The 56,271-nt window shown below is 73.2% G+C and carries 51 protein-coding genes and 1 pseudogene (2 of these 52 only partly in view); 19 read left to right on the forward strand and 33 right to left on the reverse strand.

Features of this window, described 5'->3' with window-relative positions; genetic code table 11:
* The 3 genes in view from rplD to rpsJ are tightly spaced (at most 11 nt apart) and all read right to left on the reverse strand, a layout consistent with a single transcriptional unit that may run on beyond the window.
* Positions 1-584, reverse strand: partial view of a 50S ribosomal protein L4 gene (gene rplD, locus AC6EI4_RS04355; RefSeq protein ID WP_498424420.1) — the 5' portion only. The gene continues 91 nt to the left of window position 1, outside the view; the window shows 584 of its 675 coding nt (coding positions 1-584); it begins with the start codon at positions 582-584; the stop codon falls past the left edge of the window.
* Positions 581-1,243, reverse strand: coding sequence for a 50S ribosomal protein L3 (rplC, locus tag AC6EI4_RS04360; protein WP_498424422.1), 663 nt, complete (start codon positions 1,241-1,243; stop codon positions 581-583). The genes rplD and rplC overlap by 4 nt, the downstream gene beginning before the upstream one ends.
* 11 nt (positions 1,244-1,254) lie before the next feature.
* On the reverse strand, positions 1,255-1,563 hold the full coding sequence (rpsJ, locus tag AC6EI4_RS04365) for a 30S ribosomal protein S10 (protein ID WP_008360994.1): 309 nt from the start codon (positions 1,561-1,563) through the stop codon (positions 1,255-1,257).
* A 502-nt stretch (positions 1,564-2,065) separates the two neighbouring features.
* Here rpsJ and AC6EI4_RS04370 point away from each other — a divergent pair.
* From AC6EI4_RS04370 to AC6EI4_RS04390, 5 genes are read left to right on the forward strand one after another with little or no spacing between them, the layout of a single operon-like run.
* Complete coding sequence (locus AC6EI4_RS04370; protein WP_498450681.1) at positions 2,066-3,256, forward strand: hypothetical protein; 1,191 nt, start codon at positions 2,066-2,068, stop codon at positions 3,254-3,256.
* The gene (locus tag AC6EI4_RS04375; protein ID WP_498424425.1) at positions 3,253-3,855 is read left to right on the forward strand and encodes a DUF4129 domain-containing protein; all 603 of its coding nucleotides are present in this window, start codon (positions 3,253-3,255) and stop codon (positions 3,853-3,855) included. The genes AC6EI4_RS04370 and AC6EI4_RS04375 overlap by 4 nt, the downstream gene beginning before the upstream one ends.
* The gene (locus AC6EI4_RS04380; protein ID WP_498450682.1) at positions 3,852-4,970 is read left to right on the forward strand and encodes a DUF4350 domain-containing protein; all 1,119 of its coding nucleotides are present in this window, start codon (positions 3,852-3,854) and stop codon (positions 4,968-4,970) included. Before AC6EI4_RS04375 ends, AC6EI4_RS04380 begins: the two co-directional genes overlap by 4 nt.
* A complete protein-coding gene (locus tag AC6EI4_RS04385; protein WP_498450683.1) occupies positions 4,967-6,046 on the forward strand; it encodes an AAA family ATPase in 1,080 nt (359 codons plus the stop codon). Before AC6EI4_RS04380 ends, AC6EI4_RS04385 begins: the two co-directional genes overlap by 4 nt.
* Complete coding sequence (locus AC6EI4_RS04390; RefSeq protein ID WP_498450684.1) at positions 6,046-7,338, forward strand: DUF58 domain-containing protein; 1,293 nt, start codon at positions 6,046-6,048, stop codon at positions 7,336-7,338. Before AC6EI4_RS04385 ends, AC6EI4_RS04390 begins: the two co-directional genes overlap by 1 nt.
* Positions 7,339-7,718: 380 nt before the next feature.
* On the opposite strand, the gene AC6EI4_RS04395 is transcribed toward AC6EI4_RS04390, so the two are convergent.
* A complete protein-coding gene (locus AC6EI4_RS04395) occupies positions 7,719-8,714 on the reverse strand; it encodes a stage II sporulation protein M (protein WP_498424431.1) in 996 nt (331 codons plus the stop codon).
* 37 nt (positions 8,715-8,751) lie between these two features.
* Here AC6EI4_RS04395 and AC6EI4_RS04400 point away from each other — a divergent pair, with 37 nt between their 5' ends.
* Together AC6EI4_RS04400 and AC6EI4_RS04405 are read left to right on the forward strand one after the other, a co-directional pair.
* Complete coding sequence (locus AC6EI4_RS04400; protein ID WP_498424432.1) at positions 8,752-9,582, forward strand: RDD family protein; 831 nt, start codon at positions 8,752-8,754, stop codon at positions 9,580-9,582.
* Complete coding sequence (locus tag AC6EI4_RS04405) at positions 9,579-9,950, forward strand: nuclear transport factor 2 family protein (protein WP_498424434.1); 372 nt, start codon at positions 9,579-9,581, stop codon at positions 9,948-9,950. The genes AC6EI4_RS04400 and AC6EI4_RS04405 overlap by 4 nt, the downstream gene beginning before the upstream one ends.
* A 53-nt stretch (positions 9,951-10,003) precedes the next feature.
* Here the strand turns inward: AC6EI4_RS04405 and AC6EI4_RS04410 are convergent, their stop codons facing one another.
* The 9 genes and pseudogenes from AC6EI4_RS04410 to AC6EI4_RS04450 form a co-directional block, all read right to left on the reverse strand.
* A complete protein-coding gene (locus AC6EI4_RS04410; protein ID WP_498424436.1) occupies positions 10,004-10,771 on the reverse strand; it encodes an inositol monophosphatase family protein in 768 nt (255 codons plus the stop codon).
* Between the two features lie 60 nt (positions 10,772-10,831).
* Entirely contained in the window at positions 10,832-11,629 is a 798-nt protein-coding gene (gene trmB / locus AC6EI4_RS04415) for a tRNA (guanosine(46)-N7)-methyltransferase TrmB (protein ID WP_498424437.1), read from the reverse strand.
* Between the two features lie 113 nt (positions 11,630-11,742).
* Complete coding sequence (tuf, locus tag AC6EI4_RS04420; RefSeq protein ID WP_498424439.1) at positions 11,743-12,936, reverse strand: elongation factor Tu; 1,194 nt, start codon at positions 12,934-12,936, stop codon at positions 11,743-11,745.
* Between the two features lie 66 nt (positions 12,937-13,002).
* Positions 13,003-15,114 carry an elongation factor G gene (fusA, locus tag AC6EI4_RS04425; RefSeq protein WP_498424440.1) on the reverse strand — a complete coding sequence of 704 codons (2,112 nt, stop codon included), beginning with the start codon at positions 15,112-15,114 and terminating at the stop codon, positions 13,003-13,005.
* Positions 15,115-15,170: 56 nt separating this feature from the next.
* Positions 15,171-15,641 carry a 30S ribosomal protein S7 gene (gene rpsG, locus AC6EI4_RS04430; RefSeq protein ID WP_498424442.1) on the reverse strand — a complete coding sequence of 157 codons (471 nt, stop codon included), beginning with the start codon at positions 15,639-15,641 and terminating at the stop codon, positions 15,171-15,173.
* Positions 15,641-16,015: a 30S ribosomal protein S12 gene (gene rpsL, locus AC6EI4_RS04435; RefSeq protein ID WP_428344753.1), complete on the reverse strand. Its 375-nt coding sequence runs from the start codon at positions 16,013-16,015 to the stop codon at positions 15,641-15,643. The genes rpsG and rpsL overlap by 1 nt, the downstream gene beginning before the upstream one ends.
* A 200-nt stretch (positions 16,016-16,215) precedes the next feature.
* Positions 16,216-17,484 (reverse strand): annotated as a pseudogene (locus AC6EI4_RS04440) (MFS transporter); the annotation flags it as partial.
* 30 nt (positions 17,485-17,514) lie between these two features.
* Positions 17,515-17,964, reverse strand: a complete 450-nt coding sequence (locus AC6EI4_RS04445; protein WP_498424443.1) for a MarR family winged helix-turn-helix transcriptional regulator — start codon at positions 17,962-17,964, stop codon at positions 17,515-17,517.
* 176 nt (positions 17,965-18,140) lie between these two features.
* Positions 18,141-19,637: an NCS2 family permease gene (locus AC6EI4_RS04450; protein WP_498424444.1), complete on the reverse strand. Its 1,497-nt coding sequence runs from the start codon at positions 19,635-19,637 to the stop codon at positions 18,141-18,143.
* A 110-nt stretch (positions 19,638-19,747) separates the two neighbouring features.
* Between AC6EI4_RS04450 and AC6EI4_RS04455 the strand changes: the two genes are divergently transcribed.
* Positions 19,748-20,023, forward strand: a complete 276-nt coding sequence (locus AC6EI4_RS04455) for a DUF2530 domain-containing protein (RefSeq protein ID WP_498424445.1) — start codon at positions 19,748-19,750, stop codon at positions 20,021-20,023.
* 32 nt (positions 20,024-20,055) lie between these two features.
* On the opposite strand, the gene AC6EI4_RS04460 is transcribed toward AC6EI4_RS04455, so the two are convergent.
* Positions 20,056-20,829, reverse strand: coding sequence for a DUF3027 domain-containing protein (locus AC6EI4_RS04460; protein ID WP_498424446.1), 774 nt, complete (start codon positions 20,827-20,829; stop codon positions 20,056-20,058).
* A gap of 174 nt (positions 20,830-21,003) precedes the next feature.
* Between AC6EI4_RS04460 and AC6EI4_RS04465 the strand changes: the two genes are divergently transcribed.
* Positions 21,004-22,464 carry an MFS transporter gene (locus AC6EI4_RS04465; protein WP_498450685.1) on the forward strand — a complete coding sequence of 487 codons (1,461 nt, stop codon included), beginning with the start codon at positions 21,004-21,006 and terminating at the stop codon, positions 22,462-22,464.
* On the opposite strand, the gene AC6EI4_RS04470 is transcribed toward AC6EI4_RS04465, so the two are convergent.
* Positions 22,457-22,855 (reverse strand): cold-shock protein, encoded by a 399-nt coding sequence (locus AC6EI4_RS04470; protein WP_498424448.1) that lies wholly within the window; start codon positions 22,853-22,855, stop codon positions 22,457-22,459. The genes AC6EI4_RS04465 and AC6EI4_RS04470 overlap by 8 nt on opposite strands.
* Before the next feature lie 341 nt (positions 22,856-23,196).
* On the opposite strand from AC6EI4_RS04470, the gene AC6EI4_RS04475 reads away from it, so the two are divergent.
* Positions 23,197-25,254 (forward strand): S8 family serine peptidase, encoded by a 2,058-nt coding sequence (locus tag AC6EI4_RS04475; protein WP_498450686.1) that lies wholly within the window; start codon positions 23,197-23,199, stop codon positions 25,252-25,254.
* Positions 25,255-25,266: 12 nt separating this feature from the next.
* Here the strand turns inward: AC6EI4_RS04475 and AC6EI4_RS04480 are convergent, their stop codons facing one another.
* Genes AC6EI4_RS04480 through AC6EI4_RS04495 form a run of 4 tightly spaced genes read right to left on the reverse strand, consistent with a single transcriptional unit; the run spans position 25,267 to position 30,373 of the window.
* Complete coding sequence (locus tag AC6EI4_RS04480) at positions 25,267-26,877, reverse strand: AMP-binding protein (RefSeq protein WP_498424451.1); 1,611 nt, start codon at positions 26,875-26,877, stop codon at positions 25,267-25,269.
* A gap of 31 nt (positions 26,878-26,908) precedes the next feature.
* On the reverse strand, positions 26,909-28,105 hold the full coding sequence (locus AC6EI4_RS04485) for an RDD family protein (RefSeq protein ID WP_498450687.1): 1,197 nt from the start codon (positions 28,103-28,105) through the stop codon (positions 26,909-26,911).
* A gap of 52 nt (positions 28,106-28,157) precedes the next feature.
* Entirely contained in the window at positions 28,158-29,552 is a 1,395-nt protein-coding gene (locus AC6EI4_RS04490; protein WP_498450688.1) for an FHA domain-containing protein, read from the reverse strand.
* On the reverse strand, positions 29,549-30,373 hold the full coding sequence (locus AC6EI4_RS04495) for a PP2C family protein-serine/threonine phosphatase (protein ID WP_498450689.1): 825 nt from the start codon (positions 30,371-30,373) through the stop codon (positions 29,549-29,551). The genes AC6EI4_RS04490 and AC6EI4_RS04495 overlap by 4 nt, the downstream gene beginning before the upstream one ends.
* Positions 30,374-30,436: 63 nt before the next feature.
* On the opposite strand from AC6EI4_RS04495, the gene AC6EI4_RS04500 reads away from it, so the two are divergent.
* The 6 genes from AC6EI4_RS04500 to AC6EI4_RS04525 all read left to right on the forward strand — a co-directional run bounded on the left by AC6EI4_RS04500 (position 30,437) and on the right by AC6EI4_RS04525 (position 37,944).
* Complete coding sequence (locus AC6EI4_RS04500; RefSeq protein ID WP_498424455.1) at positions 30,437-32,764, forward strand: helicase-associated domain-containing protein; 2,328 nt, start codon at positions 30,437-30,439, stop codon at positions 32,762-32,764.
* A 22-nt stretch (positions 32,765-32,786) separates the two neighbouring features.
* Positions 32,787-33,326: a CGNR zinc finger domain-containing protein gene (locus AC6EI4_RS04505; RefSeq protein ID WP_498424456.1), complete on the forward strand. Its 540-nt coding sequence runs from the start codon at positions 32,787-32,789 to the stop codon at positions 33,324-33,326.
* Positions 33,323-34,966 (forward strand): DNA repair helicase XPB, encoded by a 1,644-nt coding sequence (locus AC6EI4_RS04510; protein WP_498424457.1) that lies wholly within the window; start codon positions 33,323-33,325, stop codon positions 34,964-34,966. Before AC6EI4_RS04505 ends, AC6EI4_RS04510 begins: the two co-directional genes overlap by 4 nt.
* Complete coding sequence (gene serA / locus AC6EI4_RS04515; protein WP_498424458.1) at positions 34,963-36,162, forward strand: phosphoglycerate dehydrogenase; 1,200 nt, start codon at positions 34,963-34,965, stop codon at positions 36,160-36,162. The genes AC6EI4_RS04510 and serA overlap by 4 nt, the downstream gene beginning before the upstream one ends.
* Positions 36,163-36,437: 275 nt before the next feature.
* The gene (locus tag AC6EI4_RS04520; protein WP_498424459.1) at positions 36,438-37,319 is read left to right on the forward strand and encodes an oxygenase MpaB family protein; all 882 of its coding nucleotides are present in this window, start codon (positions 36,438-36,440) and stop codon (positions 37,317-37,319) included.
* Position 37,320: 1 nt separating this feature from the next.
* Positions 37,321-37,944 carry an HD domain-containing protein gene (locus AC6EI4_RS04525; RefSeq protein ID WP_498450690.1) on the forward strand — a complete coding sequence of 208 codons (624 nt, stop codon included), beginning with the start codon at positions 37,321-37,323 and terminating at the stop codon, positions 37,942-37,944.
* A gap of 131 nt (positions 37,945-38,075) precedes the next feature.
* Here AC6EI4_RS04525 and AC6EI4_RS04530 read toward each other — a convergent pair whose 3' ends face one another.
* Positions 38,076-39,272 (reverse strand): DUF4031 domain-containing protein, encoded by a 1,197-nt coding sequence (locus AC6EI4_RS04530; protein ID WP_498450691.1) that lies wholly within the window; start codon positions 39,270-39,272, stop codon positions 38,076-38,078.
* Complete coding sequence (locus AC6EI4_RS04535; protein ID WP_498424462.1) at positions 39,269-39,982, reverse strand: copper homeostasis protein CutC; 714 nt, start codon at positions 39,980-39,982, stop codon at positions 39,269-39,271. The genes AC6EI4_RS04530 and AC6EI4_RS04535 overlap by 4 nt, the downstream gene beginning before the upstream one ends.
* Before the next feature lie 92 nt (positions 39,983-40,074).
* Between AC6EI4_RS04535 and AC6EI4_RS04540 the strand changes: the two genes are divergently transcribed.
* Positions 40,075-40,428, forward strand: coding sequence for a DUF8819 family protein (locus AC6EI4_RS04540; protein ID WP_498424464.1), 354 nt, complete (start codon positions 40,075-40,077; stop codon positions 40,426-40,428).
* Here AC6EI4_RS04540 and AC6EI4_RS04545 read toward each other — a convergent pair.
* The 3 genes from AC6EI4_RS04545 to AC6EI4_RS04555 form a co-directional block, all read right to left on the reverse strand.
* Positions 40,412-41,143 (reverse strand): GntR family transcriptional regulator, encoded by a 732-nt coding sequence (locus AC6EI4_RS04545; protein ID WP_498424466.1) that lies wholly within the window; start codon positions 41,141-41,143, stop codon positions 40,412-40,414. The genes AC6EI4_RS04540 and AC6EI4_RS04545 overlap by 17 nt on opposite strands.
* An 89-nt stretch (positions 41,144-41,232) precedes the next feature.
* A complete protein-coding gene (locus AC6EI4_RS04550; protein WP_498450692.1) occupies positions 41,233-43,776 on the reverse strand; it encodes an ABC transporter permease in 2,544 nt (847 codons plus the stop codon).
* 2 nt (positions 43,777-43,778) lie between these two features.
* Positions 43,779-44,630, reverse strand: coding sequence for an ABC transporter ATP-binding protein (locus tag AC6EI4_RS04555; RefSeq protein ID WP_498450693.1), 852 nt, complete (start codon positions 44,628-44,630; stop codon positions 43,779-43,781).
* Between the two features lie 228 nt (positions 44,631-44,858).
* Here AC6EI4_RS04555 and AC6EI4_RS04560 point away from each other — a divergent pair, with 228 nt between their 5' ends.
* Positions 44,859-45,500 carry an alpha-ketoglutarate-dependent dioxygenase AlkB gene (locus AC6EI4_RS04560; protein WP_498424470.1) on the forward strand — a complete coding sequence of 214 codons (642 nt, stop codon included), beginning with the start codon at positions 44,859-44,861 and terminating at the stop codon, positions 45,498-45,500.
* A gap of 58 nt (positions 45,501-45,558) precedes the next feature.
* Here the strand turns inward: AC6EI4_RS04560 and AC6EI4_RS04565 are convergent, their stop codons facing one another.
* The 6 genes from AC6EI4_RS04565 to AC6EI4_RS04590 form a co-directional block, all read right to left on the reverse strand.
* A complete protein-coding gene (locus AC6EI4_RS04565; RefSeq protein ID WP_498450694.1) occupies positions 45,559-46,332 on the reverse strand; it encodes an SRPBCC family protein in 774 nt (257 codons plus the stop codon).
* Positions 46,333-46,337: 5 nt separating this feature from the next.
* Positions 46,338-47,192, reverse strand: a complete 855-nt coding sequence (locus AC6EI4_RS04570; protein WP_498424474.1) for an FAD binding domain-containing protein — start codon at positions 47,190-47,192, stop codon at positions 46,338-46,340.
* A complete protein-coding gene (locus AC6EI4_RS04575; protein ID WP_498424475.1) occupies positions 47,189-49,690 on the reverse strand; it encodes a xanthine dehydrogenase family protein molybdopterin-binding subunit in 2,502 nt (833 codons plus the stop codon). The genes AC6EI4_RS04570 and AC6EI4_RS04575 overlap by 4 nt, the downstream gene beginning before the upstream one ends.
* Positions 49,687-50,193: a (2Fe-2S)-binding protein gene (locus AC6EI4_RS04580; protein WP_498424477.1), complete on the reverse strand. Its 507-nt coding sequence runs from the start codon at positions 50,191-50,193 to the stop codon at positions 49,687-49,689. Before AC6EI4_RS04580 ends, AC6EI4_RS04575 begins: the two co-directional genes overlap by 4 nt.
* 121 nt (positions 50,194-50,314) lie before the next feature.
* On the reverse strand, positions 50,315-51,601 hold the full coding sequence (locus tag AC6EI4_RS04585) for a transcriptional regulator (RefSeq protein WP_498450695.1): 1,287 nt from the start codon (positions 51,599-51,601) through the stop codon (positions 50,315-50,317).
* Between the two features lie 30 nt (positions 51,602-51,631).
* Complete coding sequence (locus AC6EI4_RS04590) at positions 51,632-52,180, reverse strand: TetR/AcrR family transcriptional regulator (protein WP_498450696.1); 549 nt, start codon at positions 52,178-52,180, stop codon at positions 51,632-51,634.
* 113 nt (positions 52,181-52,293) lie between these two features.
* On the opposite strand from AC6EI4_RS04590, the gene AC6EI4_RS04595 reads away from it, so the two are divergent.
* Positions 52,294-53,886 carry an MFS transporter gene (locus AC6EI4_RS04595; protein WP_498450697.1) on the forward strand — a complete coding sequence of 531 codons (1,593 nt, stop codon included), beginning with the start codon at positions 52,294-52,296 and terminating at the stop codon, positions 53,884-53,886.
* Between the two features lie 43 nt (positions 53,887-53,929).
* Here the strand turns inward: AC6EI4_RS04595 and AC6EI4_RS04600 are convergent, their stop codons facing one another.
* The 3 genes in view from AC6EI4_RS04600 to AC6EI4_RS04610 are tightly spaced (each overlapping or abutting the next) and all read right to left on the reverse strand, a layout consistent with a single transcriptional unit that may run on beyond the window.
* Positions 53,930-55,069 (reverse strand): XdhC family protein, encoded by a 1,140-nt coding sequence (locus tag AC6EI4_RS04600; RefSeq protein WP_498450698.1) that lies wholly within the window; start codon positions 55,067-55,069, stop codon positions 53,930-53,932.
* Positions 55,062-56,225 (reverse strand): vWA domain-containing protein, encoded by a 1,164-nt coding sequence (locus AC6EI4_RS04605; RefSeq protein ID WP_498424482.1) that lies wholly within the window; start codon positions 56,223-56,225, stop codon positions 55,062-55,064. Before AC6EI4_RS04605 ends, AC6EI4_RS04600 begins: the two co-directional genes overlap by 8 nt.
* Positions 56,222-56,271, reverse strand: the end of a protein-coding gene (locus AC6EI4_RS04610; RefSeq protein WP_498450699.1) for an AAA family ATPase. The gene runs 979 nt beyond the window's last position; only the last 50 of its 1,029 coding nucleotides appear in the window; its start codon lies off the right edge, out of view; its stop codon occupies positions 56,222-56,224. The genes AC6EI4_RS04605 and AC6EI4_RS04610 overlap by 4 nt, the downstream gene beginning before the upstream one ends.

Raw genomic sequence — 56,271 nt, forward strand, 5'->3', positions numbered from 1 at the left:
GCGTCGTACGCGCCGCGGCTGAAGATCACGTCGTCGCTGGCCAGCACGTCGTAGGTGTTGAGCTGGTCGACCGCGACGATGTGCACGTCGGGGGCGTTACGCAGCGAGAGCCAGGTGAGGGTGTCGTTGCGCTCCAGCACGACGAGCGCGCGGCGACGGTTGCTGACCTGGGCGATCGCGGCGAGCGCGGCCTTGGTCGACGGCTTGTCGCCGGAGACCAGGGCGTCGACGACGTGCACGCGGTCGTTGCGGGCCCGGTCGGAGAGGGCGCCACGAAGAGCGGCGGCCTTCATCTTCTTGGGGGTCCGCTGGTCGTAGTCGCGCGGCTTGGGGCCGTGCACCACGCCACCACCGGTGAACTGCGGTGCGCGGGTCGAGCCCTGACGGGCGCGGCCGGTGCCCTTCTGCTTGTGCGGCTTGCGGCCACCACCGCGAACCTCGCCGCGACGCTTGGTGGAGTGCGTGCCCTGACGGGCAGCGGCCTGCTGGGCCACGACCACCTGGTGGATCAGGGGGATGTTGACCTGGACGTCGAAGATCTCGGCCGGGAGGTCGACCTTGGCCTTCTTCACTTCGGTGCTCACTGAGCAACTCCCTCACTCTTGGCTGCCGAGCGGAGGACCACGAGGCCACCCTTCGGACCGGGGACCGCACCCTTGAGCAGGATCAGGCCGCGCTCGACGTCCACACCGTGAACGGTGACGTTCTGGGTGGTGACGGCGTCGTGACCCATCCGGCCGGACATGCGGGTGCCCTTGAAGACGCGACCCGGGGTGGCGCAGGCGCCGATCGATCCCGGCTTGCGGTGGTTCTTGTGCGCACCGTGGGAGGCCCCGACACCGTGGAAGCCGTGACGCTTCATCGTGCCGGCGAAGCCCTTGCCCTTGCTGGTGCCGGTGACGTCGATCTGCTCGCCGGCGGCGAAGAGCTCGGGAGAGAGCTCCTGCCCGACGTTGTACGACGCGGCATCAGCGGTGCGGATCTCGACCAGGTGGCGACGCGGGGTCACCCCGGCCTTGTCGAAGTGACCGGCCTGCGGCTTGTTGACCTTGCGGCCCTCGATCTCGCCGAAGCCGACCTGGATGGCGTTGTAGCCATCGGTGGCGGGCTGGCGGACCTGGGTGACCACGTTGGTGCTCGCGGCGATCACAGTCAGGGGGACGATGCGGTTGTTCTCGTCCCAGGTCTGGGTCATGCCGAGCTTCGTGCCCAGCAGGCCCTTCACGTTTCGTTCGAAAGTCATCTCGGCAGACCTCAGAGCTTGATCTCGATGTCGACACCAGCAGGCAGATCGAGGCGCATCAGCGAGTCGACCGTCTTCGGCGTCGGGTCGATGATGTCGATGAGGCGCTTGTGCGTGCGCATCTCGAAGTGCTCGCGGGAGTCCTTGTACTTGTGGGGCGAGCGGATGACGCAGTACACGTTCTTCTCGGTCGGCAGCGGCACCGGGCCGGCGACCTTGGCACCCGTACGGGTGACGGTGTCCACGATCTTGCGCGCCGAGGTGTCGATCACCTCGTGGTCATAGGCCTTGAGCCTGATGCGGATCTTCTGTCCCGCCATAGGTCTCTCTCGTCCTTATCTTCGGTACCGCGTGCTGGTCACGACACAACCTCGGGTGAGGCCGTCCCGCCCGTGCTCCACCACCTGATCCGCCGACCCCCGCGGTCGGGCGTGTCGCGCACTCTTCTCGCGACACGAGACCGGGGTCTCGCTGTATTCAGTGGCGCCCGACGGGTTCGTCGGGCTGATCGGGTCCCCAGATCGGTGCGGCCGCACGCCAGAGCACCGATCGATCCACAGGGAGACGCGATTCAGTAATCAAGGTGTGTGACACGCACCCCGGCGACCCGCCGGAGCAACCGGACTATCTTGGCAGAGTCCCACACGGAAACAAAATCCGCGCGAGGGGTCCGCCACCGGCTCTGCCACCCGCCGCACGGACCAGCCGAACGGACCGGCGCAGCGCCGGAACAGGAGCCTGACAAGATGGCCGCGGGAAGGGGCTCTCGCACTCTCCCGGACCGACAAGCTACTGCCACTCAGCACCATACAGGGGGGAACGATGGCGCCCGACAACGGCGACCAGTCCGCGGGGGGCGCCTGGCCCGCCCCGCCGCCGGGCTACGCGGCGGTTGCGCCCGGCCCCGCGCGCTACACGCCGCCCCCTCCCCCGGCGTACCCCTGGCCGGCGGCCGGCCCCGGACCCCTCGGCCCCGGACCCGGACCGCTGGGCCCCGGCGGCCCCGGTCTGCCTGCGCTGGCCGCCGCCCACAAGCCGGGTGCCATCCCGCTGCGGCCCTTGCGCCTGAGTGACATCTACGACGGCGCCTTCAAGATCATCCGACGCAACCCCGGCGCGACCGTCGGCTCGGCCACCTTCGTCTCGGCGCTGACGCTGGCGATCCCGGTGCTGGTGGTCGCGGTGCTCACCCAGATCCTCGACCTGAGCATGGTCTCGCAGTCCTTCCTGTTCGAGGACCTGCTCGCCGACCCGGCGCCCGGGTCCGACGATCCCGCGACGGCCGGCGAGGTGGCCGGGCTGGTGCTGACGGCCGTGTCCCTGCTCGTCGGCCTGGCGCTGCAGGCGGCCGGCATCGTGCTGGTCACCGGGATGGTCGCGCACGTGACGATGGCGGCGGCGCTCGGAGGGCGGCTGACGCTGAGCCAGGCCTGGGCGGCGACGCGCGGGAAGCGCTGGCGGCTGCTGGGACTGGCCGCGCTGCTGAGCACGGCCGTGCTGGTCGTCCTGGCCGGCTACGCGCTCAGCTGGGTCCCGGTGGCGGCGTACGGCGACACGCTCGCCGTCGTCGGCTACCTGCTGGTCAGCCTGCCCGTGCTGGCGGCCTTGCTGGTGTGGGGCTGGGTGCGGGTGCAGTACTACGCGGTCCCCGCGCTGATGCTCGAGCCGGTGGGGGTCCTCGGGGCGCTGCGCCGCTCGCTGGCGCTGAGCCGCGGCCAGTTCTGGCGCACGCTCGGGATCGCCCTGCTCACCGCCCTGGTGACCGGGATCGCCGGCAGCGTGCTCACGACGCCGGTCAGCCTCGTCGGTCAGGTCTTCACGTTCCTCCTCGACTCCCCCGAGGCCGTCCTGCTCGTCACGCTGCTCGTCTTCGCCGCCAGCACCACGATCCAGTACGCGTTCACCACGCCGTTCACCAGCACCGTCGCGGCCCTGCAGTACCTGGACCAGCGCATCCGCAAGGAGGCGTACGACGTGGAGCTGGTCGCACGCACCGGCGGGTTCCTGCGGTGAGGCTCGAGCCGCCCCTGCACCCGGACGGGGAGGAGGGCCGCGCCCGGCTGCGCCGCGAGCTCCTCGGCCCGGAGTACCAGGACAGCGAGATCCTCGACCGGCTGCTCACCTGGATCCGCCGCCGCTTCGAGCAGGGCGCCGCGGTCGCGACCGACTCACCCGCGCTGACCACCTTCGCCGCGATGGCGCTCGGTCTGGCTCTGCTGCTGGCCCTGGGCTGGCTGCTCTCCCGGGCCCGGCGCGACCCGGCAGCCGGCCGCCCGGCCGGCCCGGTGCTCACCGGGGAGCCGCTCAGCGCCGCGCAGCTGCGCGAGCGCGCGCAGGACGCCCTCGAGCGGGGCGACCACGCGCTCGCCCTCGTCGAGGCCTTCCGCGCCCTCACCGCCCACCAGGTCGAGCGTGGGGTGGTGCTCGACGCGCCGGGAGCCACCGCGCACGAGGTCGCCCTGGTCGCGGCGCAGGCCCACCCACGCGCCGAGGGCGCCCTGCACGACGCCGCCGACAGCTTCGACCGGGTGCTCTACGGAGGCCGTGCGGCCACGGCGGCGCAGGCGCGGACGATGCTGTCCCTGGACGACGAGCTGGCGGGTGTCCGGTGACCCGCTGGCGTGGGCGCCGCTCCGCCCTGGTCGTCGGGGGGACCGTGCTGGCGGCGCTCGCCGCGACCGTCCTGCTCGGCGGCTCGCCGCAGACGCACGGGGGCGCCCTGGACCCGGAGAACCCGCGGCGCAGCGGCGCGCAGGCCCTCGCCCGGGTGCTGTCCGAGGAGGGCGTGCAGGTCAGCGTGGCCCGCGGCGCCGACGCCCTGGACGACGCCGAGGTCGACACCTCGACCTCGGTGGTGGTGACCTCCACCGACCAGCTCGGGCCGAGCACCTCGCGCCGCCTCCTCGAGCAGGACGCGAGCCGGCTGATCGTGGTCGAGCCGGACCCGCTCGCCCTCGACTCCCTGGGGATCGACGCCACCGTCGCGTCGGTCTCCGTCGGGTTGGCGCGCTCGGCGTCGTGCGCCGGCGAGCTCGACGCCCTGGTCCCCGGCGAGCTGTCGCTCGAGGTCGACCGGGCCCGTGCCTACGGCGAGACAGGCTGCTTCTCCGCCGACGGCGGCTCCCTGCTGGTGCAGCCCCGCCCGGGTCTCCTCGTGCTCGGCGCGGGCGAGGCGCTGTCCAACGACCAGGTGCTCCGCGCCGACAACGCCGCGGTGGCGCTGCGGCTGCTGGGCCAGGACCGGCGGCTGGTCTGGTACGTCCCCGACGCCGAGGACCTCGTCGCCGGGGACGCGGTCGACCTGCCCGACCTGCTCCCCCGCTGGCTCGGCCCCGGGCTGGCGATCGTCAGCCTCGCCGTGGTCGGCCTGCTGCTGTGGCGCGGACGACGGCTCGGCGCGCTGGTCACCGAGCCGCTGCCGGTGGTGGTCAGGGCCGTGGAGACCACGCAGAGCCGGGGCCTGCTCTACCGCAAGGCCGGCGACCGGGGCCACGCGGCGCGGGTGCTGCGCCGCGCCAGCCGACGCCGCGCCGCCGAGCGGCTCCGGCTCCCTGCCACCACCCCGCCCGCCGTACTCGTCGAGGAGGTGGCGCGCCACCTGCGCCGGCCTCCCACCGAGGTGTGGGCGCTGCTGAGCCCGGAGGCTCCCGCACCGACCGATGACCACGCCCTGCTCACCCTGGCCAGCGACCTGGCCGCACTCGAGGAAGAGGTACGCCGCCGATGAGCGACGACGCACAGCACCGCCGGGATCTTCGCGACCCGTTCCGGAAGGAGGGGTCTGCGCCGGACACCGGACCGGACGGCGCGACGTTCCCGGTTGCCTCCCCGAACCCGGCAGAGGCGGACTCCGCGGCGCAGGCCCGGGCACGCCTCGCGGCGGTGCGTGAGGAGGTGGCGAAGGGCGTCGTCGGCCAGGACGCCGCGGTGTCGGGGCTCCTGGTCGCCCTGCTGTGCGGCGGGCACGTGCTGATGGAGGGCGTGCCCGGGGTCGCCAAGACGCTGCTGGTGCGGACCCTCGCGGCGGCGCTGTCCATCGACTCGCGGCGGGTGCAGTTCACGCCCGACCTGATGCCCGGCGACATCACCGGATCGATGGTGATCGACAGTCACCGCGGCGAGCTCAGCTTCCGCGAGGGCCCCGTCTTCACCCACCTGCTGCTCGCCGACGAGATCAACCGGACGCCACCCAAGACCCAGTCCGCGCTGCTGGAGGCGATGGAGGAGGGCCAGGTGTCGGTCGACGGCGTCTCGCACCTGCTGCCGCGCCCCTTCCTGGTGGCCGCCACCCAGAACCCGGTCGAGTACGAGGGCACCTATCCACTGCCCGAGGCGCAGCTCGACCGGTTCCTGCTCAAGGTCGTGCTGCCGGTCCCCGATCGCGACGCGGAGCTGGAGATCCTGCGCCGTCACGCCGCGGGCTTCGACCCGCGCGACGTCGCCGGCGCCGGGGTGCGCGCGGTGGCCGGCCCCGAGGACATCGCCGCCGGGCAGCGCGCCGTGCGCCGGGTCCAGGTCGCTCCCGAGGTGGCCGGCTACATCGTCGACGTCGCGCGCGCCACCCGGGAGTCGCCGTCGCTGAGCCTGGGTGTCAGCCCGCGCGGGGCGACCGCGCTGATGCACGCCGCCCGCGCCTGGGCCTGGCTCAACGACCGCGACTTCGTCACCCCGGACGACGTCAAGGCGCTCGCCCACGCGACCCTGGTGCACCGCCTCGGGCTGCGCCCCGAGGCCGAGCTCGAGGGGGTCGACGTCGCCCAGGTGCTGGGCTCGGCACTCGCCTCGGTGCCGGTCCCGCGCTGATGGCGCTCACCGGCCGGGTCCCGCTGCTGGTCCTGCTGGGCCTGGTCCCGGTGGTACTGCGTCCGGTCGCGGGCACCGTGTGGCTGTGGCTGCTCGCGGTCCTGCTGCTGGTGGCGGCGGACTGGCTGCTGGCGCCGCGTCCGGCTCGCCTCGACGTCGTACGCCGCGAGCCCGGGTCCGTCCGGCTCGGGGAGTCGGCGCAGAGCCTCCTGGTGGTGGGCAACCCCTCCTCACGCACCGTCCGGGCCTGGGTGCGCGACGCCTGGCAGCCGAGCGCCGGGGCCGGGGCCAACCGGCACCGCGTGCACCTCTCCCCCGGCGACCGGCTCCTGCTCGACACCAGCCTCCACCCGCGCCGGCGCGGCGACCTGCACGCCGCCGGGGTGACCGTGCGCAGCTACGGCCCGCTGGGGTTGGCCGGGCGGCAGCGGACCCTCGACGTACCCGGCACCGTGCGGGCCCTGCCTGCGTTCGAGTCGCGCCGGCACCTGCCCAGCCGCCTGGCCCGCCTGCGCGAGCTGGACGGCCGCGCGGCCGTGCGGGTGCGCGGCCAGGGCACCGAGTTCGACTCGCTGCGCGAGTACGTGCGCGGGGACGACGTGCGCGCCATCGACTGGCGGGCCTCCGCGCGCAACCGCAACGTCGTCGTGCGCACCTGGCAGCCCGAGCGGGACCGTCGCGTGGTGATCGTGCTGGACACCTCGCGTACCTCGGCCGGGCGCGTCGAGGACGTGCCCCGCCTCGACTCCGCGATGGACGCCGCCCTCCTGCTGGCGGCGCTGGCCTCACGGGCCGGGGACCGGGTCGACTTCGTCGCCGCGGACCGGCGGGTGCGCACCCGGATGCGCTTCTCGGGCCGGCGCGACGTCGCCGCCCGGATGCAGGACGCAATGGCCGATCTGGCGCCGGTCATCGCCGAGGCGGACTGGGCGAGCATCGCCGGCGCCGTCACCGGCCTGGGACGCCAGCGCGCGCTCGTCGTACTGCTCACGCCACTGGAGCCGGCCGCGGTCGAGGAGGGCCTGCTCCCCGTCCTGGCCTCCCTGGTGCGCCACCACCGGGTCGTCCTCGCCTCGGTCAAGGACCCGGCCCTCGAGCGCATGGCCCACGCCCGCGACGGCATCGGCGACGTCTACGCCGCCGCGGCCGCCGAGCAGGCCCTGCTCCGCCGACGCCACACCGCCGACCTGCTCCAGACCCTCGGCGTCGACGTCCTCGACGCAGACGCCGACGACCTCCCCCCGGCCCTGGCCGACCACTACCTGGCCCTCAAGGCGCGCGGGCTGCTCTGACGCCCCCGCCCCCGCCGTACGCCGTCCCACCCCCGCCGTTTGGTCCCCAACGGACGCAAAACGGCGCCAGAACATGCCGTCTCTGACCAATCGACGCACCACCCGCGCCCTCCCCCGCCGAACCGCGCCCATACCCCCACCGTTTGGTCCCCAACGGACGCGAAACGGCGTCAGAACATGCCGTCTCTGACCAATCGACGCACCACCCACGCCCTCCCCCGCCGAACCGCGCCCATACCCCCACCGTTTGGTCCCCAACGGATGCCAAACGGCGTCAGAACATGCCGTCTCTGACCATTCGGCGCACCCCGCCGCCCCGCCCCCCGCCGCCCCGACGCACCACCGCCGACCCGACCACCGCCGCCCCGCGACAGCCGACGTCAGGCGGCAGTAGCGGCGCGGTCCTCCAGCAGGGACGCGTCGACGTCGCCGGTGTGCCCGCGCAGGTACGCCGCGCGGCCGAGCACGAACACGTAGCCGAAGAACACCGCCTCTGCCAGGATGCCGATGCCGAGCCGGGCCCAGGTGGGCAGCCCTGACGGGGTCACGAAGGCCTCGATGAGCCCGCTCACGAAGAGCACCCCGACCAGGCCCAACGCCACGGTGCCGGCGGTGCGCCCCTCGCGGGCCACCGACTGCGAGCGGCTCAGCGCGCCCGGTTCGACCCAGGACCAGAAGAGCCGGAACCCGACGCCCGCGGCCACGAAGACGGCGGTGAGCTCGAGCAACCCGTGCGGGAGCAGCAGGCCGAAGAAGTGGGCGCCGTGGTCGTGCCGGATCATGATCGACCCGATGATCGCGAGGTTGGCGATGTTGGTGAAGAGCAGGTAGACGACCGGCACCCCGAGGATGCCCAGTCCCAGGCAGAGGGCCGTCACCCAGGCGTTGTTGACCCAGACCTGGGCGGCGAAGTGCGAGGCGGCGTGCTCGCTGTAGTAGCCCTCGAAGTCCTCCTCCACCAGCTGGTCGACCTCGTCGGCCGACAGCAGCGTCTGCTCGACCTCGCCGTGCCCGAGCAGCCACCAGATCATCACCGCCGCCACCACCACGTTGGCGCCCATCGTGGCCAGCCACCACCAGCGCAGCCGGTACAGGGCGGCGGGGAAGCGCTCGGTCACGAACGACGCGACGGCGCCCCAGGTGGTCACCCGGCTGCCGGAGGAGCGGGTGCGCGCCCGCGCCAGCACCGAGGACAGGTAGGCGACCACCGACGCGTCGGGAGCCGAGGTACGCACCACCGAGAGGTGTGTGGCGGCGCGCTGGTAGAGCTCCACGAGCTCATCGCTCTCGGCCCCGCTCAGCCGGCGCCGCCGGGTCAGTTCCTCGAGGCGTCGCCACTCCAGGTGGTGCGCGAGCACGTAGGCGTCCAGATCCACGCCCCGAGCCTAGGCGCTGACCCCTATGCTGGCGGCGATGTCCTCCACGTCCGCGCGCGCCCCGGAGTTCGCCACCCTCACCGAAGACGACCTGGTCACCGGCGAGGCCGTCGCCCTCGACCTGCCCCCGGCGGGCCTGGGCACCCGGATCGCCTCCGGACTCATCGACGTCGCCGCCACCCTCGTCCTGCTGATCGCAATGATGTTGGTCGCGCTGGTCGCGGCCCTCGACACCGACGAGGCGCTGCTGTGGGTCGCCTACATCGCCACGATGATCACCGCGTTCCTGGTCTGGCCGACCGCCATCGAGACGCTGACCCGCGGCCGCTCCCTGGGCAAGCTCGCGCTCGGGCTGCGCACGGTGCGCGACGACGCCGGCCCGATCACGTTCCAGCACGCGTTCGTGCGGGCGCTGGTCGGGTTCGTGGAGATCTACGCCTTCACCGGGGCGCCCGCCTTCTTCTCCGCCCTGCTCAGCAGCAAGGGCAAGCGGCTCGGCGACTACGCGGCCGGCACCTACGTCGTCCGGGACCGGATGCCCCTGCGCCTGGCGCCGCCGCCGCCGATGCCGCCTCCGCTGGCCAGTTGGGCGGCCACCGCCGACATCGCGAGCCTGCCCGTCCCGCTCGCGCTGGGCGTGCGCCAGTTCCTCTCCCGCGCCCCCCACCTCGATCCCCGCTCGCGCCACGATCTGGGCGTGCGTCTGGCCGTCGAGGTCAGCCAGTACGTCGCGCCCGCCCCGCCGCCCGGCACCCCGCCCGAGCCCTACCTCGCCGCGGTGATCGCCGGGCGCCGCGAGCGCGACGCGGCCCGTCTGCGACGCGAGGAGCAGCTGCGGCGCCGGCTCGGCGTCGGGCGCCGCCGATGAGCACGTCCGCCGATCTCGCCGAGGTCGTCCGCCGTGAGCGGCTGCTGCTCGACCCCACCCTGCGGGTGTGCCGCGAGGACCTCGAGCGCCTGCTGCACCCCGACTTCGTCGAGTACGGCGCGTCCGGGCGCGTGTGGGACCGCGAGACCCTGATCGCCGCGCTGAGCACCGACGCCGAGGTGTCCGGACAGGCGGAGGGCTTCACGGCGGTCCCGCTGGGCCCCGGAGTGGTCCTGGTGACCTACCGGATCTCCGGCTCGTCCGGCTCGTTGCGCAGCTCCGTGTGGGTCGACGAGGCGCCCGAGGGCTGGCGGCTGCGCTTCCACCAGGGCACCCGCTCACCGGACACGGCGCCCGGCCACCCCTGACGGCGCCCGGCAACCCCTGACGGCCCGGCCACCACTGACGGCGCCCGCCGTCCTCACAGCAGCGGCAGCACCGTGTCGCGGACCCTCTCGTCGGCGCAGACCAGCACCGGCAGGTCGATGTCGGTGGGCAGGTAGTCGGAGCCGTCGGGATGGGTCACGCTGCCGCCGACCTCGCGGGTGAGCAGGGTGCCGGGCACGTGGTCCCAGGGCTTCGTCATCCCGTAGAGCACGTAGTCGGTGGCGCCGGTGACCAGCTGGGGGAAGTCCACCCCGCAGCACACCCAGGACAGCTCCATCGGGTCCAGGGCGCCCAGCGAGGTGCCGACCCGGCCCCGCATCGAGGTCACCCCGCGCGGACGCCGCGGATCCGCGGGCGTCGGCTGGCGAAGCCGCACTCCGTCGGCCCAGGCCCCGGCGCCACGCTCGGCGACGTAGGCGCGCGCGTGCGCGGGCTGCCAGATCCAGCTGCGCACGATCTCCCCACCGCGGACCTCACCGACCATCACGGCGTGGTCGGGCGAGCCGTGCACGAAGTTCTTGGTCCCGTCGATCGGGTCCACGCAGAACCAGTGCTCCACGCGGTCGAGCCCGTGCAGCAGCGAGGGGTCCGCCGAGACCGCCTCCTCGCCGACGATCAGCGCGTCGGGGTAGGCCGCCTGCAGCCGCCGGGTGATGGCCACCTCGGCCTCGCGGTCGGCGACGGTGACCAGGTCACCGGGGTTCTTCTCCATCACCTCGTGCTCGGCCAGGGCGCGGAAGCGCGGCTCGACGAGCTCCGCGGCGACCTCCTGCAGCAGTGCGAGCACGGCGTCGCTGTCCATGGCCGCCACTATGCCAAAACCCGCCCGCCCCGCCGGGAGGGGGCTGGGGCCCGTCCCGGCTCAGTCGGTACGTCGGTAGGCCAGATCGGTGATCGAGCGGCCGGCGGCCAGGCCTTTACGCTCGAACCTGGTGACCGGGCGCGGCGCCCAGCGCTCGACCACGCCGCCGACCAGGCGGGGCTCGGCGTCGAGGACCTCCACCATCTGCTCGGCGTACTCCGCCCAGTCCGTGGCCAGGCGCCACACCGCCCCGGGCGTGAGCCGCGAGGCCGCCCGCGCGACGAATTCCGGGTTGACCAGGCGCCGCTTGTGGTGACGCTTCTTGTGCCACGGGTCGGGGAAGAAGGTCCACAGCTCAGCCAGCGCGCCGGGGGCGAGCAGGTGCTCCAGGGACCAGACCGCGTCCACCGAGCAGAACCGCACGTTCGTGGCGCCCGCCTCGGCGACCCGGCCCAGGCCCTCGGCCACTCCGGGGCGCCACACCTCGAAGGCCAGCACGTTAACGTCGGGTCGCGCCGCGGCCAGGGCGGCGGTCGCCTCGCCGACCCCCGAGCCGATCTCCACCACCAGCGGCGCCGGGCGCGCGAAGCTCCCCGCCAGGGTGAAGCCCGGGTCGTCGACCGCCTCGTCGGGGATCACCCACTCCCCCGCGTGCGCCTCCCAGGCCTCGCGCTGGCGGTCGGTGAACCGGCTGCCGCGCCGCGAGTAGGTCAGCACCTCGCGCACCCGGCGTCCGTCCTCGGTGAGCCGGTGGTGCGGGCGCGCCGGGCGTACGCCGCGCTGGTCCGCGTCGTCGCCGGACTGCGGGACGGCGGGAGGCTCGGCGGGCGGGCCGGAGGTCTCGGGCGAGAGGGGCACGGCGTTCTCCTGCGCGGGTCAGGGGGAGACGGGAGGAAAGGACTGGCTGAAAAAAGGCGAACGGCCCCGGACCGCGAGGTCCGGGGCCGTTCGGTGCTGCTGGTGAGGCTAGATCACTTGGTGATCTTGGTGACCCGGCCGGCGCCGACGGTGCGGCCACCCTCGCGGATCGCGAACTTCAGGCCCTCGTCCATCGCGATGGGCTGGATGAGCTCGACCGACATCTCGGTGTTGTCACCCGGCATGACCATCTCGGTGCCCTCGGGAAGGGTCACGACGCCCGTAACGTCCGTGGTACGGAAGTAGAACTGCGGGCGGTAGTTGTTGAAGAACGGCGTGTGACGGCCGCCCTCCTCCTTCGAGAGGATGTAGACCGACGCGTCGAAGTTGGTGTGCGGCGTCGTGGTGCCCGGCTTGATGACGACCATGCCGCGCTCGACGTCCTCGCGCTTGGTGCCACGAAGCAGCAGACCGACGTTCTCACCGGCCTGGCCCTCGTCGAGCAGCTTGCGGAACATCTCGACACCGGTGACGGTCGACTTCATCGCGCCCTCGCGGATGCCGACGATCTCGACCTCCTCGTTGACCTTGATGATGCCGCGCTCGATACGGCCGGTGATGACCGTGCCGCGACCGGTGATCGTGAAGACGTCCTCGACGGGCATGAGGAAGGGCTTCTCGGTCTCACGCTCGGGGGTCGGGATGGCCTCGTCGACCGCCGCCATGAGCTCGAGGATCGACTTGCCCCACTTCTCGTCGCCCTGCAGCGCCGGGAAGGCAGCCACGCGGACCACGGGGATGTCGTCGCCGTCGTACTCGTACTCGGAGAGGAGCTCGCGCACCTCCATCTCGACGAGCTCGATGAGCTCCTCGTCGTCGACCATGTCGCACTTGTTCAGGGCGACAACCAGGGCGGGAACGCCGACCTGGCGGGCGAGCAGGACGTGCTCGCGGGTCTGCGGCATGGGGCCGTCGGTGGCCGCGACCACCAGGATGGCGCCGTCCATCTGCGCCGCGCCGGTGATCATGTTCTTGATGTAGTCGGCGTGACCGGGGCAGTCGACGTGCGCGTAGTGACGGCTCTCCGTCTGGTACTCCACGTGCGCGATCGAGATCGTGATGCCGCGCTGACGCTCCTCGGGAGCCTTGTCGATCTCGTCGAACGCCGAAGCGGCGTTCAGGTTCGGGTACGCGTCGTGCAGCACCTTGGTAATCGCCGCGGTCAGCGTCGTCTTACCGTGGTCGATGTGACCGATGGTGCCGATGTTGACGTGCGGCTTGGTCCGCTCGAACTTCGCCTTAGCCACTGGGGCTCCTCCTGGTGTGGGTTGTTACTTGACTCGTACTGGGGTGATGCCGAGGTCCGGACGAGATTACTCGCCGCGAACCTTCTTGATGATCTCGTCGGCGACGTTCTGAGGAACCTCGGCGTACGAGTCGAACTCCATCGAGTACGAAGCCTGGCCGGAGGTCTTGGACCTCAGGTCGCCAACGTACCCGAACATCTCTGACAGCGGCACAAGGGCGTTGACGACGCGGTCGCCGTGACGGTCCTCCATGCTGCTGACCTGGCCGCGCCGCGAGTTGATGTCACCGATCACGTCTCCAAGGAAGGAGTCGGGAGTGGTGACCTCGACCGCGAACACGGGCTCGAGCAGGACCGGCTTCGCCATCCGTGCGGCCTCCTTGAAGGCCGCGATGCCGGCGATCTTGAAGGCGAGCTCGGAGGAGTCGACGTCGTGGTAGGCGCCGTCCTCGAGCGAGACCTTCACGTCGACCATCGGGTAGCCGGCGAGGACGCCGAACTCCATGGCCTCCTGGGCACCGTGGTCGACCGAGGGGATGTACTCCCGCGGGATGCGACCACCGGACACGTTGTTGGCGAACTCGTAGCCGGCACCGTGACCGGTCTCGGGGTCGGTGTTCGGCTCGATCGAGATGACGATCTTGGCGAACTGACCCGAGCCACCGGTCTGCTTCTTGTGGGTGTAGCTGTGGTTCGAGACCTTGCGGCGGATCGTCTCGCGGTAGGCCACCTGCGGCTTGCCGACGGTCGCCTCGACGCGGAACTCGCGACGCATGCGGTCGACCAGCACGTCGAGGTGCAGCTCGCCCATGCCGGCGATGATCGTCTGGCCGGTCTCCTCGTCGGTCTTGACGGTGAAGGTGGGGTCCTCCTCCGACAGCCGCTGGATGGCCGTGCCCAGCTTCTCCTGGTCGCTCTTGGTCTTGGGCTCGATCGCGACCTCGATCACCGGGGCCGGGAACGTCATCGACTCCAGGACGACCGGCTTCTGCACGTCGCAGAGCGTCTCGCCGGTGGTGGTGTCCTTGAGACCCATCACCGCGACGATCTGGCCGGCGCCGACCGAGGCGATCTCCTCACGCTTGTTGGCGTGCATCTGGTAGACCTTGCCGATCCGCTCCTTGCGGCCCTTGACCGAGTTGAGCACGGTCGCGCCCGCCTCGAGCTTGCCCGAGTAGACGCGGACGAAGGTCAGCTTGCCCAGGTGCGGGTCGGAGGCGATCTTGAACGCCAGGCCGGCGAACGGCTCGTCGTCGGCGGGACGACGCTTGATGATCGTCTCCTCGTCGTTGACCTTGTGACCCTCGACGGCCTCGATGTCGAGCGGCGAGGGCAGGTACTTGACGACCGCGTCGAGCAGGGGCTGGACGCCCTTGTTCTTGAACGCGGTGCCGCACAGGATCGGGTTGACCTTGTCGGCCAGCGTGGCGCGACGGATGGCCGCCTCGAGCTCCTCGACGGTGAACTCCTCACCCTCCAGGTACTTCTCCATGATGGCGTCGTCGGCGTCCGCGATCGTCTCGAGGAGCTTCACGCGGTACTCCGCGGCCTGCTCGGCGAGCTCGGCGGGGATCTCCTCGACCTCGTAGTCCTCACCGATCGTGGTCTCGCCACGCCAGGTCAGGGCACGCATGCCGACGAGGTCCACGACACCGATGAAGTCGCCCTCGGCGCCGATCGGGAGCTGCAGGACCAGCGGGGTGGAGTTCAGCCGCTCGATGATCATGTCGACGCAGCGGAAGAAGTCCGCGCCGGTGCGGTCCAGCTTGTTCACGAAGCACATCCGGGGCACGGAGTACTTGTTGGCCTGGCGCCACACCGTCATCGTCTGCGGCTCGACACCGGCAACACCGTCGAACACCGCGACGGCACCGTCGAGGACGCGCAGCGAACGCTCGACCTCGACCGTGAAGTCGACGTGTCCGGGGGTATCGATGATGTTGATCTGGTGCTTCTTCCACCAGCAGGTCGTCGCGGCGGACGTGATGGTGATGCCGCGCTCCTGCTCCTGCTCCATCCAGTCCATCGTGGCGGCGCCCTCGTGGACCTCACCGATCTTGTACGTGATGCCCGTGTAGAACAGGATCCGCTCGGTGGTGGTGGTCTTGCCGGCGTCGATGTGCGCCATGATGCCGATGTTGCGGACCTGGTTGAGGTCCGTGGTGATGTCGACAGCCACTTAAGTGTCGTCCCCTCGGAGAAGTCGGGAGGTGGATCGGTCCGATCGGACCGATGTCACCAGCGGTAGTGCGCGAAGGCCTTGTTGGACTCGGCCATCTTGTGGGTGTCCTCACGCTTCTTCACCGCGGCGCCGAGGCCGTTGCTCGCGTCGAGGATCTCGTTCATCAGCCGCTCCGACATCGTCTTCTCGCGACGGGCCTGGGCATAGCCGACGAGCCAGCGCAGGGCCAGCGTCGTGCTGCGGTTGGGCTTGACCTCGATCGGGACCTGGTAGGTCGCACCGCCGACGCGGCGGGACTTGACCTCGATAGCCGGCTTCACGTTGTCGAGCGCACGCTTGAGCGTGACGACCGGGTCGGTGCCGGTCTTCTCGCGGCAGCCCTCGAGCGCCGTGTAGACGATGCGCTGCGCAACCTGCTTCTTGCCGTCCTGCAGGACCTTGCTGACCAGCTGGGTGACGACCTGCGAACCGTAGACCGGGTCGACGTCGAGCGGGCGCTTCGGGGCGGGACCCTTACGCGGCATTAGCTCTTCTCCTTCTTCGCGCCGTAACGGCTGCGGGCCTGCTTGCGGTTCTTGACACCCTGGGTGTCGAGCGAGCCGCGGATGATCTTGTAGCGGACACCGGGGAGGTCCTTCACCCGGCCGCCGCGAACGAGCACGATCGAGTGCTCCTGAAGGTTGTGACCCACACCGGGGATGTACGCCGTGACCTCGACGCCGCTGGACAGGCGCACGCGGGCAACCTTGCGCAGGGCGGAGTTCGGCTTCTTCGGGGTGGTCGTGTAGACGCGGGTGCAGACACCGCGGCGCTGGGGCGAACCCTTGAGGGCAGGCGTCTTGCTCTTGGACACCTTGTCCTGGCGGCCCTTGCGGACCAGCTGGTTAATCGTGGGCACCTGGTGGTTCCCCTTCGTTTTCTCTCTCAGTACCCGGCGCTCTGCTGGGCACGATGATGCTGCTCTGTGTACTGGTGGTGCTCGGCGAACCTGAACCGCTACAACCCCCGCGGTCGGGCGTGTCGCCCTTCCCCGATAGTCACCACACGGGTAACTTGCGCCGGGATCCGTGCCCGTCACCGGCGGTTTCGACCCGCCGACTACTTCCGAGCACGCGCAACGGCCTGGTTGTTCCAGACACGAGGGAAAAGACTACTCGGCCGCACAATGCCGGTCAAAACGCGGCGACCGGGCCCGAACAGGGCCACCGCGAGCAGCACGCCGACCATCGTCATCGCCCCTCCCCCGAGCAGCGTCCAGCGGGCTCCGAAGACCTCGCCGATCCAGCCGACCACGGGAGCGCCCAGCGGGGTCCCGCCCATGAAGATCATCATGTACAGCGCCATCACCCGCCCCCGCAGGGCCGGCTCCACCGACATCTGGATGACGGTGTTGGCGGCCGTGATCATGGTCAGCGCGCTGACCCCGAGCACCGGCATCCACAGCGCGAACGACCAGTAGTGCGGCAGCAGCCCCGCCACCACCTCGGAGGCCCCGAAGGCCAGCGCGGCGAGCACCACCAGGCGCTGACCGACGTGCGTGCGCCGGGCCGCGAGCAGGGCGCCGGCGAGCGAGCCGACCGCCATCACCGAGCCCAGCAGGCCGTACTCGGTGGGCCCCTTGTCGAAGACCTCGGTGGCCATCAGCGCGGAGGTCATCTGGAAGTTCAGCCCGAAGGTGCCCGCGAAGAACACGATCGTCAGGATCAGCAGCAGGTCCGGGCGGCCGCGCACGTAGCGGATGCCCTCGCGCACGCCTCCGGCTCCCTTGCGCAGTGGCTCGGGGGTGGCCAGCAGCGCGGGGTTCATCCCGCGCAGGGCGACGATCGGGGCGGCGTAGGTGAAGGCGTTGATGATGATCACCCAGCCGGTGGCCACCGCTCCCCCGCCGAGCGCGGCGATCAGCAGGCCGGCGATGGCGGGTCCGACGAGACGCGCGGCGTTGAACGAGGCGGAGTTGAGGCCGACGGCGTTGCTCAGGTCCTCGCGGGTGACGATCTCGCTGACGAACGACTGCCGGGCGGGACCGTCGAAGGCGGTGCCGATGCCGAAGACGAAGGCCAGCACGTAAACGTGCCACACCTCGGCGACCCCGGTCACCGCGAGGAGACCGAGGACGAGGGCGGGCAGCGCCATCATCACCTGGGTGACCTGCAGCAGGGTCCGCTTGGAGACCCGGTCGGCGACCAGCCCGGCGTAGGGCGAGAGCAGCAGGATCGGCAGGAACTGCAGTCCGGTGGTGATGCCCAGCGCGGTGCCGCCGCTGGTGGCCAGCTGCAGGACCAGCCAGTCCTGGGCGACGCGCTGCATCCAGGTGCCGACGTTGGAGACGACACCGCCTGCGGCGTAGAGACGGTAGTTGGCGTTGGCGAGCGCCTTGAACGTGGGAGACGTGGTGGTTCAGTCCTTCCGGGCCAGTGCTTGCAGGATGGGGGTGGCCCGGCGCAGCACCTCGCGCTCCTCGGGCTCGAGCTCGGCCAGCCGGCGGGCCAGCCACGCGTCGTGACGGCGACGATCGGCCAGCACGACCTGCCGGCCCGGCTCCGACAGCGCGACCAGCACCTGACGGCCGTCGGTGTCGTGGGGGCGGCGAACGACCAGGCCACGGTCCACGAGGGCGTTCACGGTCCGGGTCATCGACGGCGGCTGGACCCGCTCGATCGCGGCGAGCTCACCGAGGGGGCACTCCCCCTGGCGCAGCAGCGTCCCGAGGACCGCCATCGCCCCCGAGCTCAGCTCGTTGTCGGGGTGCCGCTCGGCGGCCAGACGTCGGCGCAGCCGCATCACGGACAGGCGAAGCTCGGCGGCGAGGCCGGCGTCGGTGCGCGAGGCGGGCTGAGGGATGGGCACACCTCTCCCCAACTCGTTACCGTTGCTAACTATTCCAGCAGTTTCGAGTGATGCGCGCCACAGTCGCTCCGGGGGCCCGGCGGTGGTCCGGGGGCCGGTGGTTTCCCCGGTCGGCCGGGGAACGCTGTACTTGTCGGCCGAAGTTTCGCCCGACAAGTTCAGCGATCGCCTGAGGCTCAGCCCACCCAGTTCGAGATCGGGTTGATCGCGAAGTACACCGCGAACAGCACGGCCACCACCCACATCAGCCCGTGCACCTCGCCGACCTTGCCGCGCACCACCTTGATCAGGACGTAGGCCAGGAAGCCCGCGCCGATGCCGGCCGAGATCGAGTAGGTGAACGGCATCACCACGATCGTCAGGAACGCCGGGATGGCGATCTCGAGGTCGTCCCAGTCGATGCCGCGCACCTGCTGCATCATCAGGAAGCCGACCAGCACCAGCGCCGGCACCGCGGCCTCGTTCGGCACCACACGCACCAGCGGAGCCAGGAACGTCGCCAGCAGGAACAGCACGCCGGTGACCACGGAGGCCAGACCGGTACGGGCGCCCTCGGCGACCCCGGAGGTCGACTCGATGTACGACGTGTTGGACGAGACGCTGGCGGCTCCACCCGCCGCGGCGGCGAGCGAGTCGACGATGAGGATCCGCTTGGTGTTCGGCGGGTTGCCGTCCTCGTCGAGCAGGCGCCCCTCGGCCCCGATCGCGGTCATCGTGCCCATGGTGTCGAAGAAGTCGGCCAGCAGCAGGGTGAAGATCAGCAGCGCGACGGTGACCACGCCGGCGTTCTCCCACGAGCCGAGCAGGTTGAACTCGCCGACCAGGCCGAAGTCGGGCATCTGGACGATCTTGTCCGGCCAGTCCGGGACGTTGAGGTTCCAGCCCTTGGGGTTGACCGTGCCGTCCGCGCGGAACGTCGGGCCCACGTCCGCGATCTTCTCCACGATGATGGCGATCACGGTGGTGGTCAGGATCGAGATCAGGATCGCGCCGCGCACCTGATTGACGTAGAGGCCGATCAGCAGCGCCAGGCCGATCACGAACACCAGCACCGGCCAGCCCTGCAGCTGCCCGCCGATGCCCATCTCCACCGGCACCGAGGAGGCGGTCTTGCGCACGAACCCCGCGTCGACCAGGCCGATCAGGGTGATGAACAGACCGATGCCGACCGAGATGGCCACCTTCAGCTGCCCGGGAACGGCCTTGAACACCGCCTCGCGGAAGCCGGTGAGCACGAGGACCAGGATGATCAGGCCCTCCATCACCACCAGGCCCATCGCGTCGGCCCAGGTCATCTGGTTGGCGATCGAGTAGGTGACGAAGGCGTTCAGCCCCAGTCCCGCGGCCAGTGCCATCGGGAAGTTGGCGACCACGCCCATCACCAGCGTCAGCAGACCCGCCACCAGCGCCGTCGCGGCCGCGATGGCAGCCACGTCGCCGCCGGCGAGCTGGTCGCCGTTCACGTCGGTGCCACCGGTGAGGATGATCGGGTTGAGCACCAGGATGTAGGCCATCGTCAGGAAGGTGACGATGCCGCCGCGCACCTCGCGTCCGACGGTCGATCCTCGCTGGGAGATCTTGAACCAGGAGTCGAGTGCGCCTACGGACTCGGGGGCGGTTCGTGTCGTCTGCTTGTCCACAGATGACAACTGTGTCAGATCCGGGAGCCCCATCCGAGCCATCGATGCCTGGATGAGACGAATGCGGACTTGGATCTTCGTCACACCGTGCGACCACGCAGCCGCGCCGCCGCGTCGGCCCGCCCATCGTCTAGCGTGGAGGCGTGGAGAACCGCGACGAGCAGCCGATGACGCACGAGATCGGCAACCGCACCTACCTCGTCGCCGACGTCGAGCCGCTCGACGTCGACGGCGTCCGCACGGTCACGGTCGGCACCGCGCTGTGGCTGGTCGCGTTCGTGGCCCTGCTGCCGTTCTACGGCGAGCTGAACGAGAGCGGCCGCGAGTGGTGGCTGTGGACATGCCTGGCCGGCTTCGGCCTGGGGCTGTTCGGCGTGGAGTACTGCCGCCGGCGCCGCCAGGCCCGCACGGAGGGCTAGCCGGGAGAGTCAGCCGGTAGGCCCAGCCAGGGCTAGAACGACTCCATGTCGTCGGGGTTGATCGTGTCCACCACCGGCTCGAGCGGCGGCAGCGGCTGGTGCTTGCGGGCCAGCTGGACCTCGGAGTGGGCACCGCAGCCGTGGTCGAAGGACACGATCCGGCCGTCGTCGTTGGCGCTGCCGTTCGCGCAGACCCCGAACATCTCCGAGAGCGGGCCGGCGATGCGCATCAGGAACCCGCACGTCGTGCACGGCTCGGGGGCCGCCTGGGCGACCGGGGAGGTCGGGCCGCCGTCCCCGTCGTACCAGCGCTGAGCGGCCAGGTCACGACCCTCGACCGAGAGGGTGCGCACCCGACCGAGCCCGAGGTCCGTGGCGACCTGGCGGATCTGAGCCTTGTCGTCGGCGTCGAGGGGGTCGTCGCCGAACGAGTACGTCGGGACCAGGCGCGGGTCGTCGTCCTCGACCGGGAGCAGGTCGCCGGGTGAGAGGTCGCCCGGGCGGACGCGCTCCCTCCACGGCAGCCACGGCGGGGCGACGATCGCCTCCTCGCCGGGCACCAGCACCACCTCGTCCACGGTGATCTTCTTCTGGCGCGAGGCGCGCGCCACCGTGACCGACCAGTGCCAGCCGCGGTAGCCCGGGCGCAGGCAGTCGAAGAGATGGGTGACGACGCGCTCCCCCTCGGCCTGCAGGGCGAGGTGTTCACCCACATCGGCAGCGTCGACGAGGTCGAGCAGGGCCGCGCGGGCGACGTCGACCGCGGCTGCCGCAGCGGCGTCGGGCTTGGAACGAAGGGTGGCCATCACACGCGAAATCATGACGCATGCCCCCCTCCTCTGTCGCCCCGGCCCGAGATCCGTCTCGCGAACGGCTCCCCCGAGTGCCACTGCGGCCCTACCGGCCGGACCGGCGAGACACGACCGACCAGCTGCGCGGACACCGCTCCGCGAACGCCCCGGGCGCGGCAGGATGTCCCCATGACCGCCGACCCCGACCCCACGCAGGAGCGCCCCACCACCGCGCGACGCGTCGGCTCCGCGGTGCACACCGGCGCCCGCGCCACCGCCGGCGCGCTGCGCGGGGCGGCCCGGGTGAGCGGACGGGCCGGCCGGTTCACGCTGCGCCAGGCGCGGCGCGCCTCGCACGCCGAGGGGGCGGGCGACTCGGGGCTGTCCCGGCTGATCGAGATGCACGCCTTCAACACCGCCGGCGACGCCGCGGTGGCGATCTCGCTGGCGGGCAGCCTGTTCTTCCAGGTGCCGACCGGCGAGGCCCGCGACCAGGTGGTGCTCTTCCTCGGCCTGACGATGCTGCCCTTCGCCATCGTCGCTCCGCTGATCGGGCCCTTCCTGGACCGGTTCAGCCACGGGCGCCGGTGGGCGATCGGGTCGACGATGGCGCTGCGGGCGTTCCTGTGCTGGGTGTTGGCCTCCGCGGTCGTCACCGAGTCCGCCTGGCTCTTCCCCGCCGCGCTGGGCGTGCTCGTCGCGTCCAAGGCGTACGGCGTGACCCGGGCCTCCGCGGTGCCCCGGCTCGTGCCGCGCGAGTTCACCCTGGTCAAGGCCAACGCCCGCATCTCCCTGTCCGGGGTGGTGGGCGCGTCGGTCTCCGCCCCGATCGCCGCACTGGCCGCGACCTTCGGCGCGCAGTGGTCGCTGCGCTACGCGTTCGTGCTCTTCGTGGTGGCGACGGTCCTGTCGATCCTGCTGCCCGCCAAGGTGGACTCCAGCCACGGCGAGATCAGGCTGGCGCTGCTGCCCGGCTCCACCTCGGACCGGGCGACGTACGGCGCGGGCGGCGTGAGCGCGGCGAGCGGGGAGGAGCCGGGGACCCGCACGAGCCGCCGGCGCCGGCGCGGGCCGAGCGTGCGGATGCCGCCCACCGTGGCCTTCGCGCTGCGCGCCAACGCCGGGCCGCGCTGGATGATGGGCTTCCTGACGATCTTCATGGCGTTCCTGCTGCGCGAGAACCCGATCGCGGGCTGGAGCACCGAGCTGCTGCTCGCCGTGGTGATCGGCGCCGCGGGGGCCGGCAACGTCATCGGGATCGCGATCGGCTCACTGCTGCGCCGGGTGAACCCGGCCACCACCGTGGTGCTGGCCCTGCTCGCCGACGTCGCGATGGCCCTGGTCGCCGCGCTGTTCTACGGCGTACTGCCCCTGGCCGCGCTGGGGCTGACCGCCGGCCTGGCGCAGTCGCTGGCCAAGCTGTCCCTGGACGCGACCATCCAGCGCGACGTCCACGAGCGGGTGCAGTCCAGCGCCTTCGCCCGCTCCGACACCACGCTGCAGCTAGCCTGGGTGGTCGGCGGCTTCGTCGGCATCGCGATGCCGCTGCTGCCCCGGCTCGGCCTGGGCGTCGCCTGCGGGGTGCTGGCCGCCTGGGCGATCTACGTGCTCGCGGCGCGCGTCCAGCATCCCGCGGTGCGGATCAGCTGAGCTCGAGCTCGTCGGCCAGCGCCCGCAGCAGCTTCGCGGTGGGGGCCGAGGTGCGGGTGTCGGGGTGACGCCCGTGCCGGTAGCCCTCGCCCACACCGTCGAGGAGCTTGATCAGGTCCTCCACGATGGTGGCCATCTGCTCGGGCGACTTGCGCTGCGCGCGCGACTGGTTGCGGGCCACCGAGGTCGGCGCCTCCAGCACCCGCACCTGCAGCGCCTGCTCGCCGCGACGGCCCTGGACGATGCCGAACTCGACCCGCGTCCCGGCCTTCAGCGTGGCGACGCCGTTGGGCAGCGCATCGGAGCGCACGTAGACATCGGGCCCGTCGTCCTGCGAGAGGAAGCCGAAGCCCTTCTCCGCGTCGTACCACTTGACCTTGCCACTGGGCACGGGGCCGACCTCTTCCGTAGTCCTGCGCCGCGACCCTGTGCCCCGGCGAAGGCACAGCCTAGGGGCGAGAACGCCGCGCTGCCACCGCGATGACCGGTGGAAGAGGGGGCCGGGGTCGCGCTGGGGACGGTGTGGCGCACGTCCCCTGGCTTCCTCGGCGTGCGCCTGTCATCATCGCTCGTCTACGCAAGAATGGGCCTCCGAGACAGCTGGGACGGAAGAGAGACGTGGGTTCGCACGGTCGACTCCCCCGCCCGCGCCGGCGCTCGCCGGTCGCGGGGCTTCGTCCTGCCCTCGTCTCGGCCCTCGTCACAGTCCTCGCCCTCGGCGCCGCGACCGGTGTGACCCCGGGTAGCGCCGCCGCGCCCACCGAGCCGGACTCGACGGGCTCGACCGGACCCACCCGCTCACTGCACCTCGTCGCCCTCGAGGGCCCGGGGACCGCCGGCTACCGCGGCTCGCTGCGTACCGCCGACTACCGCCTGCGCCTGCTCGAGCGGCAGCGCGACGCGCTGGCCGGCGTCGCAGCCGTCGCCCCCGTCTACCGGTGGACCACGGCCCTCAACGGCATGGCGGTCGCGCTCACCCCCAGCCAGGCCGACGAGCTTCGCGCCACGCCCGGCGTCGCCTCGGTGGAGCCCAACTCCGTACGTCGCCTGGCCGGGGCCCGCGACGGCGCCCGCTCCCCCGCGGCGACGTCGATCCGAGGTGGCGGCGCGGGCACCGTCGTCGGCGTGGTCGACACCGGGATCTGGCCCGAGAGCCCGCTGTTCACCGGACACACCGGCGAGCCGATCAGCCGCCGGTTCCGGGGCGCGTGCACCGCCGGCGACGAGTGGCCCACCGACGGCTGCGACGCCAAGCTGGTCGGGGCGCGCTGGTTCGTGGCCGGCTTCGGCGCCGACGCCGTGCGGACGACCTCCTCGCTGTCCCCGCTCGACGACACCGGCCACGGCACCCAGGTCGCCTCGATCGCGGTGGGCAACGCCGGGGTCTCGGTCAACGCCGCCGGGGAGTCGATGGGCGCCTACTCCGGGGTGGCACCCGAGGCCGCGCTCGCGGTCTACAAGGCCTGCTGGACCGCTCCCGACCCGGCCGACGACGGTTGCGCGACCGCCGACCTGGTCACCGCGATCGACCGCGCCACCCGGGACCGGGTCGACGTCCTGAACCTCTCGGTCTCCGGCGGTGGCGCCCGCGACACGGTCTCGCGGGCACTGCTGGGCGCCGCCGAGGCCGGGGTGGTGGTCAGCGCCGCGGCCGGCACCGGCGCCGCGCAGTCGGCGGCGCCGCCCTGGGTCGTCTCCGCCGGGGCCACCACCGCCTCGGTACGGCGCGGCGAGGTCCGCGTCGCCGGCGGTCCGCGCCTGAGCGGAGCCATGCTCTCGCGCCGGCGCACCCAGCCCGCCCCCCTGGTGCGCGCCGCGGACGCGGTCGCCCCCGGCGCCCGCCGGGCCGACGCCCGGGTCTGCCGGCCCGGGTCGCTGGACGCCGCCCAGGTCTCCGGCGCGGTGGTGCTCTGCGCCCGCGGCGCTCTGGGCCGCGTCGACAAGTCGCTGGCGGTCCAGCGCGCCGACGGCATCGCGATGGTGCTGGTCAACCCGCGCGGACGCGACGTCGCCGCCGACTTCCACAGCGTCCCCACCGTCCACCTCACCGCACCGGCCGGTCGCCGGCTGAAGGCATGGCTGGCGCGTCACGACGACGCCCGGGTCGCCCTCGCCCCGCTGCCGGCCGATCGCGGTCCGCTGCGGGTGGCGCCCTCCTCCCCGTCCGCCGCCGCCGGCGGCCCCGACCTGGTCGCGCCGGGCGTGGGAGTGCTGGGCGCGGTGCCGCCCACCGGCTCCGGGGCCCGTTGGGACTTCCTCACCGGCACGTCGGCCGCGGCGGCGCACGTCAGCGGCACGGCCGCGGCGCTGCTCTCCGGCGGGCTCTCGTCCGCCGAGGTCCGCTCCGCGCTGGTCACCTCGGCCCGGCCGCTGCCCGCAGCGCCGGTCGCCGAGCAGGGCTCGGGCGCACTCCGGTCGCTGCGCGCCGCGCGGCCTGGCCTGGTGCTGGCCACCCGGCTGCCCGACTACCGCGCCTGGCTGGAGCGGGGGCTGGCCACGGACGCCCTGAACCTCCCCGAGATCACCGTGGCTCCCGGGCAGCGCCAGGCCACCCGACGGGTCACCAACGCACGCGGACGGGCGCTCTACTTCTCCTCCGGTGCCCGCGGCTTCGCGCGCTACGGGGTGAGCGTGACCCCGGCCGCCCTGCGCCTGGCCCCCGGCGAGTCGGCCACCTTCCGGGTGCGCCTGGACCGGCCGGCCTCCGCCGGGCGCCGCGACGACGGGCACGTGGTGTGGCGAGGCGCCGACGGCTCGCGGGTCACCATCCCCGTGCTCGTGAGTCCTTGAGCCCCGACCCCCTCACAGCCCCAGGGTCCGGGTCGACTCCTCGCGCATCGCCACCTTGCGGATCTTGCCGGTGACCGTCATCGGGAACTCCTCGACGAACAGCACGTAGCGCGGGACCTTGTAGTGCGCCAGCCGGTCGCGGGCGAAGTCGCGCACCTGCTCGGCGTCGACGCGGGCACCGGGCCGGGCCCGGACCCAGGCACACAGCTCCTCGCCGTACCGCTGGTCGGGCACCCCCACCACCTGGACGTCCTCGATGTCGGGGTGGGCGTAGAGGAGCTCCTCGATCTCGCGGGGGTAGATGTTCTCGCCACCGCGGATCACCATGTCCTTGATCCGCCCGACGATCGTGCAGTAGCCGTCCTCGCGCATCACCGCCAGGTCCCCGGTGTGCATCCAGCCCTCGGCGTCGATCGCCTCGCGGGTGCGCTGCTCGTCGTTGAAGTAGCCGAGCATGACGCTGTAGCCGCGCGTGCACAGCTCCCCGGTCTCGCCCCGAGGCAGGGTGCTGCCGGTGCTCGGGTCGACGACCTTGACCTCGACGTGGGGATGCACCCGCCCGATGGTCGCCGTGCGCCGGTCGAGGTCGTCGTCGGCGCGGGTCTGGCAGCTCACCGGGGACGTCTCGGTCATCCCGTAGGCGATCGCCACCTCGGCCATGTGCATCTCCTCGATGCAGCGACGCATCACCTCGACCGGGCAGATGGACCCGGCCATCACGCCGGTGCGCAGGGTGGAGAGGTCGTGGCTGGCGAACGTCGGGTGGCTCTGCATCGCGATGAACATCGTCGGCACGCCGTACAGCGCGGTGCAGCGCTCCTCCGCGACGGTGCGCAGCGTGGTCTCGGGGTCGAAGCCGGGGCCCGGGATCACCATCGTGGCGCCGTGGGTGAGGCAGCCGAGGTTGGCCATCACCATCCCGAAGCAGTGGTAGAAGGGCACCGGGATGCACAGCCGGTCCTCGGCGGTGAAGCCGATCAGCTCGGTGGTGAAGAAGCCGTTGTTGAGGATGTTGCGGTGCGAGAGGGTGGCGCCCTTCGGGTTGCCGGTGGTGCCGGAGGTGTACTGGATGTTGATCGGATCGTCCGGGCTCAGCCCGGTCGCGCGCTCGGCGAGTGCCCCGGCCGGCAGGTCCGCGCCCTGCGCCACCAGCGCGGCCCAGTCCCCGGTGTCGAGCAGCACCACCCGCTCGAGGTCCGGGCAGTCGTCGCGCACCTGCGCCACCATCGCGGCGTAGTCGCTGGTCTTGAAGCTGCTCGCGCACAGCAGCAGCCGCAGCCCGCTCTGCCGCAGGGCGTAGGCCAGCTCGTGTGAGCGGTACGCGGGGTTGAGGTTGACCAGGATCGCGCCGACCCTGGCCGCGGCGACTTGGACGATGGTCCACTCCGCGCAGTTGGGGGCCCAGATGCCCACCCGGTCGCCGACCGCGATCCCGGCACCGATCAGCCCCCGCGCCAGCGCCTCCACGTCACGGTCGAGCTCGCGCCAGGTCCAGCGCCGACCGGTCGCCACCTCGACCAGGGCCTCGCCGAGCGGGTACGACGCGACGGTGCGCGCGAAACTCTCCCCGATCGTCTCCTCCAGGAGGGGCGGGCTGGTCTCACCGACGGCGTAGGACTCCATGCCTGCACCCTAGTGACCCCGGTCACAGTGCTCAGGAATCCCGGGCCACGCTCATCTCCCGGTCGCCGAACAGGACCACGTCGCCGGCCAGCAGCGTCGCGGGCTTGCCGGCGGTGAGCTCCCGGTTGACACCCTGGCGGCGCAGCATGGATCCGTTGGTCGACCCGCGGTCCATCACCACCAGGACGCCGTCGCTGAGGTGGAACTGCGCGTGCGTCTTGGACAGCGACATGTCCGCCGAGGGCAGGGGCACCAGGTGCCGCACCGGCTCGCCGGCCCGCCCCTCGGGGCGCCGCCCGACCAGGCCGAGCCCTTCGACCACGAAGCTGGTGCCGGTGTCGAAGGTGACCCGCCAGCGGGCGCCGAGGACCGGTGAGCCGGGGCGGAGCACGGTGCGTCCCCCGGCTGGCTGGTCGATGGGCTGGGCGGGCGGCTGGGCGATCGGCTGGGCGGGGGCGGGCGGGTACGACGGAATGGCCGGCGCGATCAGGGGCGGCGCGACCGGGGTCGACGACACCGGGGCCGGTGCGACCGGAGGCGGCGACACCGGGACCGGCTCCGCGACGGGCGGCGCCGCCGGCGGCTGGACGGCCGGGGGCTGGACGGGCGGCAGCTGAGCGGCCGGGGGCTGAGCGGCGGGGGGCTGGAACGCGGGCTGCTCCGGCGCCGCCGCCGGCACCAGTCGCATCGCCGTGAGGTTGACGATGTGGCGCGGGCCGCGGTCCTCCTCCTGGTCCACCTCGGGCGGCGGCGGGCGGACGTCGACCACGATCGAGTGGGCGAGCCGGTCGTGCAGCCCTCGCCGCTGCCGGCCGCGGTCCATCAGCGCCGTCCAGGCCAGCGTCGCCACCCCCAGCCCGAACGTCGGCAGGGTGGAGACACCCAGCACCAGCCCGCGCAGGAGGGCGCGGCCCACGCCGATCGGCGTGCCGGTGCCGTGGTGGACGACCCGCACCCCGAGCAGCGCCTTGCCCGGCGACGCGCCGGTGAGGCCCTGCACCACGGCGAAGAGCAGGCTGAGTAGGAGCACGGCGGCGACCACGGCGCCGATGCCGGGCCAGAGCCGGTCGCGCTCCATCAGGAAGTACCAGGCCGCCCAGCCCGCGGCGGCGTACGCCGACCAGGCCAGGAGGCGGTCGACGGCGAAGGCGTAGAAGCGACGGTCCAGGCCGGCGGCGGGGAACGTCGGTGCGACGGGGGCGACGACGGCCGGAGCCGGCGCGCTCATCGGGCGAGCGGCCGCGGGGCGGTCCTGTGCCGGCGGCGCACGGACGCGAGGCTCATGGCTGGGTGACCTGGATGGTGACGCTGTCACCGAGGTCGAGCACGGCGCCAGGGATGAGCTGGACGGCCACGCCGGGTCGCAGGTCCTCGGGAGGAAGCCCCGGCTGGACCAGCACCGTGCCGTTGGTCGAGCCCATGTCGGTGACGACCGCGGTGCCGTGGTCGGCGCCCGAGCCTGGCCGGATCTCCAGGTGGGTGGAGGAGATCTCCTTCTGCGGGCTCGGCACCGTCACCAGGCGCGGCTGCTCGGTCGAGGTGAAGCGACGTGCCTCCGGCGCGCGGCCCACCAGGATCACCCGGTCCACCTCGACGGTGTCCCCGCTCGAGATCGTCAACCGCGCCACCGGGCGCGAGACCACGCTCGGCGGCGGAGGCTGACCGGGCAGGCCCGGGTGCTGGCGCGCGAACTGGCCGGGCTCCCAGCCACCGGCGCGCGTCATGCCGTCATGGTCGGCGTCGCCGGCCACCGGCGGGCCGAACCCGGGGGGCGGCGACGGGTAACCGCCGGGCGGGCTCGGCGGCGGGCTCGCGGGCAGCGGCGGCGGCGGCGCGAACGGGTCGGAGGGCGCCAGGATCTCGCGGGCCACCTCCGGGGGGAGGGTCTGGATCGGCTCGGTGGGCCGGGAGTCCTCGATCGGCTCCGGCAGCGGGTCGAGGTCGGGGACGGCCGCGAGCACCGGCTGCTCCGGCTCGGCCTCCTCCGGGGCGATCTCCTCCCCGGCGGGCTCCTCCGGGGCGACCTCCTCCCCGGCGGGCTCCTCCGGGGCGAGCACCTCGATCACCTCGGGCACCTCGGGCACGGGGTCGTGCCGCACGGGCTCCTCCGGCTCGGGCGCCTCGTGGGCGGCCTCCTGCGCAACGGCGCCCTCCAGCACGGCCTCGTCCGGGACCGGGTCCGGGCTCACCGGCGAGGCGACCGGCCGGGCCGGCTCCCGCAGGCCGCCCAGGCGGACCAGGCCCGCGTCGACGACCAGGTCGGCCTCGTCCATGTCCGCGTCCGCGTCGAGCAGCACCGTGAAGACGCTGACGTCGGTGAGGGTCCGCTCGGTCCAGGTGGCGCTTCCCGAGCCGTCCAGCACCACGGCACCGTCACCGGTCACCGCGCTCACCCGGGCCTCGCCGCGCAACAGCACCCGCAGACCGTCCTCGGTGGGCGCCCACAGCACGAACGCCGGCAGCTCGCGCAGCCCGGCGGCGACCAGCGTGTCGAGGAGCTCGGCGAAGTCGGCGCCCGCGTCGACCAGCTCCCACAGCCCGGCCACCCGGTGTCGCTGCGTGGGCGGCAGCAGCACGCTCGCGTGCTCGCCCAGGATCCCGAACCAGGTCCCCGGACGGAACGCCCGCGGCGTACGGCGAGCGGCCGGCTCGTCACCCAGGTGGTCGTGGCTCATGGAAGTGCCCCCAGTTTCTTTTCCAGACTCTCGCGCAGGCGCTCGGAGTCATAGGAGTCGTCGTGCCGCGCCAATCCCACCACATCCACCACCACTGCGGTGGCGTTGTCCTTGCCTCCGGCCTCGACCGCGGCCGAGACGGTCCGGTCGGCGGCGTCGCGGGGGTCGGGGGCGCCGACCAGGATCTCCTCCATCCGGGCGTGCTCGAGCATGCCGCTGACGCCGTCGGAGACCAGCACCAGGCGCTCGGCGCCCGAGAGCGGGAACAGGAAGTAGTCGGCCTCGTCCAGCCTGGGGCCGCCCAGGGCTCGGGTGACGACGTGGCGCTCGGGATGCACGGCGGCGTCCTCGGGGGTGATCACGCCCGCGTCGACCAGCTCCTGCACCAGCGAGTGGTCCACGCTCACCTGCTCGAGGCGCTGGTCGACGACCCGGTAGACGCGCGAGTCGCCGAGGTTGGCCAACAGCCACTTGGGGCCCTCCTCGTCCTCGACCAGCAGCGCGACCACCGCCGTCGTCCCGGCGTACCACTGGGGGTCTCCCCCCTCACGCTGGCGGGCGCTGTAGGCGTGGATCTCCTGCTGGCAGGCCCGCAGTGTCTGCGCCACCACCTCCGCGCCGCGGCGCGAGTCGTAGCCCTCGTCGGCCAGCCGCGCGAACTGCTCGACCACGATCCGGCTGGCGACGTCGCCCCCGGCGTGCCCGCCCATCCCGTCCGCGACGACGAACACCGGCGGGGCGGCCAGGAACGAGTCCTCGTTGACCTCGCGGACCCGCCCGACGTCCGTGGCGGCCCCGTGGTGCAGGTCGACGCGGCTCACCCGCGCCCCCCTGCCGGAGTGCGGGGTGCGGAGGCCGCGACCGGCAGCAGTAGTTTGGAGGCGATGGCCAGTTCCGAGCACGAGCAGGGCGCGAGCGACGACCTCACCGGCGACGCCCCCGCCAGGACCCTCGCCGACCAGCTCCGCGGCTGGCCGGACGATCGTCTTGCCCGGCTGCTGCGCGCACGTCCCGATCTCGCCACTCCAGCTCCCCACGACTCCGCACAGCTGGCGTCCAGGGCCGCCACCCGTTCTTCTCTGACGCGAGCCCTCGACCAGCTGACCCAGCTCGAGCTCTCCGTCCTTGATGCCCAGGTGGTTCAGGGTCAAACCACCCGGGCGGCGCTCGTCGCCAGCGTGCACGCCGACCCGCGCCGTGTCGAGGAGGCCGTGGACCACCTCCTGGACCTGGTCCTGATCTGGTCGTCCACCGGCGGGCTGCGTCCGCTCTCCGGCGTCGCGGAGGTGCTCGGCGCACCCGGCGCACCCGGGGTCAGCGGTCTGCGCCAGGTCTCCGCCGGCGCCCCCACCGCCGAGGTGGTGCGCCGACGCATCGAGGCGCTCTCGCCGGCGGCCCGGGCCCTGCTCGAGCACGTCACCGACAGCGGCGGCGAGGGCACGACGGGCTCCGCGCGCACCACCGTGCTGCCCCAGGACGCCACCACGCCGGTCGAGGAGCTGCTCGCGCACCGGCTGCTGCTGCCCCGCGACGGCGGGCTGATGCAGGTGCCCGGCGAGGTCGGGCTCGCCCTGCGTGGCGGGTGCACCACCGCGAAGCCCGTCGACGAGGTGCCCGAGCTGCTCACCTCCATGCGCAGCGAGGCGCTGGTCGACCGCACCGCGGCCGGCGCCGCGTTCGAGCTGGTACGGCGCGTCGAGCTGCTCCTCGACCACTGGGGGACGCAGCCGCCCGGCGTGCTGCGCGGCGGCGGGCTGGGCGTGCGCGACCTGCGGGCCACCGCGCTGCACCTGCACGTCGACGAGCCGACCGCGGCCCTGCTGGTCGAGGTGGCCGCCGCCGCGGGACTGCTCGCCTCCGGGTCCGACTCCCACGGCACGCCGTCGTGGCTGCCGACCGACACCTTCGACGCCTGGGTGCAGAAGCCGATCGCCGCACGGTGGCTGACCCTGGCCACCACCTGGCTGGCCAGCCCCCGGACCATCGCCCTGGTCGGCACCCGCGACCAGGCGGGGAAGACCTGGAACGCGCTGGCCCCCGAGCTGTCGAGCATGCTCGTGCCCGAGACGCGCCGGCTGACGCTGGAGGTCCTCGCCGCGCTCGCCCCGGGCGAGGCCCTGGCCGCCGGCACCGGCACCCCTTCGCTGGTGCAGCGGCTGGCCTGGCTGCGCCCACGCCGGCCGCGGGTGCGCGCCGAGATGGTCGTCTGGTCGGTCGACGAGGCCGCGGTGCTCGGGGTGACCGGGCTCGGCGCGGTCGCCACGCACGCCCGGCTGCTGCTGGCCGGCGACACCACCGCGGCGGTCGAGGCCCTCGAGCGGCTGCTGCCCCAGCCGATCGACCACGTGCTCCTGCAGGCCGACCTGACCGCGGTGGCCCCCGGCCCGCTGGAGTCGGGCATCGCCCGGCGCCTCCAGCTCGTCGCCGACATCGAGTCGCGCGGCGGCGCGACGGTCTACCGCTTCACCCCCGGGTCGGTGCGCCGTGCCCTGGACGCCGGCTGGTCCGCCGCGGAGGTGCACGAGTTCGTCGCCTCCGTCTCCCGCACGCCGGTCCCGCAGCCGTTGAGCTACCTGATCGACGACAGCGCACGCACCTTCGGCACCATCCGGGTCGGCCACGCCGAGGCGTTCCTGCGCGCCGACGACGAGTCCGCGCTCACCGAGCTGCTGCACCATCCGCAGGCCGACAGCCTGGGGCTGCGCCGGATCGCGCCGACCGTGCTGGTCAGCCAGACCCCGCTGGACGTGCTGCTGCCCCGGCTGCGCGACCTCGGCGCGGCACCGGTGGTGGAGGCGGCCGACGGCACCGTGCGCGTGGCGCGGCGCGACCTGCTGCGCGCGCGCACCCCGCGCGAGGCCCGCCGCGACGCGCGCGCCGACGCGATCGCGCTGGCCCGGGAGAGCGCGCACCTGGCGTCGGTGCTCACCGCGCTGCGCGCCGGGGACCGGGCCGGCGCCGACCGGCTCGGCAGCATGATGACGGCCTCCACCCCCAGCGGCGCGCTGGCGGCGCTGCGCGAGGCCGTCGAGGCCGGGGCGACCGTGTGGATCGACTACCTCGACAACCACGGCACCTCCACCGCGCGGGTCGTCGACCCGCTGCGCGTCGAGGGCGGCCAGCTCACGGCGTACGACCACCGCTCCGACGACACCCGCACGTTCGCGGTGCACCGCATCTCGGGTGTGCGCGGCGTCGCAGACCGGACCTGAGCGGGACCCGTAGAGTTGGGGGGTGGACTTCATCGCCTATGCCGAGGGATCGGCGAGCCTGCTCAACGCCGAGCTCCCCGACGTGGGGGCGCTGAGCGAGCACCTGGGCGACCGTGAGTGGCTGCTGGCGCGGGTCAGCGAGAAGGACCTGAGCACCCTGCGCCGCTTCCAGCACGAGCTGCGCCCGGTCTTCGAGGCCTCCGAGGCCGGCGACACCGAGGCCGTCGTCGCGGGCATCAACACGCTGCTGGAGCGCTACCCGCTCACCCCGCGCATCTCCGACCACGACCCGCAGCGGCTGCACCTGCACGTGGCGCACCGCAACGCCGGGATCGCCGAGCTGCTGATCTCGGAGTCGCTGCTCGGCCTGGCCACGCTGGTCTGCGACCTCGGCCCCGGCCGGCTCGGCGTGTGCAGCGCCGCGCCGTGCACCCAGGTCTACGTCGACACCTCGCCCAACCGGTCGCGTCGCTACTGCTCGGACCGCTGCTCCTCGCGCGCCAACGTCGCTGCCTACCGGGCCCGCCAGAAGGCGCTCGCCCCCTCCGAGGTCCGGGGATGAACGACGGCCCCCTCATCGTCCAGTCCGACAAGACCCTGCTCCTCGAGATCGACCACGAGCTGGCCCAGGACTGCCGCAAGGCGATCGCGCCGTTCGCCGAGCTGGAGCGCTCCCCCGAGCACATCCACACCTACCGGCTGACGCCGCTGGGGCTGTGGAACGCGCGCGCCGCCGGCCACGACGCCGAGCAGGTCGTCGACACGCTGCTCACCTACTCGCGCTACGCGGTCCCGCACTCGCTGCTGGTCGACGTCGCCGAGACGATGGCCCGCTACGGCCGGCTGCGCCTGGAGAAGCACCCGGTGCACGGCCTCGTGCTCTCCTCCAGCGACCGCCCGGTGCTCGAGGAGGTGCTGCGCGCCAAGAAGGTCAAGGGCATGCTCGGCGAGCGCCTGGGCGAGGACACCGTGGTGGTGCACGCCTCCGAGCGCGGCAACCTCAAGCAGGCCCTGCTCAAGCTGGGCTGGCCCGCGGAGGACTACGCCGGCTACGTCGACGGCGAGGCCCACGCGATCTCGCTGGTCGAGGACGGGTGGCAGCTGCGCGACTACCAGCGCGACGCCGCCGACTCCTTCTGGCACGGCGGCTCCGGCGTCGTCGTCCTGCCCTGCGGCGCGGGCAAGACCATCGTCGGCGCCTCCGCGATGGCGCACGCCCAGGCCACCACGCTGATCCTGGTCACCAACACCGTCTCGGCACGGCAGTGGAAGGACGAGCTGGTCAAGCGGACCTCGCTCACCGAGGACGAGATCGGCGAGTACAGCGGCGCGGTCAAGGAGATCCGGCCCGTCACCATCGCGACGTACCAGGTGCTCACCACGCGCCGCAAGGGCGTCTACCCGCACCTCGAGCTGCTCGACGCGCGCGACTGGGGCCTGATCGTGTACGACGAGGTGCACCTGCTGCCCGCCCCGATCTTCCGGATGAGCGCCGACCTGCAGGCGCGGCGCCGGATCGGCCTGACCGCCACCCTGGTGCGCGAGGACGGGCGCGAGGGAGACGTGTTCTCGTTGATCGGGCCCAAGCGCTACGACGCGCCGTGGAAGGACATCGAGGCCCAGGGTTGGATCGCGCCGGCCGACTGCGTCGAGGTGCGGGTCACCCTGCCCGAGTCCGAGCGGCTGGTCTACGCGACCGCCGAGCCCGAGGAGCGCTACCGGCTCGCCTCGTGCACCTCGCGCAAGACCGGCGTGGTGCGTGACCTCGTCGCCCAGCACGCGGGGCAGCCGACGCTGGTGATCGGGCAGTACATCGACCAGCTCGACGAGCTCGCCGCCGAGCTGGACGCGCCGCTGATCAAGGGCGAGACCACCGTCAAGGAGCGCCAGCGGCTCTTCCAGGCGTTCCGCACCGGCGAGATCGGGCTGCTCGTGGTCTCCAAGGTCGCGAACTTCTCCATCGACCTGCCCTCCGCGGAGGTGGCCATCCAGGTCTCCGGATCGTTCGGCTCCCGCCAGGAGGAGGCCCAGCGCCTCGGCCGCCTGCTGCGCCCCAAGTCCGACGGCCGGGGGGCGCGGTTCTACACCGTCGTCTCGCGTGACACCGTGGACGCAGAATTTGCCCAGAATCGCCAGCGTTTCCTGGCCGAACAGGGATACGCCTACCGAATCGTCGACGCGGAGGACCTGCCCACCCCATGAAAGCCCTGCTCCTGGAGAACATCCACCCTGCCGCCGTCGCCCGGCTGGAGGACGCCGGCTTCGAGGTCGACCTCCGCAAGGCGGCGATGTCGGAGGAGGAGCTCGTCCACACCCTCGCCGGCGTCCAGCTGCTCGGGGTGCGCTCGAACACCAACGTCACCGCACGGGTGCTGGAGAAGTGCCCCGACCTGGTCGCGGTCGGCGCCTTCTGCATCGGCACCAACCAGATCGACCTGACCGAGGCCGCGAACCGCTCGGTCGCCTGCTTCAACGCGCCGCACTCCAACACCCGCTCCGTCGTGGAGCTGGTGATCGGCGAGATCATCATGCTCGCGCGCCGCCTGGTGGAGAAGACCATGCGGATGCACGACGGGATCTGGGACAAGTCCGCCGCCGGCAGCCACGAGGTGCGCGGACGCACGCTGGGCATCGTCGGCTACGGCAACATCGGCTCGCAGCTCTCCGTGGTCGCCGAGGCGATGGGGCTGCGGGTGATCTTCTACGACATCGCCGACCGGCTGGCGCACGGCAACGCGCGCCGGATGGCCACCCTCGAGGAGCTGCTCGCCGAGGCCGACGTCGTCTCGCTGCACGTGGACGGGCGCCCGGGCAACGCCGGGATGTTCGGGGCCGAGCACTTCGACCGGATGAAGCCGCGCTCGCTGTTCATCAACGCCTCGCGCGGGATGGTCGTGGACACCGAGGCGCTGCGCGAGCGGATCCTGTCGGGCCACATCGCCGGCGCCGCGCTCGACGTGTTCCCGGTCGAGCCCAAGGCACAGGGCGACCCGTTCCAGTCGCCGCTGCGCGGCCTGGACAACGTGATCCTGACCCCGCACGTCGGCGGCTCCACCCAGGAGGCGCAGGAGGGCATCGGCCACTTCGTCGCGGGCAAGCTCGCGTCGTACGCGCACGAGGGGAACACCGAGCTGTCGGTGAACTTCCCCGAGGTCACCGCCCCCCGCGCGCCCGGCACCTACCGGGTCGCGCACCTGCACGACAACGTGCCCGGCGTGATCGCGGAGATCAACCACATCCTCGCCGAGGAGTCCGAGAACGTCGTCGCGCAGTCGCTGGCCACCCGTGGCCAGCAGGGCTACGTGATCACCGACGTCTCGGCCCCCCTCGGCGCCGCCGCCCTGCAGCGCCTGCACGCCATCCCCCACACCCGCCGCATCCGCGCCCTCCCCGCCTGAACAGCACGCCGACGGCGCCGAGTCGGCGTGAACTCGCACGCTGACGGCGCCGAGTCGGCGTGAGCTCGCACCGTCAACGCGCCGAGTCGGCGTGAACTCGCACCGTCAACGCGCCGAGTCGGCGCGAACTCGCAGGCTGACGGCGCCGAGTCGGCGTGAACTCGCGCCGACTCACCCGCCGTACGACGCGAGCTCGCGCCGACTCACCCGCCGTACGACGCGAGTTCACGCCGACTCGCGCCCGCGGGCTTGCGTCACCCGTCACGATGGGAGGCATGGCCATGCCCGTCACCTCCGTCGTACGAGGCGCGCGCGACCGCCTCGGCGAGGCTCTCTTCCTGCGCGTGGCGGGCCCCGACGGCCCCGCCAACCGGCAGCGGATCCACGGCACGCCGGGCCCGCGCTGGTTCGCCCCGGACAGCCCCATCGGGCGGGTGCACGGCGACGCCTCGATGTTCGTGGGCGGGCTGCGTGCGCTGATGCTGCAGGCGCTCCACCCGGTCGCGATGACGGCCGTCTCGGAGCACTCCGGTTTCCGCGGCGACATGTGGGGGCGGCTGGCGCGCACCAGCACCTTCCTGGCCACGACCACCTTCGCGGCCGATGACGACGCCCAGGCGGCGGTCGACCTGGTGCGGCGCATCCACGACAAGATCACCGGCACGATGCCCGACGGCACGCCGTACATCGCCTCCGACCCGCACCTGCTGATGTGGGTGCACGTCGCGGAGGTCGACAGCTTCCTGCGCGCGCACCAGACCTACGGCGCCCGCCCCCTCGACCAGGCCGGGCGCGACGAGTACGTCGCCCAGACCGCGCTGGTCGCCGAGAAGCTCGGCGTCGTCGCCGCGCCGCGCAGCGAGGCGGAGCTGGCCCGGATCCTGGCGTCGTACGAGCCCGAGCTCGCCGGCACCGAGCACGCCCGCGAGGCGCTCGACCTGCTGCTGCGCCGCCCGCCGCTGCCGCTGCCCGCGCGTGGGCCGTACCTGATGCTGGTGGCCGCGGCGGTCGGGATGATGCCCCGCTGGACCCGCGAGCCGCTCGGCCTGCCGACGGTGCCGCTCGCCGAGCAGCAGCTCACCCGCGGGCTCGGCACCCTGGCCACCGCCACGATCCGCTGGGCGCTGACCCCGCCCAGTCCCCCGCCGGAGCCCTGAGGTGGAGGTCGGGACGCCGTCCCTGCACGACGCCTGGCCGCTCCCCGGGGCCGGGGACCTGCGCGACGCCCTGCTCGCGGCGTACGGCGCACCCAGTCGCGGTTACCACGACACTCGCCATCTCGGCGAGGTACTGGCCCGCGTCGAGGAGCTGGCCGAGGCGGGCGAGCTCTTCGACCTGCCCACGGTGTTGCTGGCGGCCTGGTTCCACGACGCCGTGCACGACGCGCTGCCGGGCGCCGAGGAGCGCTCGGCGCAGTGGGCCCTCGACGCCCTGGCGGGGTGCCGCCTCCCGGCCGGGCTGGTCGACGAGGTCGCCCGACTGGTGCGGCTGACCGAGACCCATCGCCCCGAGCCCAACGACGTGGCCGGGTGCGTGCTGAGCGACGCCGACCTGGCCATCCTCGCCGCCCCCGCCGAGCGCTACGCGCAGTACGCCGACGACGTCCGCCGGGAGTACGCCGCGGTGCCCGACGAGGACTTCCGGGCCGGGCGCGCGGCCGTGCTGGCGGACCTGCTGGCCAAGCCGACGCTGTTCCACACGGCGTACGCCCGGGAGCAGTGGGAGCGCAGCGCGCGCGCCAACGTCACCCGCGAGCTCAGCCGGTTGACCGACGCTCACTGAGCCGTCATTGGCTCCGCGACACGCCGCGAAAGACGTCGAGGGAGTGACGGGTCGGCGCACTTGGGGTGGGGCTTGGGCTGGGGTGGGCTGGGGTGGGCTGGGGGGTGGGGGTGGGGCTGCCTGGGGTGGGGTCAGCGGAGGGCGGGGGTGGGGACGGTGAGGGTGCCGGCGTCGGCGTCCAGGACCGCGGTGGCGCCCAGGGGGACGGCCAGGTTCCGCTCGCCGTGTCCGACCTCGACGTCGTAGACGACCGGGACGCCGAGCGGGCCGAGCCGGGCGGCGAGCAGCTCGCGGACCTCGTGCGGCGGCCCGCAGTCGGTGAACGACCCGCAGACCACCCCGCGCACGCCGTGGAACCAGCCCGAGCGCAGCAGCTGGGTCAGCGCCCGGTCCAGGCGGTAGGGCCGCTCCCCCACGTCCTCGAGCAGCGCGATGCCGCCCTCCGCGGGACGCAGGTGGGCCGTGCCCACGCACCCGGCCAGCACCGTGACGTTGCCGCCGACGAGCACAGCCCGCGCGCCGCCGGGCACCCCCGGCACCCCGCGCAGCGGCACCGCCACGCCGTCCAGCACCAGCGAGGCCGCCGCCTCCCGGCTCGCGTCGTCCCCGGGCCCGTTCCGGTCACCGAGCCCGGCGACGCCCGGTCCGTGCACGCTGACCAGCCCCAGCCGCGCGGCCACCGCCTGGTGCAGGGCGGTCACGTCGGAGAAGCCGACCAGCAGCCGCGGCCCCGCTTGCGCCAGCCGCGGCCAGTCGAGCAGGTCGAGCACCCGGTGCGAGCCGAAGCCGCCCCGCGCGCACCACAGCGCCCGCACCTCGGGGTCCGTCCAGGCCTCGCTCAGCGCCGCGGCGCGCTGCTCGTCGCTGCCGGCCAGCCAGCCGAACGACGTCCGGTCGGGGCGTCGGGTCAGGTCGCGTACCTCCAGCCCCCAGCCGCGCAGCACCTCGATCCCCGCGGCCAGCCGTCGCTCGTCGACGCCGCCGGCCGGCGTCACCACCGCGACGGTGTCCCCGGGCCGCAGCCGGGGCGCCCGCACCAGCCGCGCCCCCGGCGCACGCGGGCCCGGGGTCTCGCTCTTGCGGCGACGCAGCCCGGCCCGCACCAGCCGGTCGATCAGCTCACGCGAGGAGACCGGACGCGCCCCGGCCCGCAGGACGCGCTCGTACCACTCCGCCGGCACGTCGTAGTGGTCCCGGTCGAAGCCGCGCTCGGGGATGCCCAGGCCGCGGGCGAAGGCGTGCAGCTCGTCGTACGACGCGTCGCTGGCCAGGTGCGACCACAGCCGTCCGTGCCCGGCGGCGTTCGGGGGGTCGATCAGCACGCTCATCGACTGGCGCGCTCCACGGCGTCGTCGATCAGCAGGCGCCAGGACCGGACCAGCGCGGCGTCCACGTGGACCCGGTCCGTGCCGCCGGGCCGGGCTTGGGGCCCCAGCTGGAACTGGCGCACGCCGGCGCGGGCCAGCCACCACACGTGCTCGGGCAGCAGCCCCGCCCCGGGCATCAGCAGCGCCGCGATCGCGGGGTCGGTGGCGGCGATGTCCAGCAGGTCGTCGTAGCCGGTCTCGAGCCCGCGCGGCGAGCCGGCCGAGCAGACGGCCGTGAGCCGCGGCAGCTCCAGCAGCCGACGCCACGAGCGGTGCGGATCGAGCGCGGCGTCGATGGCGCCGTGGAAGGTCCACGGCACCTCCGGCAGCGCATCGACCAGGTGCCGGCACACCTGCACGTCCACCTCGAGGTCGGCGTCGAGGAAGCCCAGCACCACGCCCTCGGCTCCCCGCCCGAGGTAGTCCTCGGCCAGGCCGACCAATCGGCTGAGCTCGCCCCCGGTGGTGGTCCAGGTGTCGTTGAGCCGGAGCTGGACCCGCACCGGCAGGTCGCTCTCCCGGCACACCGCCAGCGCGGTCGCCAGCTCGGGTGAGAACCCACCGAGCTCGGTGCGCGCGCTCAGGTGCAGTCGGTCCGCGCCACCCTCCTGCGCGCCGGCGACATCGCGCTGGTGCAGGACACTCACCTCGAGCAGGCCCTCGTCGGTCATGTCTGGCACTCTAAGGCCGCGAGCACGTACTTCGCGCCGGACATGACGGCCCGCCCGCGCCCCGACTTTGCCTGGTCATGACAATGGACCCCATGGACGACGCAGTGCTGCTCGAGTCGCGTGCCCGGGTCCTCGCCGACCTCGAAGCCCGCCAGCTGGCCACCCCCGTCGCCGTCTCGGCGCTGGAGGAGTCGGTCTCCGCGCGCCGGTGGTGGGTCGAGCAGTGGCCCGAGGGCGCCCAGTACATCGCCGGGCTGATCGCCCAGGACGTCCAGGACGCGCTGTTCGAGAGCATCGGGCGCTGGCCGGTCTGCGACGCATGCGGGGACGCCCCGGCACATCCGCTCTACATCCACCCCGAGCTGGGCGGACCCGACCCGGTCTGGGTCTGCGAGGAGAGCGGGACGACGGTGGCCGCCTTGGGCCTGCTCAGCCCTCGTCGCTGAACTGCACGTACATCGTGAAGCGGTCCGCGCGGTAGACCGAGCGCGAGACCTCCACGACCTTGTCGCCGCACACCGCTCGCCGCGCCACCCGCAGCACCGGGGAGCCCGGCGCGATCTCGAGCGCGGCCGCCTCCTCGGGGCCGGCCAGGTCGGCGGAGATCGAGTCCTCCGACCAGCTGGGCCGCAGCCCGCGCGAGGCGAGCGCGTCGTACAGGCTGGTCGGCATGCCGCTCTGCAGGAAGCCCGGCAGCAGGATCTCGTTGAGGTAGGCGTCCTCGACGCACATCGGAACGGCGTCGGCGCGACGCAGGCGCTTCCAGTGGATGACCGCGTCGCCGGCGGTGATGTCGAGGGCCCGGGCCACCCCCGGCCCGGCCTGCTCACGGCGCGCGAGCAGGGTCTGCGACTCGGCGAGCAGCCCGCGTCGGGCCATCTCCTCGGTGTAGCTGGTCAGCCGACCGACGTCGTTGCGCGGCTTGGCCACGAACGTGCCACGTCCGGGCATCCGCTCCAGCAGCCCCTCGCTGACGAGCGCGTCCATCGCCTGGCGCACCGTCATCCGGGCCACGCCGAAGCGCTGCACGAGCTCGCGCTCGGAGGGGGCCGGGGTGCCGGGCGCCGCGCCCTCGACCAGGGCGCGAACATATTCGCGGACCTGGACGTGCTTGAGGGCGGGCCGTCCGGCCGAGAGCTGCTGCGTCGTGGTCTGCGTCACGCAGTGAACTCTAGGCGCGGTCTAGACCCCCTGTCCTGCGAATCGGGGATCTTTGCTACCGGACATCGGGCAAGAAAAGCCAGACGTGCTCAGTCCGTCGCGATCGCGGCGAGCACGTTGAGCTTGGCCGCCCGACGCGCCGGCAGGACCGCCGCCAGCACCCCGACCACCACCGCGACACCGAGGAACACCGCCAGCTGCAGCCAGGGCACCGCGGTGACCTCCAGCCCCTCGCTGCGCAGGGAGCCGGCCAGCGCGACGCCGAAGAAGATGCCCAGCAGCACGCCCAGGCTGGCGCCGAGGATGGCGATCACCACCGACTCCAGGGTGACCATCCGGCGCAGCTGGCGTCGGCTCAGTCCGATGGCGCGCAGCAGCCCGACCTCGCGGGTGCGCTCGATGATCGACAGCGCGAGAGTGTTGACGATGCCCAGCACGGCGATCAGCAGCGCCAGACCGAGCAGCGCGAAGATCATCAGCACCAGCTGGTCGATCGGTGCGCGCTGCTCGGCGGCGAACTCGCCCTGGTCCTTGACGGTCACCATCCGCAGGTCGGCGACCTGCGCGTCGATGCCGTCCTGGACCCGGTCGAGTGCGGCGCCGTCCTCGGCGTCCACCACCAGCATCCGGTCGTTGTCGGGCACCCCGACGTCGATCAGGGTCTGCACGGTGGTCACGTAGGGGAAGCCGATCAGCGGGTTGTCCTCGAACACGCCGACCACCTCCAGCTCGTGCTCGGTGCCGAACAGCTCGTAGCGGATCGTGTCCCCCACCTTCGTGCCCTCGTCGGCGACGTCCTCGGAGACCACGACCGTGCCGTCGCGGACGTCGGCGGCGTCACCCTCGACCAGGTTCAGCCCCATCACCTGCTCGAGCTGACGGGGGTCGCCGGCGCTGATGCCCTGGCCGTCACCGTCGATGGAGCCGAACGCGTAGCGCAGCGCCGCCACCGACTCGACGCCGTCCACCTCGGCGATCTGGTCGCCCAGCGACGAGGAGAACTCCTCGCCGATGGCGTTGCTGACCACGAAGTCGCCGCGGAAGTTGTCCGCGACGATCTGGTCGATGCTGGCCTTCGCCGAGGCCCCGACGATCGACATCGTCCCGGCCAGGGCGAGCCCGATCATCAGCGCCGAGGCGGTGGCGGTGGTACGGCGCGGGTTGCGCAGGCTGTTCTGCCCGGCCAGTCGCCCGACCGTGCCGAACGCGCGCGAGGAGAGCCACCCGGCGGCCACCAGGAACGGCTGGCTGAGCACCGGGCTCGCGCCGGCGACCCCGAGCAGGACCGCGAGCATGCCGGCCCCCAGCACCCAGCCCGCGCGGGGCACGTCGCCCAGCAGCGCGGCCGCCATCATCGCCAGGCCCGCGACGATCAGCGCGATGCCGGCGATCAGGCGCCGCCGGATCGAGGTCTCGGGCAGGGCGACGTCGTCGCGCATCGCCTGGACCGGCGCGATCCGGCTGGTGTGGCGCGCCGGCAGCCAGGCCGCCGCCATCGTCACGGCCACGCCCACGACGTACGCCGTGATCACGGTGCTGGGCTGGAACACCAGCGACTGGCCGGCGATCTCCAGGCCGACGAAGGTCGAGAAGAACCACCGCAGCGCCATCGCCAGCAGCACGCCCAGCCCGAGCCCGAGGGTGGAGCCCAGCAGCCCGAGCACCAGCGCCTCGAGCAGCACCGAGCGGGTGACCTGTCCCTGCGAGGCGCCCAGGGCCCGCAGCAGGGCCAGCTCGCGGCTGCGCTGGGCGACCAGGATCGAGAACGTGTTCACGATCAGGAAGGCGCCGACGATCAGCGAGATGCCGGCGAAGATCAGCAGGAAGGTGCTCAGGAACGAGATGGCCTGGAGCAGCTGCGAGGCGGACTCGTCGGCGGCCTCGTCGCCGGTGACGGCCTCCACCCCGTCGGGCAGCTGGGCGGCCACCGCATCGCGCAGCTCCTCCTGGGAGACGCCGTCCTCCGCGGTGACCCAGATGTCGTTGTAGACATCGCGGCCCTCGTGGAAGAGCTGCTGGGCGGTGGGGGTGTCGAAGAGGGTCAGGGTGGCGCCGTTGAGCGACCCGCCGTCGGCGAAGTCGGCGACTCCGACCAGCTCCTTGCGCAGCACCGGCTCGGCGCCGACGGTGTTGAGCAGGACCTCGTCGCCGATCTCGTAGCCGGACTTGTCCGCGGTGTCCGCGTCGAGGGCGATCTCGCCGGCCGCGCTGGGCTCCTCACCCTCGACGATGGTGAGCCCCTCCAGGCCGTGGCCGGCCGGGGCGTCGTTCCAGTTCAGGCCGAGGCCGGGGGCGCCCTGCCCGCCGATCACCTTGTCCTCGGTGTCGACCACGAAGACGCCGTTGACGCTGACGTTGCCGTCGGCGCGGGCTGCGCCGGGGGTGTCGCGCAGGTCCTCGACGAGCTCGGCGGGCAGGGTCCGCGTCGAGATCCCCTCGCCGAGGTCCCCGCCGTCGGGGCGGACCACGACGTCGCCGACGGTGGAGGCGAACAGGGCGGTGAAGCTGCGTTCCAGGGTGTCGGTGAAGACCAGGGTCCCGGCCACGAACGCGATGCCCAGGACGATGGCGAAGGTGCTCAGCAGCAGCCGGATCTTGCGGCCGAGCAGGCTCTTGAGGGCGGCTCTCCACATGGTCAGGCGTCCCGATCCTGCATCAGCGGCACCTGGTCGTGGGGCGTCTGCTCGTGGGGGGTCTGCTCGTCCTCGCCCCGGCCGTGCGAGGCGGCGCCGGCCGGGTCGCTCATCTGCGTCATCACCGCGAGCACCTGCTCACGGGTGGGGTCGCGCAGCTCGTCGACGACGTGGCCGTCGGCGAGGAACACCACCCGGTCGGTGTACGCCGCGGCGACCGGGTCGTGGGTGACCATCACGACCGTCTGGCCGTAGTCGGTGACGCTGCGCCGCAGCAGCTCGAGCACCTCGGCCCCCGAGCGGGAGTCCAGGTTGCCGGTCGGCTCGTCGGCGAAGACGATCCGGGGCCTGCTCACCAGCGCACGGGCCACCGCGACCCGCTGCTGCTGGCCGCCGGAGAGCTCGTTGGGCTTGTGGTGCAGGCGGTCCGCGAGGCCGACCGTGTTGATCACCGTCCGGTGCCACTCGGGGTCGGGCTTGCGGCCCGCGATCGCCAGCGGCAGGGCGATGTTCTCCCCCGCGGTCAGCGTCGGGACCAGGTTGAACGACTGGAAGACGAACCCGACCTCGTCGCGGCGCAGCCGGGTCAGCGCCTTGTCCTTGAGCCGGCTCAGGTCCTGCTCGCCCACGAACACCGACCCCGACGTACCCGTGTCCAGAGCGGCGCAGCAGTGCATCAGCGTGGACTTGCCCGACCCGCTGGGCCCCATCACGGCGGTGAACTCACCCTCGTAGAGGTCGAGCGTGACGTCGTCGAGGGCGCGGACCAGCGCCTGCCCGGAGCCGTACGTCTTGGTGAGGTTCTGCACGCGTGCGGCAGGGATGCGCTGGATCGGCGCCGAGCTGAGGGTCATGGGTCAACCATCCCAACCCCAGGCCCGCTCGCCAACCGGGATTCTCCCCGGGGCATCCCTGAGGGGCTCGGACGGGGCCGGGGGCTGCCGGTTTCCCCGGCCGACCGGGGAAGCCTGAACTTGTCGGCCGAAACTTCGCCCGCCCAGTTCAGCGATACCCGGCCGACCGGGGAAACCGACACGCCAAGCCTCCTCGAACAAGCGTTCGATCCGCGCTACGCTGGCGCGATGGACTTCCAAGGGACGCTCTTCGCCGCCGACCCGCAGACCCTGGGCGGCGGACGGGCCCAGGTGCTGCCGCTGTCCGGTGCGGTCGAGCGTACGGCGCTGAGCCGCGGCGCGTGGGTCGACGTACGGCGCGACTGGGTCGCCGGCGCCGACGAGCTCTTCGAGGCGCTGGTCAGCGAGGTGCCGTGGCGCGCCGAGCGACGCGAGATGTACGACCGGGTCGTGGACGTGCCGCGGCTGGTGTACACCTACGGGATCGGGGCGCCGCTGCCGCATCCGGTCCTCGAGCAGGCGCGCGACGCGCTCTCGGAGTATTACCGCCCCGAGCTCGGCGAGCCGTTCCTGACCGCCGGGTGCTGCTACTACCGCGACGGGCGCGACTCGGTGGCCTGGCACGGCGACACGTTCGGCCGCGGGCGGACCCAGGACACGATGGTCGCGATCATCTCGGTGGGCGACCCGCGCCGGCTGGCCCTCCGGCCGCGTGGCGGCGGGGGCGGCTCGACGGGCTTCACGATGGGCCACGGCGACCTGCTGGTGATGGGCGGATCGTGCCAGCGCACCTGGGAGCACGCGGTGCCCAAGGTCGCCCACGCCGGGCCGCGACTGTCGGTGCAGTTCCGCCCGCGCCACGTCTTCTGAGGCACGGGCGGTTCTGAGGCACGGGCGGCCACACCGGGCCGCCGTCGCCAGACCCGGCTCAGCTCCGGCAGTCGCAGCCGCGGCGCCCCCGGCGCCGACCCAGCCAGTAGAACAGCACCGCACCGGCCAGCCCGGCCAGGGCCGGCTTGGCGTAGCTCTTCACCAGCACCGGCAGCACCGCCGCGCCGAGGTCGAGCGCCTCGCCCTGGGGCCCGCCGCCGACCCGGTCCGAGGCCGGCCCGGGATCCACCGCCCGCGCCGAGGGCGCCGCCGCGGGAGCCGGAGCGGCGGGCGCGGGCGCAGCGACTGCCGGACCAGGCGGAGCAGGCGCCGCCGGAGCCACCTCCGCGGCCTCCTCGGCGGCGTCGTCCCCCGCAGCCATCTCCTGCGACGCGCCCACCCGCTGCTGCAGGCAGTCCACGAACTGGTGCAGCAGCTTCTCGCTGACCTCCTGGATCACCCCGCGCCCGAACTGCGCGGGCTTGCCGGTGATCGCCAGGTCGGTGACCACCGTGACCCGGGTGCCCGTCGCCTCGGCCGTCATCGAGGCGACCACGTCCGCGCCGGCCGTGCCGTTGCCGCGCTTGTCCTTGCCCTTGGCGGCGATCTTCATGACGTGGGCGCCCTCGTCCTTGTCGACGAAGGTGCCGGTGCCGTTGTAGACCAGCGCGATCGGACCCAGCTTGACCTTGACCGAGCCGTGGAAGCTGTCCCCCTCCACCGAGGACACCACCGCCCCGGGGAAGCAGCCGGCCACCGACTCGATGTCGTTGAGCGCGGCCCAGGTCTCCTCGACCGAGGCCGGCACCGTGAACTCGTGGGTCAGCTCCATCCGCCTCAGGCCCCCGCGGCGGCGAGCACGGCCCGCCGAGTGAGCACGGTGGCGAGGTGGCGGCGGTAGTCGGCGTCGCCGTTGAGGTCCGAGGGCGGGTTGGTGCCCTCGGTCACCGCGGCCGCCGCACGCCGTACGGCGTCGTCGGTGGCGGGCTGGCCGACCAGCGCCTCCTCCACCGCGCGGGCCCGCAACGGCGTGGAGCCCATGTTGGTCAGCCCCACCCGGGCCTCGGCGATGGTTCCGCCCTCGGCGCGCACGGTCGCCGCGACCGCCACGATCGGCCACTGGTGCGCGACCCGGACGAACTTCTCGTAGTGCGCCCCCCAGCCGGTGTGCTTGGGCAGCCGGATCTCGGTGAGGATCTCGTCGTCGGCGATCGCGGTGGTCATGAAGTCCTCGAAGAAGTCGTCGGCCGCCACGGTGCGGGAGCCGGCGCCGCTCGCGATCACGAACTGCGCGCCCAGCGCCAGCGCCGGAGCCCCCAGGTCTCCGGCGGGGTCCGCGTGCGCGAGCGCACCGCCGAACGTGCCGCGGTGGCGGATCTGGGCGTCGGCCAGGTGCCCGATCGCGCGGGTCACCAGCGCGGCGTGCTGGGCCACCAGCGGGTCCTTGCCGACCTGGTCGTGGGTGGTCATCGCGCCGACGACGAGGGCGTCGCCGTCGTCGCGGATCCCGCGCAGGGCGTCGATGCGGCGCAGGTCGATCACCATCTCGGGTGCGTTGAGCCGCATCCGCAGCACCGGCAGCAGGCTCTGCCCGCCGGCGATGATCTTGGCGTCGTCGCCGTGCGCGGCGAGCAGGCCGAGGGCCTCCTCGACGGTGGTGGGCGCGACGTAGTCGAACTGGGCGGGGATCACTGGCCTGCTCCGTCCGTGCGGTCGGCGGTCCCGGACATGCCGGTCCCGGTGTCGAAGTGCGGTGCGGCTGCCTCGGTGGTGGGCTCGTGGGCGCCCGCGGAGCCCTGCTGGATCGCGCGCCAGACCCGCTCGGGGGTGCACGGCATCCGGATGTCGCGCACGCCGTACGGCTTGAGGGCGTCGACGACCGCGTTGACCACGGCGGGCGTGGAGGCGATGGTGCCGGCCTCACCCACCCCCTTGGTGCCGAGCGTGTTGGTCAGCGCCGGGGTGGTGGTGTGGTCCACGTCGAAGCTGATCGTGTCCGCGGCGGTGGGCACCAGGTAGTCGACGAACGATGCGGAGACCAGCGTGCCGGCCTCGTCGTGCACCGCCTCCTCCCACAGCGCCTGGGCGATGCCCTGCACCAGCCCGCCGTGCACCTGGCCCTCGACGATCAGCGGGTTGACGATGGTGCCGATGTCGTCGACGCAGGTGTACTTGCGCATCTTCACCGCGCCGGTCTCAGTGTCGACCTCCATCGCGCACAGGTGGGTGCCGTGCGGGTAGTTGAAGTTCACCGGGTCGAACGTGGCGTCGGAGTCCAGCGAGGCCTCGACTCCGTCGGGCAGGTTGTGCGCGGCGAACGTGGCGAGCGCGACCTCGGCCAGCGCCAGCCCGTTGTCGGTGCCGCGCACCGACAGCCGGCCGTCCCTGAACTCGATGTCGTCCACCGCGGCCTCGAGCAGGTGCGCCGCGATCGGCCTGGCCTTGTCGATCACCTTGTCGGCGGCCCGGACCAGCGCCTCGCCGCCGACCACCAGGGAGCGTGAGCCGTAGGTGTCGAGCCCCTTGTGCGCGACCATGGTGTCGCCGTGCAGCACCTCGACGTCCTCGAAGGCGACGCCGAGCCGGTCCGCGACGATCTGGCTGAAGGCGGTCTCGTGGCCCTGCCCGTGCGCGGAGGCGCCGGTGGTCACCTCGACCTTGCCGGTCGGCAGCATCCGCACCGAGGCGTGCTCCCAGCCGCCGGCGCCGTAGTCGAGCGAGCCGAGCACCCGCGAGGGCGCCAGCCCGCACATCTCGGTGAACGTCGAGACGCCGATGCCGAGCTGGATCGGGTCCTTGGTCTCGCGGCGGCGCTGCTGCTCGGCGCGCAGCTCGTCGTAGCCGAAGTGCTCCTTGGCCAGCGCGGTGGCCTTCTCGTAGTTGCCGGAGTCGTACTCGAGCCCGGCGACGGTGGTGAAGGGGAACTCCTCGTGGCGGATCCAGTTCTTCTCCCGGATCTCCAGCGGGTCCACGCCCAGCTCGTCGGCGAGCTCGGTCATGATCCGCTCGATGGCGAACGTCGCCTCCGGGCGCCCGGCGCCGCGGTAGGCGTCGGTCCAGGTCTTGTTGGTCAGCACCGTCTGCACCGAGAAGTGATAGGCGGGGAACTTGTAGATCGCGTTGAACATGAACGCGCCGAGCACCGGCACGCCGCCGCCGACCAGCGAGACGTGCGAGCCGAGGTCGGCGAGCAGCTCGACCTTGAGGCCAGTGACGGTGCCGTCCTTCTCGGCGGCGAGGGTGATCTTCTGCCACTGGTCGCGGCCGTGGTGCCCGGCCATCAGCGACTCCGAGCGGGTCTCGGTGTACTTCAGCGGCCGGCCCAGCCGGCGGGCCAGCACGAAGGTGATGAACTCCTCCGGGGTGGCCTGCAGCTTGCCGCCGAAGCCGCCGCCGACGTCGGGGGCGATCACCCGGATCTTGGCCTCCGACACCCCGGTCACCGCGGCCAGCAGGTAGCGCAGGATGTGCGGAATCTGGGTCGCCGACCACATCGTGGTCTGCTCGCCGGTCGGGTCCACCACGACCGAGCGGGGCTCCATGAAGGCCGGGATCAGCCGCTGCTGGCGGTACTCGCGCTCGAGCACGATGCCGTCGGTGCGGGCCCGGTCGATGGCCGCGTCGGCGGAGCTGCCGGTGCCGGCCTCGGCGGAGTCGAAGACCCACAGCGCGGACCTGTTCGTGCCGAGGTCGGGGTGGGCCAGCGCGCCGCCGTTCTCGGGGGTCGCCGCGGCCGCGGCCTTGAGCTCGAGCGCGGCGGGCAGCTCCTCGTAGTCGACGTCCACCAGCTCGGCCGCGTCGCGCGCCTCGGCCGCCGTACGGGCCACCACCACCGCGACGATCTCGCCGGCGAAGCTGACCCGGTCGACCGCGACCGGCGGGTGCTCGGGGGCGACCTGGTCGGGGGTGATCGGCCAGGCGTTGGGCAGCGAGCCCTGCACGTCGGCGACGTCGCGGCCGGTGACCACGGTGACCACGTTGGGCGCCGCCTTGGCGTCGGCGGTCTCGATGTTGAGGATCCGGGCGTGGGCGTAGGGGCTGCGCACCATCGCCAGGTGCAGCATCCCGGTGAGCTGGAGGTTGTCGGTCCAGCGGGTCCGCCCGGTGATCAGCCGCTGGTCCTCCTTGCGGCGCCGGTCGCGCCCGATCTCGGGGACCGCGGCGACCTGGGGCTCGTCGGTGAGGGTCATCGGGCCTCCCCCGCGCCGGCCCCGGCGGGGGCACCCTCGGGTGCGCCCTGAGCGGCGGCGTGCTGCACCGCCCGGACGATGTTGTGGTAGCCGGTGCACCGGCAGAGGTTCCCCTCGATGCCCTCGCGGATCTCCTGCTCGCTGGGGTGGGGGTTCTCGTTGAGCAGGTCGACGCTCTGCATGATCATCCCCGGCGTGCAGTAGCCGCACTGCAGTCCGTGGCACTCACGGAAGGCCTCCTGCACCGGGTGCAGCTGCCCGTCGACGGCCAGACCCTCGATGGTCAGCACCTCGGCCTCGTCGGCCTGGACGGCGAGGACGTTGCACGACTTCACGCTGCGTCCGTCGAGGTGCACCGTGCAGGCGCCGCAGTTGCTGGTGTCGCACCCGATCACGGTGCCGGTCTTGCCGAGCTTCTCGCGCAGGTAGTGCACGAGCAGCATGCGGGGCTCGACGTCGTCGCTGACGCGGGCGCCGTCGACGGTGAGGTTGATCCTGGCCATGAGCGACTCCTGGGTGAACGGGCCGGCGGGAACGCGCGGTGACGAGCAGCGGTGAGCGCGGGGCTGTGATCGCGCTCACACGCTGGGCAGGCTAGACCCGCGAGGTTGGCCGAAGGTTGGCTCAGCGGCGAGCGGCCGCGAGCCGCCCCCTCAGCAGCGGCCGGGCCGGGTGCGGGCTGTCGCCGAGCGCGGCCAGCGCGGCCTCCACGACCTCCACGTCGTACGGCGCTCGCTCGGCGTAGCGCAGCACCGCGCCGGGCTCGGGGTCGGCCAGCAGCCCCTCGCGCACGGCGACGGCGACGTAGTCGGCCAGCTCGCTGAGCGCGGGCGAGGCGGTGCCGGGCAGCAGGTCGCCGCGATAGGCCTCGACCGCGTCCGCGATCCGCCCCTGGCGCACGCAGCGCAGCACCTCGTCGACGTCGGTGGCCACCGGCATCAGCAGCCGGTAGGGCCGCGAGGCCAGCCGGCCGCCGAGCGCCTGACGCAGGTGCGACACCTCGGCCTTGAGCGTGGACAGCGTCACCGGGGAGTCGCCGTAGACCAGCGCGTGCAGCTGCTCGAGCGAGACCCCCTCCGGGTGCAGCGCGAGCAGCGCCAGGATCTCGCTCTGGCGCCGGTTGAGCAGCAGCCGGACCCCGTCCAAGGACGCCTCGGCCCGGCCCAGCAGGTGCAGCTCGAGTCCGGCGCCGGCCTCGTGCGCACTCACCGGCTGCCGCGCGGGGCGCTCGGGCTGGGGCATCGCGGTCTCGATCAGCCGGGCCAGCACCCGGGCGGTGGCCAGCCCGATCGGGTGGGTCCGGTCCCAGGTCGTGGAGAGGTCCACCACGCCGAGCGTGGCGCCGGTGACCGGGTCGTGCAGCGGCGCCGCCCAGCACACCCAGTTGTGCACGATCGGGGCGTAGTGCTCGGCGCTGAAGACCATCGCCGGCGCGTCGTGGCGCTGGGCCAGGTCCAGGGCGTTGGTGCCCACGCTCGCCTCGTCCCAGCGTCCGCCGGCGACGAAGTTGACGCTCTCGGCCTTGCGGCGCATCACCCGCCCGCCGTACGTCCACAGGATGCGGGTCCGGGCGTCGGTGACCGCGAGCACCAGGTCGCCGTCCTCGGCGGTACGGCGCAGCTCGTCCTCGACCCGGGCGACCGCGCGCTGCAGCGGGGAGCCGCGCCAGCGCTCGGCCAGCTCCCCCTCGTCGACCATCGGGGCCTGGCGGACCTCGGCGGGCAGCGCGCTGCCCGAGCGACGCCAGCTGCTCAGGATCTCCGGGCGCACCGGCGTCGGTGCGCCGGGCCTGCGCGAGCGCGAGCCCGAGTCCGATCCCGAAGCCGAGCCCGCGTCAGCGCCTGCGACGAAGTCGGACCAGGCGCGCACCGCAGCGCGCCGACGGGCGAGGAGCTCGCTGCGCGTGTCCACCGTGAGGCCTCCCGGGGCGTGTGACCCCGGTCACGGTAGCGCGCTGTCCCGGATCCGGTCGACCTGCAGCAGCAGCTGGTCCAGGGAGGCCACGAACGTCCCGCGTGACCAGGACCCGGGCAGCGTCGTGTGGTAGTAGAGCCCCTCGCCGATCAGCATGATCGCCTCGGCCGCGTAGGTGTCGCCGACCTCGCTGCGGATCAGCTCCAGCCAGTCGCGGTGCACCTCGTCGAGCGCCTCCACCGCGGAGGCGTGTCCGGCCTGGGCCAGGCGCAGCACGGCGCCGAAGTAGGTGTCGAGATCGGTGCCGGTCAGGCAGGACGTGCGGACGTAGTGGCGAGCCGGCCCCTCCTCCGCGGACGCCATCGCCGCGAGGTCCTCCTCGACGACCTCGCGCAGCCGCACCAGGACGGCGTCGGCGAGCGCCTCCTTGGACGGGAAGTGGTAGAGCAGGCCGCCCTTGGAGACCCCCGCGCGCGCCGCGGTCGCCTCGAGGGTGGCGCCCCGGTCGCCCTCCTCGCACAGCAGTGCGGCGTACGCGTCGAGCACCTTGAGCCGGGCGTGGGGCGGGCGGGACATGCCAGGACCCTATCCCCGTGCGGAGAGCGCCGGTCCCGATTCCTTAGTAAACCGTCCAGACGGTACAGTTATGGGTTGCACCCATCCCCCGAAAGTCGCAGGACCGCCCCGCCATGACCATGCTCGACGTCGCGCTGCGCGATTTGTCCCCCGCCCGTCCCGCTCGCTCCGTGAGGCCCACCCGGACGGCCTCCAGCGACCGGTCCGGCCCCCACCGACCCGGGGCCGGCCGCCGGTGGGCGGCGCTCGCGGTGCTGATGCTGCCGGTGCTGTTGGTCTCGGTGGACAACACCGTGCTGAGCTTCGCGGTGCCCGCGATCACCCGGGCCCTGGGGCCCTCGAGCACCCAGGTGCTGTGGATCATCGACGTCTACCCACTGGTGCTGGCGGCGCTGCTGATCCCGATGGGCAGCCTCGGCGACCGGATCGGCCGGCGCCGGCTGCTGCTGCTGGGCGCGGTGGGCTTCGCGGCGACGTCGGCGGCGGCGGCGTTCGCGCCCACGGCCGGCGCCCTGGTCGCCGCCCGCGCGCTGCTCGGCGTCTTCGGCGCGATGCTGATGCCGGCGACGCTGGCGCTGCTGCGCAACGTCTTCACCGACCCCGGCGAGCGGCGTACCGCGATCGCGATCTGGGCGACCGGGTTCTCGGCCGGCGCCGCGCTCGGGCCGATCCTCGGCGGCTGGCTGCTCGAGCACTTCTGGTGGGGCTCGATCTTCCTGCTCGCGGTGGTGATGCTGGTGCCGCTGCTCGTCGCCGCACCGCTGCTGGTGCCCGAGTCACGCGACCCCGCGCCCGGCCCCGTCGACCCGGTCAGCATCGTGCTGGTGGTGGCGGCGATGCTCCCGATCGTCTACGCCGTCAAGCACGCCGCGGCCTCGGGCGAGTGGCTCGGCCCGGCCCTGCTGGTGGCGGCCGGCATCGGCGCCGGCGTGGTGTTCGTCCGGCGCCAGCTGGCGCGCGCCACCCCGATGCTCGACGTGCGACTCTTCGCCAACCCGGTCTTCTCCGGCGCGCTCGCGGTGAACATGTTCAGCCTGTTCGCGTTCGTCGGCTTCCTGTACTTCCTCGCCCAGCACCTGCAGCTGGTCGCCGGGATGGGGCCCGTCGAGGCGGGCGTGTGGTTGCTGCCCGGGCTCGGCCTGACCGTGGTGGCCGGCCTGGCCGTGGTGCCGCTGGCGCGCCGGTTCGCGCCGGCGACGATCGCCGTGGTCGGCCTGGGCTCGAGCGCGTCGGCGTACGCCGTGGTGGCCGCGGCCGGGCACACCGGCTCCGCGGTGGTGCTGATGGCGGCGTTCTGCCTGCTCGGGATCGGCGTCGGCCTGGCCGAGACCGTCGCCAACGACCTGGCCCTCTCCGCGGTCCCGGCGACCAAGTCGGGCGCCGCGTCGGCGATCTCGGAGACGGCCTACGAGATCGGGGCGGTGCTCGGCACCGCGGTCCTGGGCAGCATCCTCAACGTCGCCTACAGCACCGGGGTGCGCGTGCCCGCGGACCTGAGCGCGGCGCAGGCCGAGCAGGCCCGGGCGACGCTCGGCGGCGCGAGCGAGGTGGCCGCGGAGCTGCCCGCCGGGGCCGGCGGGGCTCTGCTCGACTCCGCGCGGCACGCCTTCGACGCCGGGGTCACCGCCACCGCCGTGATCGCCCTCGTCGTCACCCTCGCCACCGCCGCGGGGGCGCATCGGGCACTGCGCGGGCGCACCGGCTGAGCCGGGCCCGGCGGGGCCCCGTCCGCCGATCGCAGGCCTGCGCTCACTCGCCGTGGATGCGCCCCCGCGTCGCAGCCAGCGGCTCACCCGAGCCGCCCCAGCGCCGGGCGATGATCTCGGCGGCGATGCTCACCGCGGTCTCCTCCGGGGTGCGCGCGCCGAGGTCGAGTCCGATCGGCGAGGACAGCCGGGCCAGCTCGACCTCGCCCAGTCCGATCTCGCGCAGCCGGGCCAGCCGGTCCTCGTGGGTGCGTCGCGACCCCATCGCCCCGACGTAGGCCACGTCGGGCAGGCGCAGCGCCACCTCGAGCAGCGGCACGTCGAACTTGGGGTCGTGGGTGAGCACGCAGATCACCGTGCGCCCGTCGATGCGCCCGGCCTCGACCTCCGCCTCGAGGTAGCGGTGCGGCCAGTCCACGACCACCTCGTCGGCGTGCGGGAAGCGGCTGTTGGTGGCGAACACCGGCCGGGCGTCGCAGACGGTCACGTGGTGGCCCAGGAAGCTGCCCACCCGGGCCACCGCCGCGGCGAAGTCGATCGCGCCGAAGACCAGCATCCGGGGCTTGGGCGCGAAGGCCCACACGAAGACCCGCATGCCCTCGCCGCGGCGTTCCCCGTCCGGCCCGTAGCCCAGCACCTCGCTGTGCCCGGAGGCGAGCAGGCCGAGCGCGTCGTCGTGTACGGCCGCATCCGCGCGCGGGCTGCCCAGGGAGCCGCTGCGCTCCACGACCTGGCTGGTGGAGTCCTCGGGGCGCACCAGCATCCGCCGACCGACCCACGCGGGGTCCGGGTGGTCCACGACGGTGGCGACGGCGACCGGACGGCCGGCCTCGACGTCGGCGGCGATCTCGGCGAGCTCGGGGAAGGTCTCGCGGCTCACCTTCTCGACGTACACGTCGAGGATGCCGCCGCAGGTCAGCCCGACCGCGAACGCGTCGTCGTCGGAGACGCCGTAGCGCTCCAGGAGCGGTGTCCCGTCCGCGGCGACCTGCTGGGCGGCCTCGTAGACCGCGCCCTCGACGCAGCCCCCGGAGACCGAGCCGACGGCCGTCCCGTCCGGCCCGACCAGCATCGACGCGCCGGGCGGGCGCGGCGCCGAGCGGAAGGTGGCCACCACGGTGCCCATCCCGACCGTCTCGCCGGCCTCCCACCAGCCCATCAGCTCCGGTAGCACCTCACGCACGTGCGACCACCTCCACCAGCTCCGTGTACGTCGCGAGCGAGTGGCCCGCGAGGAAGTCGTCGACGTGGGGCAGCACCGCCACCACGCCCTGCTGCACCGGCTCGTAGCCGGCCTTGCCGCGGTGCGGGTTGACCCACACCACCCGGTGCGCCAGCCGGTGCAGCCGCGCCATCTGCTCGGCCAGCAGCGTGGTGTCGCCGCGCTCCCAGCCGTCGCTGAGCACGACCACCACGGCTCCGCGGGCCATCCCCCGCGCGCCCCAGCGGTCCAGGAAGACCTTCAGCGACTCCCCGAGCCGGGTCCCGCCCGACCAGTCGGGCACGGTGGCACCGGCGGCCACCAGCGCTCGCTCGGGGTCGCGCAGGCGCAGCGCCTCGGTGATCCGGGTGAGCCGGGTGCCGATGGTGAAGACCTCGACCCCGCCGCGGGTGACGCGCCCCCCGCGGGTCGTGCTCTGGGCGCAGGCGAAGCGGTGCGCGAGGCGCAGCAGCGCGTCGGCGTACGCCTCCATCGACCCGGAGACGTCGATCAGCAGCACCACCCGACGCGCGCGCAGCCCGCGCCGACGCCGGACCACCTCGGCGGGCTCGCCCATCCGGCGCAGGCTGGCACGCAGGGTCCGTGAGGCGTCGATGTCGCCGCGGCGCCAGGTGCGGTGCCGGGCGGTACGACGGGTCGGGGCCCGCGGGTGCAGCCGCGCGAAGAGCGCGGTGAGGCGCTGCCGCTCGGCGACCGAGAGCGTGGCCACGTCGCGGTGGCGCAGGATCTCGACGGCGCTGGCGGCGGCGCGCACCGCGTCGGGCTCCTCGCCGTCGCCGTCCTCGCCGCCCTCGGGCTCACGCTCGGGCAGGGAGGCGAAGGAGAGCGCCGGTGGGTCGTCGGAGCTGCGCGGGCGCGGCAGGGCGTCGCGGGGGTTGAACCAGGCCTCGAAGACCTGGTCGTAGCGCTCGAGGTCCTCGGGGCTGCCGCACAGGGTGGCGCGCCCGGCGCGGTAGGTCGCGGGCCGGTCGCCGAGTCCGAGCAGGGCGACCGCGTCGAGGAAGGCGTGCGCACGGTCCTGGGTGACGGCGACCCCGGCCGCCCGCAGCGCCCGGGAGAACCCGAGCAGGATCGCGTCGGCGCCGCCGACGGTGCCGGCCTGCGCGGCGCTCGTCACCCGGCCAGCATCCGATCGAGCGCGGCGCGGACCCGGTCGTGGTCCT

Source organism: Nocardioides sp. Z43_10 (assembly GCF_059766615.1).

Coding starts and splice junctions, on each gene's coding strand:
- AC6EI4_RS04530 (WP_498450691.1), bottom strand. CDS start 39,272: ATGAGCGTGCTGATCGACCCCCCGAACGCCGCCGGGCACGGACGGCTG.
- AC6EI4_RS04560 (WP_498424470.1), top strand. CDS start 44,859: ATGGACTTCCAAGGGACGCTCTTCGCCGCCGACCCGCAGACCCTGGGC.
- AC6EI4_RS04555 (WP_498450693.1), bottom strand. CDS start 44,630: ATGACCCTCAGCTCGGCGCCGATCCAGCGCATCCCTGCCGCACGCGTG.
- AC6EI4_RS04465 (WP_498450685.1), top strand. CDS start 21,004: ATGACCGCCGACCCCGACCCCACGCAGGAGCGCCCCACCACCGCGCGA.
- AC6EI4_RS04485 (WP_498450687.1), bottom strand. CDS start 28,105: ATGAGCGCGCCGGCTCCGGCCGTCGTCGCCCCCGTCGCACCGACGTTC.
- rpsG (WP_498424442.1), bottom strand. CDS start 15,641: ATGCCGCGTAAGGGTCCCGCCCCGAAGCGCCCGCTCGACGTCGACCCG.
- AC6EI4_RS04500 (WP_498424455.1), top strand. CDS start 30,437: ATGGCCAGTTCCGAGCACGAGCAGGGCGCGAGCGACGACCTCACCGGC.
- AC6EI4_RS04450 (WP_498424444.1), bottom strand. CDS start 19,637: ATGGGGCTCCCGGATCTGACACAGTTGTCATCTGTGGACAAGCAGACG.
- AC6EI4_RS04400 (WP_498424432.1), top strand. CDS start 8,752: ATGTCCTCCACGTCCGCGCGCGCCCCGGAGTTCGCCACCCTCACCGAA.
- AC6EI4_RS04490 (WP_498450688.1), bottom strand. CDS start 29,552: ATGAGCCACGACCACCTGGGTGACGAGCCGGCCGCTCGCCGTACGCCG.
- AC6EI4_RS04385 (WP_498450683.1), top strand. CDS start 4,967: ATGAGCGACGACGCACAGCACCGCCGGGATCTTCGCGACCCGTTCCGG.
- AC6EI4_RS04535 (WP_498424462.1), bottom strand. CDS start 39,982: ATGACCGACGAGGGCCTGCTCGAGGTGAGTGTCCTGCACCAGCGCGAT.
- AC6EI4_RS04590 (WP_498450696.1), bottom strand. CDS start 52,180: ATGTCCCGCCCGCCCCACGCCCGGCTCAAGGTGCTCGACGCGTACGCC.
- AC6EI4_RS04405 (WP_498424434.1), top strand. CDS start 9,579: ATGAGCACGTCCGCCGATCTCGCCGAGGTCGTCCGCCGTGAGCGGCTG.
- AC6EI4_RS04565 (WP_498450694.1), bottom strand. CDS start 46,332: ATGGAGCTGACCCACGAGTTCACGGTGCCGGCCTCGGTCGAGGAGACC.
- serA (WP_498424458.1), top strand. CDS start 34,963: ATGAAAGCCCTGCTCCTGGAGAACATCCACCCTGCCGCCGTCGCCCGG.
- AC6EI4_RS04410 (WP_498424436.1), bottom strand. CDS start 10,771: ATGGACAGCGACGCCGTGCTCGCACTGCTGCAGGAGGTCGCCGCGGAG.
- rpsJ (WP_008360994.1), bottom strand. CDS start 1,563: ATGGCGGGACAGAAGATCCGCATCAGGCTCAAGGCCTATGACCACGAG.
- AC6EI4_RS04460 (WP_498424446.1), bottom strand. CDS start 20,829: ATGGCCACCCTTCGTTCCAAGCCCGACGCCGCTGCGGCAGCCGCGGTC.
- AC6EI4_RS04595 (WP_498450697.1), top strand. CDS start 52,294: ATGACCATGCTCGACGTCGCGCTGCGCGATTTGTCCCCCGCCCGTCCC.
- rplC (WP_498424422.1), bottom strand. CDS start 1,243: ATGACTTTCGAACGAAACGTGAAGGGCCTGCTGGGCACGAAGCTCGGC.
- AC6EI4_RS04480 (WP_498424451.1), bottom strand. CDS start 26,877: ATGGAGTCCTACGCCGTCGGTGAGACCAGCCCGCCCCTCCTGGAGGAG.
- AC6EI4_RS04550 (WP_498450692.1), bottom strand. CDS start 43,776: ATGTGGAGAGCCGCCCTCAAGAGCCTGCTCGGCCGCAAGATCCGGCTG.
- AC6EI4_RS04575 (WP_498424475.1), bottom strand. CDS start 49,690: ATGACCCTCACCGACGAGCCCCAGGTCGCCGCGGTCCCCGAGATCGGG.
- AC6EI4_RS04520 (WP_498424459.1), top strand. CDS start 36,438: ATGGCCATGCCCGTCACCTCCGTCGTACGAGGCGCGCGCGACCGCCTC.
- AC6EI4_RS04540 (WP_498424464.1), top strand. CDS start 40,075: ATGGACGACGCAGTGCTGCTCGAGTCGCGTGCCCGGGTCCTCGCCGAC.
- AC6EI4_RS04370 (WP_498450681.1), top strand. CDS start 2,066: ATGGCGCCCGACAACGGCGACCAGTCCGCGGGGGGCGCCTGGCCCGCC.
- AC6EI4_RS04510 (WP_498424457.1), top strand. CDS start 33,323: ATGAACGACGGCCCCCTCATCGTCCAGTCCGACAAGACCCTGCTCCTC.
- AC6EI4_RS04390 (WP_498450684.1), top strand. CDS start 6,046: ATGGCGCTCACCGGCCGGGTCCCGCTGCTGGTCCTGCTGGGCCTGGTC.
- AC6EI4_RS04580 (WP_498424477.1), bottom strand. CDS start 50,193: ATGGCCAGGATCAACCTCACCGTCGACGGCGCCCGCGTCAGCGACGAC.